Origin of the sequence: Microbacterium sp. H37-C3 (assembly GCF_027157935.1) — a bacterium.
GTDB classification, from domain to species: Bacteria; Actinomycetota; Actinomycetes; order Actinomycetales; family Microbacteriaceae; genus Microbacterium; species Microbacterium plantarum.
In genome coordinates this window covers 20650-70662 of record NZ_JAPVLR010000009.1, presented here as the reverse complement: position 1 = coordinate 70662, position 50013 = coordinate 20650, and the positions used below count along the sequence as shown (strand labels likewise).

General features: G+C 70.9%; 46 protein-coding genes and 1 pseudogene. 16 read left to right on the top strand and 31 right to left on the bottom strand.

Annotation, left to right across the window (positions count from 1 at the left end; translation table 11 throughout):
- Positions 1-479 precede the first annotated feature (479 nt).
- Genes guaA through O1W71_RS16220 form a run of 5 tightly spaced genes read right to left on the bottom strand, consistent with a single transcriptional unit; the run spans position 480 to position 6336 of the window.
- The gene (gene guaA, locus O1W71_RS16240) at positions 480-2060 is read right to left on the bottom strand and encodes a glutamine-hydrolyzing GMP synthase (protein WP_112617904.1); all 1581 of its coding nucleotides are present in this window, start codon (positions 2058-2060) and stop codon (positions 480-482) included.
- Positions 2057-2578 carry a DUF3817 domain-containing protein gene (locus tag O1W71_RS16235; RefSeq protein WP_112617903.1) on the bottom strand — a complete coding sequence of 174 codons (522 nt, stop codon included), beginning with the start codon at positions 2576-2578 and terminating at the stop codon, positions 2057-2059. Before O1W71_RS16235 ends, guaA begins: the two co-directional genes overlap by 4 nt.
- Positions 2579-2588: 10 nt before the next feature.
- The gene (locus O1W71_RS16230; RefSeq protein ID WP_269268841.1) at positions 2589-3470 is read right to left on the bottom strand and encodes an SURF1 family protein; all 882 of its coding nucleotides are present in this window, start codon (positions 3468-3470) and stop codon (positions 2589-2591) included.
- A gap of 1 nt (position 3471) precedes the next feature.
- Positions 3472-4590: a GuaB3 family IMP dehydrogenase-related protein gene (locus tag O1W71_RS16225; RefSeq protein ID WP_269268844.1), complete on the bottom strand. Its 1119-nt coding sequence runs from the start codon at positions 4588-4590 to the stop codon at positions 3472-3474.
- A 57-nt stretch (positions 4591-4647) separates the two neighbouring features.
- Positions 4648-6336, bottom strand: a complete 1689-nt coding sequence (locus O1W71_RS16220; RefSeq protein ID WP_269268840.1) for an ABC-F family ATP-binding cassette domain-containing protein — start codon at positions 6334-6336, stop codon at positions 4648-4650.
- A gap of 104 nt (positions 6337-6440) precedes the next feature.
- On the opposite strand from O1W71_RS16220, the gene O1W71_RS16215 reads away from it, so the two are divergent.
- Together O1W71_RS16215 and O1W71_RS16210 are read left to right on the top strand one after the other, a co-directional pair.
- Positions 6441-7553 carry an FAD-dependent oxidoreductase gene (locus O1W71_RS16215; protein WP_269268839.1) on the top strand — a complete coding sequence of 371 codons (1113 nt, stop codon included), beginning with the start codon at positions 6441-6443 and terminating at the stop codon, positions 7551-7553.
- 205 nt (positions 7554-7758) lie between these two features.
- Entirely contained in the window at positions 7759-8592 is an 834-nt protein-coding gene (locus O1W71_RS16210) for a DUF559 domain-containing protein (RefSeq protein ID WP_269268838.1), read from the top strand.
- A gap of 118 nt (positions 8593-8710) precedes the next feature.
- Here the strand turns inward: O1W71_RS16210 and guaB are convergent, their stop codons facing one another.
- Positions 8711-10216 (bottom strand): IMP dehydrogenase, encoded by a 1506-nt coding sequence (gene guaB / locus O1W71_RS16205; RefSeq protein ID WP_094261156.1) that lies wholly within the window; start codon positions 10214-10216, stop codon positions 8711-8713.
- Between the two features lie 251 nt (positions 10217-10467).
- Between guaB and O1W71_RS16200 the strand changes: the two genes are divergently transcribed.
- The 5 genes from O1W71_RS16200 (at position 10468) to O1W71_RS16180 (ending at position 15597) form a co-directional block, all read left to right on the top strand.
- The gene (locus O1W71_RS16200; protein WP_181574274.1) at positions 10468-11742 is read left to right on the top strand and encodes a branched-chain amino acid ABC transporter permease; all 1275 of its coding nucleotides are present in this window, start codon (positions 10468-10470) and stop codon (positions 11740-11742) included.
- 5 nt (positions 11743-11747) lie between these two features.
- Positions 11748-12728 (top strand): branched-chain amino acid ABC transporter permease, encoded by a 981-nt coding sequence (locus tag O1W71_RS16195; RefSeq protein WP_269268837.1) that lies wholly within the window; start codon positions 11748-11750, stop codon positions 12726-12728.
- The gene (locus O1W71_RS16190) at positions 12718-13755 is read left to right on the top strand and encodes an ABC transporter ATP-binding protein (RefSeq protein WP_442924647.1); all 1038 of its coding nucleotides are present in this window, start codon (positions 12718-12720) and stop codon (positions 13753-13755) included. The genes O1W71_RS16195 and O1W71_RS16190 overlap by 11 nt, the downstream gene beginning before the upstream one ends.
- The gene (locus O1W71_RS16185) at positions 13752-14474 is read left to right on the top strand and encodes an ABC transporter ATP-binding protein (RefSeq protein ID WP_091503903.1); all 723 of its coding nucleotides are present in this window, start codon (positions 13752-13754) and stop codon (positions 14472-14474) included. Before O1W71_RS16190 ends, O1W71_RS16185 begins: the two co-directional genes overlap by 4 nt.
- Positions 14475-14598: 124 nt before the next feature.
- Complete coding sequence (locus tag O1W71_RS16180) at positions 14599-15597, top strand: hypothetical protein (protein WP_269268836.1); 999 nt, start codon at positions 14599-14601, stop codon at positions 15595-15597.
- 626 nt (positions 15598-16223) lie between these two features.
- Here O1W71_RS16180 and O1W71_RS16175 read toward each other — a convergent pair.
- The 3 genes from O1W71_RS16175 to groES all read right to left on the bottom strand — a co-directional run bounded on the left by O1W71_RS16175 (position 16224) and on the right by groES (position 19116).
- On the bottom strand, positions 16224-17582 hold the full coding sequence (locus tag O1W71_RS16175; RefSeq protein ID WP_269268835.1) for an ABC transporter substrate-binding protein: 1359 nt from the start codon (positions 17580-17582) through the stop codon (positions 16224-16226).
- 173 nt (positions 17583-17755) lie between these two features.
- Entirely contained in the window at positions 17756-18697 is a 942-nt protein-coding gene (gene rarD / locus O1W71_RS16170) for an EamA family transporter RarD (RefSeq protein WP_269268834.1), read from the bottom strand.
- Positions 18698-18819: 122 nt separating this feature from the next.
- Positions 18820-19116 carry a co-chaperone GroES gene (groES, locus tag O1W71_RS16165; RefSeq protein WP_023954390.1) on the bottom strand — a complete coding sequence of 99 codons (297 nt, stop codon included), beginning with the start codon at positions 19114-19116 and terminating at the stop codon, positions 18820-18822.
- Between the two features lie 142 nt (positions 19117-19258).
- Here groES and O1W71_RS16160 point away from each other — a divergent pair, with 142 nt between their 5' ends.
- Positions 19259-20494, top strand: coding sequence for a class I SAM-dependent methyltransferase (locus O1W71_RS16160; protein ID WP_269268833.1), 1236 nt, complete (start codon positions 19259-19261; stop codon positions 20492-20494).
- Here O1W71_RS16160 and O1W71_RS16155 read toward each other — a convergent pair.
- The 10 genes from O1W71_RS16155 to coaA form a co-directional block, all read right to left on the bottom strand.
- Entirely contained in the window at positions 20473-20943 is a 471-nt protein-coding gene (locus O1W71_RS16155) for a hypothetical protein (RefSeq protein ID WP_269268832.1), read from the bottom strand. The genes O1W71_RS16160 and O1W71_RS16155 overlap by 22 nt on opposite strands.
- Positions 20940-22007, bottom strand: coding sequence for a tRNA (adenosine(37)-N6)-threonylcarbamoyltransferase complex transferase subunit TsaD (gene tsaD / locus O1W71_RS16150; RefSeq protein WP_269268831.1), 1068 nt, complete (start codon positions 22005-22007; stop codon positions 20940-20942). Before tsaD ends, O1W71_RS16155 begins: the two co-directional genes overlap by 4 nt.
- Entirely contained in the window at positions 22004-22471 is a 468-nt protein-coding gene (gene rimI, locus O1W71_RS16145) for a ribosomal protein S18-alanine N-acetyltransferase (RefSeq protein WP_269268830.1), read from the bottom strand. Before rimI ends, tsaD begins: the two co-directional genes overlap by 4 nt.
- Positions 22468-23130, bottom strand: a complete 663-nt coding sequence (gene tsaB, locus O1W71_RS16140) for a tRNA (adenosine(37)-N6)-threonylcarbamoyltransferase complex dimerization subunit type 1 TsaB (protein ID WP_269268829.1) — start codon at positions 23128-23130, stop codon at positions 22468-22470. The genes rimI and tsaB overlap by 4 nt, the downstream gene beginning before the upstream one ends.
- Before the next feature lie 36 nt (positions 23131-23166).
- Positions 23167-23670: a tRNA (adenosine(37)-N6)-threonylcarbamoyltransferase complex ATPase subunit type 1 TsaE gene (gene tsaE, locus O1W71_RS16135; RefSeq protein ID WP_269268828.1), complete on the bottom strand. Its 504-nt coding sequence runs from the start codon at positions 23668-23670 to the stop codon at positions 23167-23169.
- The gene (alr, locus tag O1W71_RS16130; protein WP_269268827.1) at positions 23667-24803 is read right to left on the bottom strand and encodes an alanine racemase; all 1137 of its coding nucleotides are present in this window, start codon (positions 24801-24803) and stop codon (positions 23667-23669) included. The genes tsaE and alr overlap by 4 nt, the downstream gene beginning before the upstream one ends.
- Positions 24800-25156 (bottom strand): holo-ACP synthase, encoded by a 357-nt coding sequence (locus O1W71_RS16125; protein ID WP_269268826.1) that lies wholly within the window; start codon positions 25154-25156, stop codon positions 24800-24802. The genes alr and O1W71_RS16125 overlap by 4 nt, the downstream gene beginning before the upstream one ends.
- Positions 25157-25181: 25 nt before the next feature.
- Positions 25182-27032, bottom strand: coding sequence for a glutamine--fructose-6-phosphate transaminase (isomerizing) (gene glmS, locus O1W71_RS16120; RefSeq protein ID WP_269268825.1), 1851 nt, complete (start codon positions 27030-27032; stop codon positions 25182-25184).
- 37 nt (positions 27033-27069) lie between these two features.
- Entirely contained in the window at positions 27070-28284 is a 1215-nt protein-coding gene (locus O1W71_RS16115; protein WP_269268824.1) for an esterase/lipase family protein, read from the bottom strand.
- A gap of 93 nt (positions 28285-28377) precedes the next feature.
- Complete coding sequence (gene coaA, locus O1W71_RS16110) at positions 28378-29334, bottom strand: type I pantothenate kinase (RefSeq protein WP_442924639.1); 957 nt, start codon at positions 29332-29334, stop codon at positions 28378-28380.
- Between the two features lie 65 nt (positions 29335-29399).
- Between coaA and O1W71_RS16105 the strand changes: the two genes are divergently transcribed.
- Complete coding sequence (locus O1W71_RS16105; RefSeq protein WP_269268822.1) at positions 29400-30344, top strand: Ppx/GppA phosphatase family protein; 945 nt, start codon at positions 29400-29402, stop codon at positions 30342-30344.
- A gap of 7 nt (positions 30345-30351) precedes the next feature.
- Here O1W71_RS16105 and O1W71_RS16100 read toward each other — a convergent pair whose 3' ends face one another.
- Positions 30352-32082 carry a hypothetical protein gene (locus O1W71_RS16100; protein WP_269268821.1) on the bottom strand — a complete coding sequence of 577 codons (1731 nt, stop codon included), beginning with the start codon at positions 32080-32082 and terminating at the stop codon, positions 30352-30354.
- 152 nt (positions 32083-32234) lie between these two features.
- Here O1W71_RS16100 and O1W71_RS16095 point away from each other — a divergent pair, with 152 nt between their 5' ends.
- Positions 32235-33434 (top strand): NAD(P)/FAD-dependent oxidoreductase, encoded by a 1200-nt coding sequence (locus O1W71_RS16095; RefSeq protein ID WP_269268820.1) that lies wholly within the window; start codon positions 32235-32237, stop codon positions 33432-33434.
- On the opposite strand, the gene glmM is transcribed toward O1W71_RS16095, so the two are convergent.
- Genes glmM through rplM form a run of 3 tightly spaced genes read right to left on the bottom strand, consistent with a single transcriptional unit; the run spans position 33427 to position 35761 of the window.
- On the bottom strand, positions 33427-34788 hold the full coding sequence (gene glmM, locus O1W71_RS16090) for a phosphoglucosamine mutase (RefSeq protein ID WP_269268819.1): 1362 nt from the start codon (positions 34786-34788) through the stop codon (positions 33427-33429). The genes O1W71_RS16095 and glmM overlap by 8 nt on opposite strands.
- A 5-nt stretch (positions 34789-34793) precedes the next feature.
- Positions 34794-35285: a 30S ribosomal protein S9 gene (gene rpsI / locus O1W71_RS16085; protein ID WP_269268818.1), complete on the bottom strand. Its 492-nt coding sequence runs from the start codon at positions 35283-35285 to the stop codon at positions 34794-34796.
- A 29-nt stretch (positions 35286-35314) separates the two neighbouring features.
- The gene (gene rplM, locus O1W71_RS16080) at positions 35315-35761 is read right to left on the bottom strand and encodes a 50S ribosomal protein L13 (RefSeq protein WP_112617876.1); all 447 of its coding nucleotides are present in this window, start codon (positions 35759-35761) and stop codon (positions 35315-35317) included.
- A gap of 228 nt (positions 35762-35989) precedes the next feature.
- Between rplM and O1W71_RS16075 the strand changes: the two genes are divergently transcribed.
- Complete coding sequence (locus O1W71_RS16075; protein ID WP_269268817.1) at positions 35990-37687, top strand: sensor histidine kinase; 1698 nt, start codon at positions 35990-35992, stop codon at positions 37685-37687.
- 51 nt (positions 37688-37738) lie between these two features.
- Entirely contained in the window at positions 37739-38800 is a 1062-nt protein-coding gene (locus tag O1W71_RS16070; protein WP_269268816.1) for a sensor histidine kinase, read from the top strand.
- Here the strand turns inward: O1W71_RS16070 and O1W71_RS16065 are convergent.
- The gene (locus tag O1W71_RS16065; RefSeq protein ID WP_269268815.1) at positions 38792-40450 is read right to left on the bottom strand and encodes a hypothetical protein; all 1659 of its coding nucleotides are present in this window, start codon (positions 40448-40450) and stop codon (positions 38792-38794) included. The genes O1W71_RS16070 and O1W71_RS16065 overlap by 9 nt on opposite strands.
- A gap of 25 nt (positions 40451-40475) precedes the next feature.
- On the bottom strand, positions 40476-41243 hold the full coding sequence (locus O1W71_RS16060; RefSeq protein WP_269268814.1) for a CPBP family intramembrane glutamic endopeptidase: 768 nt from the start codon (positions 41241-41243) through the stop codon (positions 40476-40478).
- 23 nt (positions 41244-41266) lie between these two features.
- Between O1W71_RS16060 and O1W71_RS16055 the strand changes: the two genes are divergently transcribed.
- The 3 genes from O1W71_RS16055 to O1W71_RS16045 all read left to right on the top strand — a co-directional run bounded on the left by O1W71_RS16055 (position 41267) and on the right by O1W71_RS16045 (position 44428).
- Complete coding sequence (locus O1W71_RS16055; protein ID WP_269268813.1) at positions 41267-41866, top strand: arsenate reductase/protein-tyrosine-phosphatase family protein; 600 nt, start codon at positions 41267-41269, stop codon at positions 41864-41866.
- Between the two features lie 96 nt (positions 41867-41962).
- A complete protein-coding gene (locus O1W71_RS16050; RefSeq protein WP_112617871.1) occupies positions 41963-43501 on the top strand; it encodes a polysaccharide biosynthesis tyrosine autokinase in 1539 nt (512 codons plus the stop codon).
- Between the two features lie 6 nt (positions 43502-43507).
- On the top strand, positions 43508-44428 hold the full coding sequence (locus tag O1W71_RS16045; RefSeq protein WP_269268812.1) for a hypothetical protein: 921 nt from the start codon (positions 43508-43510) through the stop codon (positions 44426-44428).
- A gap of 145 nt (positions 44429-44573) precedes the next feature.
- Here the strand turns inward: O1W71_RS16045 and O1W71_RS16040 are convergent, their stop codons facing one another.
- The 6 genes and pseudogenes from O1W71_RS16040 to O1W71_RS16015 all read right to left on the bottom strand — a co-directional run.
- The gene (locus tag O1W71_RS16040) at positions 44574-46226 is read right to left on the bottom strand and encodes an alpha-amylase family protein (protein WP_269268811.1); all 1653 of its coding nucleotides are present in this window, start codon (positions 46224-46226) and stop codon (positions 44574-44576) included.
- The gene (locus O1W71_RS16035; protein WP_269268810.1) at positions 46223-47233 is read right to left on the bottom strand and encodes an LLM class flavin-dependent oxidoreductase; all 1011 of its coding nucleotides are present in this window, start codon (positions 47231-47233) and stop codon (positions 46223-46225) included. Before O1W71_RS16035 ends, O1W71_RS16040 begins: the two co-directional genes overlap by 4 nt.
- A 75-nt stretch (positions 47234-47308) precedes the next feature.
- Complete coding sequence (locus tag O1W71_RS16030) at positions 47309-47680, bottom strand: sigma factor (protein WP_269268809.1); 372 nt, start codon at positions 47678-47680, stop codon at positions 47309-47311.
- Between the two features lie 159 nt (positions 47681-47839).
- Positions 47840-48010, bottom strand: a complete 171-nt coding sequence (locus O1W71_RS16025) for a CsbD family protein (protein ID WP_094260399.1) — start codon at positions 48008-48010, stop codon at positions 47840-47842.
- Positions 48011-48121: 111 nt separating this feature from the next.
- The gene (locus tag O1W71_RS16020; RefSeq protein ID WP_269268808.1) at positions 48122-48304 is read right to left on the bottom strand and encodes a linear amide C-N hydrolase; all 183 of its coding nucleotides are present in this window, start codon (positions 48302-48304) and stop codon (positions 48122-48124) included.
- A 269-nt stretch (positions 48305-48573) separates the two neighbouring features.
- Positions 48574-48681: pseudogene (locus O1W71_RS16015) on the bottom strand (linear amide C-N hydrolase); the annotation flags it as partial.
- Positions 48682-48996: 315 nt separating this feature from the next.
- On the opposite strand from O1W71_RS16015, the gene O1W71_RS16010 reads away from it, so the two are divergent.
- Entirely contained in the window at positions 48997-49977 is a 981-nt protein-coding gene (locus O1W71_RS16010; protein ID WP_269268807.1) for an ABC transporter substrate-binding protein, read from the top strand.
- Positions 49978-50013 lie beyond the last annotated feature (36 nt).

Below are 50013 nucleotides of genomic sequence, written 5' to 3'. Positions count from 1 at the left end.
CACCGAAGTGGAGTCGAGGTTATTTGGCATTTGACAAGTGCACGCTGTTGAGTTCTCAAGGATCGGACGCTCCCCCAACTGACCTCACAGCCAGCCCAGAGGGCAACTTCACAACCATACCCCACCGCGACGCGTTTCGATCTCACTTCGGAACGAGGTTCCGCGTCAGTCGAAGACTGCAGTTCGGGGTGGAGGTTCCATCCTAGACGCAAGCGTCTTGTTCTCGCAAGAGGTTTGGGATGGGATTCGTTCTCCGCTTGAGGGGGCGTAGGCCTTCCGGCCCTCTCGCTCTTCCCTGTGGGGCGAACAAGTAATAAGTTACGCGGCTCCCGGCATCGTGGCAAAGCGGCGCGACATCCCGGGCGTGTCGCGCCGCGCCGGCTGGCCCGCGATCCGCGTCATAACGCGGAAAACGGCGGATGCCGCGGCTTGTTCGGCCGCGGCATCCGCCGTCTCGCAGTGGAGCGTCGCTCGCGCGCTCACTCCCACTCGATCGTCCCCGGGGGCTTCGACGTGACATCGAGCACCACGCGGTTGACCTCGCGGACCTCGTTCGTGATGCGGTTCGAGATCTTCGACAGCACGTCGTAAGGCAGCCGCGTCCAGTCGGCGGTCATGGCGTCTTCGCTCGAGACGGGACGGAGGACGATCGGGTGACCGTAGGTGCGGCCATCCCCCTGGACGCCCACTGATCGGACATCGGCGAGCAGCACGACGGGGCACTGCCAGATCTCGGCATCGAGCCCCGCCTTCGTCAGCTCGGCGCGCGCGATGGCGTCGGCGTCACGCAGGATCTCGAGACGATCAGCGGTGACCTCGCCCACGATGCGGATTCCGAGGCCGGGCCCCGGAAAAGGCTGGCGTCCGACGATGGCCTCTGGCAGACCCAGCTCGCGCCCGATGGCACGGACCTCGTCCTTGAACAGGGTTCGCAGCGGCTCGATCAGCTCGAACTGCAGGTCTTCGGGCAATCCGCCCACGTTGTGGTGACTCTTGATGTTCGCCGTGCCGGCACCGCCGCCGGACTCCACGACATCCGGGTACAGCGTCCCCTGCACGAGGAAGCGGATCGGCTCCCCGTCGGCGGCCGCCTCGGCCATCAGGTCGCGTTCGGCCTGTTCGAACGCTCGGATGAACTCGCGGCCGATGATCTTGCGCTTCTGCTCCGGATCGCTGACGCCCGCGAGGGCCTCGAGGAAACGCTCGCGCGCATCGACCGTGATCAGCCGGACTCCCGTCGACGCGACGTAGTCGTTCTCGACCTGTTCCCGCTCCCCCTTCCGGAGCAGCCCGTGGTCGACGAAGATCGCGGTCAGCTTGTCGCCGACCGCCTTGTGCACGAGCGCGGTCGACACGGCTGAGTCGACACCGCCCGACAGCGCCGAGATCACCCGGCCCGAGCCCACCTGCTGGCGGATGCGCTCGACCTGCTCGGCGATGACGTTGCCGCTGTTCCAGTCCGCCGGGAGTCCCGCGGCCTTGTGCAGGAAGTTCTCGAGCACGTTCTGCCCGTGGTCGGAGTGCTTCACCTCGGGGTGCCACTGCACGCCGTAGAACTTGCGCACGTCGTTGGCGAACGCTGCCACCGGGGTCGCCGCAGTCCGGGCGAGCACCTCGAAGCCCTCCGGCGCACGCGAGACCTGGTCGCCGTGGCTCATCCACACGTTCTGCTCGGGGGGCTGCCCCTCGAGCAGCGTGCCCTCCGTCACGATGGTCGCGTCGGTCGCGCCGTACTCGCGGAGTCCGGTGTTGGCGACCTCGCCGCCGAGCGTCTGAGCCATCACCTGGAAGCCGTAGCAGATGCCGAGCGTCGGGACGCCGAGATCGAACACTCCCGGATCGAGAGCCGGGGCACCGGGCTCGTACACCGACGAGGGGCCACCGGAGAGGATGATGCCCACCGGCTCCTTCGCTGCGATCTCCTCGGCCGTCGCGGTGTGCGGGACGAGCTCGCTGTACACCCCCGCCTCACGCACGCGGCGGGCGATGAGCTGGGCGTACTGCGCGCCGAAGTCGACGACGAGGACAGGACGCTGCGACGTTTCGGTCTGTGTGGTCATCGGGTGCCTTCCGTGGCGGGGATGGATGCGGCTGCCTCAGCGGCTTCGCGCTCGGCGAGGTACGTCCTCACCTCGCGTGCGACGCGGGCCTCCATGAAGAACGACAGGGCGGGAACGACGCCGCCGAGCGCGAGCAGGATGAAGCGGGGGAACGACCAGCGCATGAGACTCCACACGCGGAAGCACGAAAACAGGTACACGACGTAGAACCAACCGTGCACCACGAGGATCGCGAGCGAGATGTTGAACCCGTCGCCCGTCGAGAGCATCTCGCACGAGTTCGTCTGCGGCAGGAACAGCGACCACCACTCGCAGTCGGCGCCCGCGATCACCGGCGCGAACCAGAGCAACCCACCCGAGCCGCCGGCGAAGAGCTCGGTGTGGATCGGCGTGTACTTCAGGATCATCTCCGCGAGCAGGAGCAGCAGGCCGACACCCGTGATCACCGAACAGATCTGGTAGAAGCGCAGAGCGTTCCGGATCGCCGGGAACGTGGCGAGTTTCGGGGCGCGAGGCATGGCGTCCAGTCTAGTCGCGGCCCGACGGCGCGCTTCCCGCTGCGGGGACGTCGGCGTCCTCGTGCTCGTCCTCGAGGTCCTCGAGCTCCTTCTCCCACGCGTCCTTGGCGAGGCGGTACCACATGTAGAACGCGAAGCCCGCGAAGACCGCCCACTCCACGGCGTAGAAGATGTTGAGCCAGTTGACGTTCGACCGCTCTTCGGGTGCCGGCGAGTGGATCGCGGTGAGTCCCCCGAAGGATTCCGCGGAGGTGAGGTAGCCGCGGTAGACGTCGAGCCCCGCGGTGTCGTGCCAGCGGCTGAGGAGAGCTGCCGGCGACATCCGCGTCATCTCCTGCGGACCGGCCCCGCGTCCGGGCAGAGCAGGCCCCTCGTCGGAGATGATTCGCCCCGTGAGCACGACATCCTGCGGCGGATCGGCGTCGAGGGCTGCCGCAACGGCATCCGCCTCGGCCCGATCCGAGGTCCATCCCACCGCGACGGCGAGCGAGGTCGGCTCCGACGATTGCGCGGACTCGGGATCGACCCGCAACTGCCCCGTGACCCAGTACCCCTCTTCACCCCGGTCGAATCGCGACGACACGACGTCGAAGTCGCCGGCGACGAACGAGCCGCTCACCTCTACCCGCTGACCGACGAGCGGCTCGGGGAGATACTCCCCGGGTTCGGCGACGTCGGCGAGCGGGCGCACCTGCTCGGTCTGACCTGGCGGCGGGGGCGACGTGTCGACGGCGCGCGAGAGCTGCCATTGGCCGAGCCACGCGAAGACCGCCGCCACGAGCAGGGCGAACGCGAGCATGCCCAGCCACCACGGGCGCAGCATGACCTCGCGCAACGTCGGCGCGAAGGCCGCCGTCGACGCCTGTGGCGGAACCGAGTCGGTCGAGTTCATGTCACCGCACGCTGTACGGCGCCACCACGACCTCCACGCGCTGGAACTCCTTCAGATCGGAGTAGCCGGTCGTCGCCATCGACTTCTTCAGCGCGCCGATGAGGTTCGCGGTGCCGTCGGCCACCGGTGCCGGGCCGTAGAGCACCTCCTCGAGGGAGCCGACCTGCTCGACGGCGACGCGGCGGCCGCGCGGGAGCTGAGCGTGGTGGGCCTCGGGTCCCCAGTGGAACCCCTGGCCGGGGGCATCCGTCGCGCGCGCCAGGGCGACTCCGAGCATGACCGCGTCGGCGCCCATGGCGAGCGCCTTGACGATGTCGCCGGACGTGCCGACGCCGCCGTCGGCGATGACGTGGACGTACCGTCCGCCCGACTCGTCGAGGTAGTCACGGCGGGCCCCGGCGACATCGGCGACCGCCGTGGCCATGGGAGCGTGGAGGCCCAGCGTCGCGCGCGTGGTCGAGGCGGCACCGCCGCCGAAGCCTACGAGCACGCCCGCGGCACCGGTGCGCATGAGGTGCAGGGCCGCGGTGTAGGTCGCGGCGCCGCCGACGATCACCGGGACGTCGAGGTCGTAGATGAACTTCTTGAGGTTCAGCGGCTCGTCGACGCTCGAGACGTGCTCAGCCGACACCGTGGTGCCGCGGATGACGAACAGGTCGACGCCGGCGGCGACGACGGTCTCGTACAGCTCTTGCGTGCGCTGCGGGGTCAGCGAGCCGGCGACGGTGACGCCGGCCGCGCGGATCTCGGCCAGACGGTCGCGCACGAGCTCGGGCTTGATCGGCTCGGCGTAGAGCTCTTGCATGCGCCGGGTCGCCGACGCGTCGGGCAGCCCCGCGATCTCGGCGAGCAGCGGCTCGGGGTCGTCGTACCGCGTCCAGAGCCCTTCGAGATCGAGCACGCCGAGTCCGCCGAGCTGACCGAGCATGATGGCCGTCCGAGGGCTCATGACCGAGTCCATCGGGGCGCCGAGCACCGGGATCGAGAACGGGAAGGCGTCGATCGACCATGCGGTCGACACGTCCTCGGTGTTGCGGGTGCGCCGCGAGGGCACCACAGCGATGTCGTCGAACGCGTAGGCCCGACGGGCGCGCTTGGCGCGGCCGAGCTCGATCTCCATGGTCACTCCTCCAGCCTACCGGCCGGTCCGGACACGACCGCCGGACCGGCCGTCCGCTCAACGGGCGCGCGCGACCCGCTGCTCGTCCCAGACGGGCTCATTCGACTCGTAGACGCGTCCGTCGCCGCCGAAGACGACGAAGCGGTCGAACGAACGAGCGAACCAACGGTCGTGGGTCACCGCGAGCACCGTGCCCTCGAAAGCGGTGAGCGCGAGCTCGAGCGCCTCGGCCGACGTGAGGTCGAGGTTGTCGGTGGGCTCGTCGAGCAGCAGCAGCGTCGCACCCGACAGCTCGAGCAGCAGCACCTGGAACCGCGCCTGCTGACCACCGGACAGGCTGTCGAAGCTCTGCTCCGCCTGGCGGACGAGCCCGTAGCGGTCGAGCGCCGAGCTCGCGGCATCCCGCGGCATCCCGGCTCGGCGATCGTCGCCCCGATGCAGGATCTCGAGCAGCGTGCGGCCGGTGAACTCCGGATGCCGGTGGGTCTGGGCGAACCAGCCCGGGACGACCCGCGCGCCGAGCGTCACGGTCCCGGCGTGCTCGACCGGCTCGAGGGCGGAGCCGACGGCGGTGACGTGTCCGAGCAGGGCGTCGGGCTCCGTGCCGCCCGCGGCGAGGAGACGCAGGAAGTGCGACTTTCCCGAGCCGTTGGAGCCGAGCACCGCGACACGGTCGCCGAACCAGACCTCCAGGTCGAACGGCCGCATGAGGCCGACGAGTTCCAGCCCGTCGGCGACGACCGCGCGCTTGCCGGTGCGCGAGCCGCGCAGGCGCAGCTCGAGGTTCTGCTCGGCCGGCCGCTCCTCGGGCGGCCCGGCCTCCTCGAACCGGCGCAGCCGCGTCTGCGCCGCGCGGTATCGCGACGCGAACTCGTCGCTGGCCGCGGCCTTCGCCTTCATGTCGGCGACGAATCTCTTCAGCTTCGCGTGCTCCTCGTCCCACCGGCGGCGCAGCTCGTCGAGCCGGGCCATCCGGTCGTCGCGGGCGCGGTGATAGGTCTCGAAGCTCCCGCCGTGGACCCAGGCGGTGCTGCCCGCTCCCCCGGCCTCGAGAGTGACGATGCGGTCGGCGGCACGGGCGAGCAGCTCGCGGTCGTGCGAAACGAGCAGGACCGTCTTCGCCGTCTCGCGCAGGCGCTCCTCGAGCCAGCGCTTGCCCGGGACGTCGAGATAGTTGTCGGGCTCGTCGAGGAGCAGCACCTCGTCGGGCCCGCGGAGCAGTGCCTCGAGAGCGAGCCGCTTCTGCTCGCCGCCCGAGAGCGTCGTCAGCTCGCGGTAGCGCGCCCGCTCGAACGGCACACCGAGGGCCGCCGTCGTGCAGGTGTCCCACACCGTCTCGTATTCGTAGCCGCCCGCGTCGGCGTAGTCGGCGATCGCGGCGGCGTAGCGCATCTGGGTGTCGAGCTCGTCGGACGCGATGACGGCGTTCTCGGCGTCATCCAGCTCACGGGCCGCACGACGGACGCGATCGGGCGCGACCGAGATCAGCAGGTCGTGGACGGTCTCACCGGCGCCGCCGTGCCCCACGAACTGGTCCATGACCCCGAGGCCGCCGTCGATCTGCACGACACCGCCGTGGGCCGCGGCATCCCCTCGGATGATGCGCAGCAGCGTCGTCTTGCCCGCACCGTTCTGACCGATCAGCGCGGTCGTCGAACCCGCGCCGACGCGGAACGTGACCTCGTCGAGCAGCGGTCTGCCGTCGGGGACGGTGTACGAGACACCCTGGATGTCGAGCGATCCCATCGTGGACCGGGCCTTTCCGCTCCACTGCGGAGCCGACCAGGCTATCGCACGCCGGGGCGCGCTCGTGCGCGCGCCCGGACCGCAGCGAGTGGGATGCTGGCGGGATGACACGCATCGTGATTGTCGGCGCCGGCGTCATGGGGCTCGCCACCGCGTGGGCCCTCGTCCGCCGGGGTGAGCGCCCCCTCGTCCTCGAGCGCTTCGGGCGGGGGCACACCCACGGCGCGTCGCACGGCGCGACCCGGAACTTCAACAACGCCTACGCCGACGCGCACTACCTCGATCTGCTGCAGCGGGCCCGCGACGGGTGGGACGCTCTCGGCGAGGTCGGCGGGGAGCCGCTGCTGCGACGGCACGGGCTGGTGACGCACGGCGTCGGCAGCGACCTCGGCGGCGGCGCGGACGACGCCGACGGGCTCGAGACGATCGCGCGGAGCCTCGGCGCGCGCGGCATCCCCGCGGAGATGCTGTCTGCCGTGGAGGCGGGCGCGCGGTGGCCGGGGATGCGATTCGAGACCGACGTCCTGTACTCGTCGGACGCCGGCGTGGCGCGGGCGTCGGCGGCGATGCTCGAGCTGGAGCGCCGCGTGCAGGGCGGCGGCGGCGAGGTGCGCTGGGGCGCGCCTGTCGCCGGCATCGAGGATCTCGGCGAGCGCGGCGCGCGGGTGCGGCTGGCGAGCGGCGGCGAGGTCGACGCGGATGTCGTCGTCGCGACGGTCGGCGCTTGGACCGAGGGTCTGCTGCCCGGCATCCGCTTGCCCCGCCTCACGGTGACGGAGGAGACCCCGGCGCATTTCGCTTCGACGACCGGTCCCTGGCCCTCGTTCAACCATCGGCTCGACCCCGCGCGCTACCCGGCACCGGTGTACGGGATGCCGACGCCGGGCGAAGGGGTCAAGGTCGGGTTCCACCGCGTCGGGGACGTCGTCGATCCCAATGCGCGCCCGCACCGGGTGACGCACCACGAGACGCTCGTCGAGTACGTGCGGGAATGGATGCCGGGGCTCGACCCCGAATCCGCCGTGCACCTGTCGTGCACCTACACCTCGACCGACGACAGCGCCTTCGTGCTGGATCGCGTCGGCTCGGTGGTGGTGGGCGCGGGATTCTCGGGCCACGGCTTCAAGTTCGCGCCCGGTGTCGGCGCCACTCTGGCCGACCTCGCGCTGGATGCGACGGCCCGCGCAGCCTCGCCCTTCCGGCTGCCGGCGGGGTGAGTCCGGGTCTGGCGGGCTGCGTAGCGGAGGAGATCAGCGCAGCGGAGGAGGCGCAAGGCGCGAGCTCCCTCACTGGCGCAGAACTCCTCCCGTAGGGTGAGAGCCCCCGGGGCGGGCACTCCTCCCCGGCGCGTATCGGTGGGAGGGCGTCCCCAAACCGCCTCGGAGCCTCACCTCGAGGCCGCGTGCGCCCGAGCATCGAGGCATGGACGAAAGCCAGCTCGCGTCGTGGATGCGGCGAAACGGCGGCGTCGCTCGAACTGCCGCGCTGCACGACGCCGGCGCCTCGCGCCACCGACTGCAGACCGCCATTGCGACGGGAGCTCTGCTCCGGGTGCGCCGTGAATGGGTCGCGCTCCCGGACGCGGACCCGGAACTCCTCGCGGCCGCGCGTCACGGCGTCGTCATCGCGTGCATCAGCGCAGCGCGGCGACTCGGCCTCTGGGTCCTCGCCGATGATCGGCCCCACGTCGCGGCGAGACCGCACGCGGGCCGGGCCCCCACCCAGCGGGCGACGGTGCACTGGCACACGCCCGCCGTGCCGCGGCATCCGGACGCGCTCGTCGACCCGATCGAGAACGTCCTGGTCACCGTGGCGCGGTGTCAGCCGTTCGAACCCGCGCTCGTGATCTGGGAGTCCGCGCTGCGACGGCAGCTGACCTCGCGTGAGGTGCTGGGCAGGCTCGACCTGCCGCCGGCCGCGCGCCGACTGTGGGCTCAGGCGTCGCCTTACTCCGACTCCGGTCTCGAGACGATGCTTCCCCTGAGGTTGCGGTGGCTCGGGGTGCCGCTCCGGCAGCAGGTGTGGATACTGGGGCGGCCGGTCGACCTTCTCGTGGGCGAGCGCCTCGTCGTGCAGATCGACGGCGGTCATCACGTCGGGCGCCAACGTGCGTCCGACATCGAGCACGACGCATGGCTGATGCTGCAGGGCTATCACGTCATCCGCGTCACGTACGCGCAGGTCGTCGACGACTGGCCGCACGTGCACGGGCTCATCGCGACCGCCGTCGCCCAGGGGCTGCACCGTGCGAGCTGAAGTGGGGCGCCCTAGGTTCCCGGCATACAGAAGGAGATCTGCAGATCGGAGGGGGGGCCGCCGCGTGACGGGCCTCCGAAGTGCAGATCTCCTCCGTGTGCGCGCGGGCGTGCGCGGATCAGCGCTTGTAGTTCGGGGCCTCCACCACGATCTGGACGTCGTGGGGGTGCGACTCCTTGAGCCCGGCCGAGGTGATGCGCACGAACTTGCCGCGAGCCTTCAGCTCTTCGACGGTGCGCGCGCCCACGTAGAACATGGACTGACGCAGGCCGCCGATGAGCTGGTAGGCCACGGCCGACACGGGGCCGCGGTAGGCGACCTGACCCTCGATGCCCTCGGGGATGAGCTTGTCGTCGCTCGGGACGTCGGCCTGGAAGTACCGGTCCTTGGAGTACGAGGTCTTCTTGCCGCGGGTCTGCAGCGCGCCGAGCGACCCCATGCCGCGGTACTGCTTGAACTGCTTGCCGCCCTGGAAGACGATCTCGCCCGGCGACTCGTCGGTTCCGGCGAGCAGCGACCCGAGCATGACCGAGTCGGCGCCGGCGACGAGGGCCTTGGCGATGTCGCCCGAGTACTGCAGACCGCCGTCGGCGATGATCGGGATGCCGGCTTCGCGCGCGGCCAGCGACGCCTCGTAGATCGCGGTGACCTGGGGCACGCCGACACCCGCGACGACGCGCGTGGTGCAGATCGAGCCCGGACCGACGCCGACCTTGACGGCATCCACACCTGCGTCGATGAGCGCCTGCGCACCCTCGCGGGTCGCGACGTTGCCGCCGATGACGTCGATGTGCTCGAAGGATGCATCCGCCTTCAGGCGCTTGACCATGTCGATGACGCCCGCGGACTGTCCGTTCGCGGTGTCGACGACGATCACGTCGACACCGGCGTCGCGGAGAGCCTCGGCCCGCTGCCACGCGTCACCGAAGAAGCCGATGGCCGCGCCGACGCGCAGGCGCCCCTGGTCGTCCTTCGTCGCGAGGGGGTACTTCTCGCTCTTGTCGAAGTCCTTGATCGTGATGAGACCGGCGAGCTTGCCCTCCTCGTCGAGGAGGGGGAGCTTCTCGACGCGGTGGTGGGCGAAGAGTGCGATGACCTCGTTCGCCCCGATGCCGACGCGACCGGTGACGAGGTTCTCGCTCGTCATGACGTCGCGCACCTTGGTGGTCTGCCGCTCGAAGCCCGAGACGAAGCGCATGTCGCGGTTCGTGACGATGCCGAGCAGGTGCCCCTCGTCGTCGACGACCGGCAGGCCCGAGATGCGGTACTGCCCGCAGAGCGCGTCGACCTCTTCGATCGTCGCGTCGGGGGTCGTCGTGATCGGGTCGGTGATCATGCCCGACTCGCTGCGCTTGACCCGGTCGACCATCGCCGCCTGCTCCTCGATGGAGAGGTTGCGGTGGATGATGCCGATGCCGCCCTCACGCGCGATCGCGATCGCGAGGCGCGCCTCGGTGACGGTGTCCATCGCGGCCGACAGCAGCGGGGTGGCCACGGTGATGCGCCGCGTCACGCGCGACGACGTATCGGCCTCGGACGGGATGACGTCGGTGTGCCCCGGCAGGAGCAGGACGTCGTCGTAGGTGAGGCCGACGAATCCGAACGGGTCGTTGTAGTCGCTCATGCGCACTCCTTGGAAGTCTCAACGATTCTAAGCGCCCGGCACCGCGCGGCATTCCCTCGCCCGAGATCCGCGAAACGACACACCGCATTCGTTGTTGCGCACCGGAAACACGCAAGCAACAATCAGCGCATACGTTCAGGTGTCGCCGAAGCCACCAGCAGAACCGGTACCTCTCGGCGTTCGTCCACTTATCTCAGGAGGTGCCAGTGGCGATCACTTCGATGACGCGCGCTGCTCGTCGCCCGAGGCGCATGTTCTCGACGTTGATCGCCGGCCTCCTGGCCGTCGTGGCGTTCCTGGGCATCGCCTCCCCCGCCATGGCCGCAGGAGACGACGCCGAGTCGTTGCCCTTCACGATCGCGGGCAACGTCCGCACCGGTGGTGAACCCGTCGAGGGCGCCACCATCGTCGTGACCGGCGGCGACTTCGAAGCCGAAGGCGAGACGAACGAGAGAGGCAGCTTCTCGATCGGCGTTCCGACGAAGGATGTCGCGTACACCGTCGAACTCGTCGAGGACAGCCTCCCCTCGGGGGTGACCGTCCCGGAGGGCTTCGAGTCGACGCTCGAGGTGGAGTTCGGCGCGACCAGCACGATCACGCGCAACTTCACGCTCGAGGCGGCCGAGCGGCAGACGACGAGCTTCGTCGACCAGCTGCTCTCCCGCGCCGTCAACGGCCTGAACTTCGGCCTCATGCTGGCCCTCGCCGCGATCGGGCTCTCGCTCGTGTTCGGCACGACGGGCCTGTCGAACTTCGCGCACGGCGAGATGGTCACCTTCGGAGCGCTCGCCGCGCTGCTCTTCTCGGCCGGGTTCAGCCTGCCGATCTGGATTGCGATCCCGTTGGCGGTCGCCGTCTCGGCCCTGTTCGGCCTGACGATGGATGCCGGCCTCTGGCGGCCGCTGCGACGCCGCGGCCTCGGCACCGTGCAGCTCATGATCGTCTCGATCGGTCTCTCGCTCGCGCTGCGCTACATCTTCCAGATGTTCGTCGGCGGTGGGACGGCCCAGCTCCCCGGCGGCTCGACCTCGGTCATCCCCGGGCTCGGCCCCATCCGCCTCACCCTCACCGACGTGATCAGCATGGGCGTCTCGCTCGTGGTCATCGCCGGCTTCGCGTGGTGGCTCATGCGCACGCGCATCGGCCGCGCCACGCGGGCCGTGTCGGACAACCCCTCGCTCGCCGCCGCCAGCGGCATCGACGTCGATGCGGTGGTCCGGGTCGTGTGGGTCGTCGCCGCGGCGCTCGCCGGCCTGTCCGGTGTGCTGTGGGCCTACTTCCGTCCGGGCATCAAGTGGGACATGGGCACCAGCATCCTGCTGCTCATCTTCGCCGCCGTCACGCTCGGCGGCCTCGGAACCGCGTTCGGTGCGCTCGTGGGCGCCATCATCGTGGGGCTCCTCGTCGAGGTCTCGACGCTGTGGATCCCCTCCGACCTCAAGTACGTCGGCGCGCTGGTCGTGCTGATCGTCATCCTGCTGTTCCGCCCGCAGGGTCTCCTCGGGCGCCGAGAGCGAATCGGATAGGCATCGTGAACTTCCTTCAGATCCTCAGCAACACCGCGGCGCAGATCCTCGCCCCGGCGACCCTCGGGTACATCCTCGCCGCCATCGGCCTGTCGGTTCACTTCGGCTTCGCGGGCCTGCTCAACATGGGCGTCGCGGGCTTCATGGCGATCGGCGCCTACGGGTTCGCGATCTCGATCCTCACCTTCGGGCTTGCCTGGCCGGTGGCGGCACTCATCGGTCTCATCGCCGCCGTGGTCTTCGCGCTCGTGATGGGCATCCCGACCCTGCGGCTGCGCGGCGATTACCTCGCCATCGTGACGATCGCGGCCGCCGAGGTGCTGCGCCTGCTCTTCCTCACGTCGGCGTTCCGCAACCAGACGGGATCGGCCGACGGCCTCTCGGGCTTCCAGGCCGGGTTCCGCGCCAGCAACCCGCTTCCCCCCGGACGGTGGGGCTTCGGGCCGTGGACGTACCAGTCCGACCAGTGGTGGGTCATCATCGTCGGTCTGATCACGATCGCGATCGTCGTCGCCCTCGTCTGGCTGCTCATGAGCAGCCCCTGGGGGCGCGTCATCCGCGGCATCCGCGAGGACGAGGACGCCGTGCGCTCGCTCGGCAAGAACGTCTTCGCCTTCAAGATGCAGGCGCTCATCGTCGGCGGTGTCATCATCGCGGCCGGCGGCATCGTCACCGCCATGGGCACCAACGTCAACCCGAACGTCTACGTCACCTCGCAGACGTTCTACGTCTGGACGGCGCTGCTGCTCGGCGGCGCGGCCACCATCTTCGGCCCGGTGCTCGGCGCCGTGCTGTTCTGGGTGGTCCGCGCATTCCTGTCGAACCTGCTGCCGGCCCTCGTCAACATCGGCTGGCTGCCGTTCCTGACCACCGAGCAGAGCCAGATGCTCGTGTTCGTGCTGGTCGGCGTCGCGCTCATGCTGCTGGTGATCTTCCGCCCGCAGGGCATCCTCGGAAGCAAGAAGGAGCTGACCTTTGTCCGCTGATGTCGTACCCCCGACGCCGCGCCCCAAGGCGACCGGCCTGCACAAAGACGACGGCAGCGGCGAGGTCCGCCCCGGCGTCGCGAAGAACGACCCGATCATCGTCGCCGACGGCGTCAAGCGCGTCTTCGGCGGCCTGACCGCCGTCGACGTCGAGCACCTCGAGATCCCGCGCGGCGCGATCACGGCCCTCATCGGCCCGAACGGTGCCGGCAAGACGACCCTGTTCAACCTGCTGACCGGCTTCGACAAGCCCAACGCGGGGTCGTGGTCGTTCGATGGGACCAACCTCGCCGGCATCCCCGCTTTCAAGGCCGCTCGCATGGGTCAGGTGCGCACGTTCCAGCTGACGAAGTCGCTCGGCCTGCTCACGGTGCTCGAGAACATGAAGCTCGGCGCTCCGAAGCAGAAGGGCGAGGGGATCCTCGCCGGCATCCTGCCCTTCCTCTGGCGCAAGCAGGAGGCCGAGATCGAGCAGAAGGCGCGCGGCCTGCTCGCCCGCTTCAAGCTCGACGCCAAGGAGAAGGACTTCGCCGCGTCGCTCTCGGGCGGACAGCGCAAGCTCCTCGAGATGGCGCGCGCTCTCATGAGCGACCCCGTGCTCGTCATGCTCGACGAGCCCATGGCCGGGGTGAACCCCGCGCTGACGCAGTCGCTGCTCGACCACATCCTCGACCTGAAGGACCTCGGCATGACCGTCGTGTTCGTCGAGCACGACATGCACATGGTGCGTCACATCGCCGACTGGGTCGTCGTGATGGCCGAAGGACGCGTCGTCGCCGAGGGCCCGCCCGACACCGTGATGCAGAACCCCGCGGTGATCGACGCCTACCTCGGCGCACATCAGGACGTCGACCTCGGCGTCGTGACGGGCCGGCACGCCGGCGAACTGCCGCCCGAGGCGGAAGAGCTCGTCGAGACGGTTCACGAGCTCGACCAGGCGATCGACGAGGCGCCGACGACGGATGCCGCGGGCACGACGGATGCGGCAGGCGCCGCGGATGCCGAGAAGGATGGGGACCGCAAGTGACCGAGAACGTCGTCGAGCTGTCGGATGTGCACGCTGGCTATCTGCCCGGGGTGAACATCCTCAACGGCGCGAACCTCACCGCGGCTCCCGGCGAGCTCGTCGGGATCATCGGCCCCAACGGCGCCGGCAAGTCCACGATGCTCAAGGCCATCTTCGGGCAGGTGAAGGTGCGCTCCGGCTCGGTGAAGCTGAACGGCGAGGAGATCACGGGGCTGCGTGCCAACAAGCTCGTGTCAAAGGGCGTCGGCTTCGTGCCGCAGACGAACAACGTCTTCCCGAGCCTGACGATCGCGGAGAACCTGCAGATGGGGGCGTATCAGCGACCGAAGGTCGTCGCGGAGCGCACCGACTTCGTGACATCCATCTTCCCCGACCTCGCCAAGCGCCTGCAGCAGCGGGCCGGATCGCTGTCGGGCGGCGAGCGCCAGATGGTCGCGATGGGGCGCGCGCTGATGATGGATCCCTACGTGCTGCTGCTCGACGAGCCCTCCGCTGGGCTGTCGCCGTCGCGCCAGGACGAGGCGTTCCTGCGGGTGTCGGAGATCAACAAGGCCGGCGTGACGACGATCATGGTCGAGCAGAACGCCCGACGCTGCCTGCAGATCTGCGACCGGGGCTACGTCCTCGACCAGGGCCGCGACGCCTACACGGGCACCGGCCGTGAGCTGCTCAACGACCCCAAGGTCATCGGCCTGTACCTCGGCACGCTGGGGACCTGAGCCCGCTTCGCCTGGCTTCGCCTGATTGGGGGCGATTCCTCCCCCGCGAGGGATGCGCGCGGGCGACGCACAAGGCGTGGGCGTTGAGTCCCGCGGGGCGGACTACACCGGGAGAATCGGGGGGATGCCGCGACTCCCGGAACCTCTGCCTGACGCGCTCGGCGAAGCGTTCTCGTGCGCCGATGCGTCGGCCGCGGGCGTATCGCTCAAGCGTCTGCGTGCCCTGGATCTCGACATCCCGTTCCGCGGGGTGCGCCGGAGAGCGGGAGCCGGGGAGGCCGCGGCTACCGGGGAGGCCGCGGCGACCGGCCCGCTCGCCGAGGATCACGCTGCGCGGCAGCGGGTGCTCGACCGCGCGCGGGCGTATGCCCAGATCATGAGCGGACACGCCTTCTACTGCGGGCGCACAGCCGCGGTGCTGTGGGGAACAGGTGCTCTGCCCTCCGGTGAGCTCGAGGTCGGGGTCGTCGCGCCGGAACGCGCGCCGCGGCGGCGCGGCATCCGCGGACGTCAGCTCGCGCCGACGCACGTCGAGGTGAGGACTCTCGGGGGCCTGCGGCTGTCGTCACCGGCGTCGACGTGGGCAATGCTCGGGCGGGACGCCGGCGTCCGCGAGCTGGTGCGGATCGGCGACGCGGTCGTGCGGGTGCCGCGCGGCGATCGTGGCCGGCGCCGCCCCGAGGCGCGGCTGTGCACGGTGGATGAGCTCGCCGAGGCGGTCGCCTCCGGGAGGCGCGTCGGTTCCGCGAAGCTCGTCGAAGCGTTGAGCCTGGTCCGCGAGGGGGCGATGTCTCCGCTGGAGACCGACTTCCGGCTCGCCGTTGTCGGGGCGGGGCTGCCCGAGCCGCTGCTCGACCAGGAGATCCGCGACGGCTCGGGGCGGCTGGCGGGGATCGCGGATGCCGTCTGGCCCGAGTACCGCGTCATCGCCGAGGTCGAGGGCGACCACCATCGCACATCGCGGAGCCAGTGGGCGCGCGACATCGAGAAGCACACCGCCTACGTCGCTCTCGGCTTCGAGGTGGTGAGGCTCACCTCGGCGCACATCAGGCCATCGGGCTCGTCGGCGGTGGCTCTCGTCAGCGGTGCTCTCCGGCGACGCGGATGGTCTCCCTCGCGCTGACGGCGCGCTTCACCTGGCAGCTCACGCCCAGTCAGACCCCGCGAGTGAGCATCAACTGCCAGCTCAGGCCCAGGGCCAGGCCCAGACCCAGGGCTCACTTGGCAAGGCAATCCAGGCTCAGCCCGAGGGCCTGAGCTGAGGCCTCACCTGGCAGCTCGAGCCCGCTCGGCCCCTTCGAGGGGGCATCAACTGCCACCCCAACTCGCAGCCCCGGGGCTCACGTGGCAGCTCACGCCCCTTCGGCCCGAAGAAGAGGCGCATACTGCCAACTCAGCCCCAGCCCCAGTTCACCTGGCAGCTCACGCCCACTCAGCCCTCCGGATGGGGCACAAAGTGCCAACCCAAGCTCGGGCACGGGGCTCAGATGACAGCTCACGCCCACTCAGCCCTCCGGATGGGGCACATAGTGCCAGCCCAAGCCCAACCCCAGGCCCAACCCACGCCCAGACCCAGACCCAGACCCAGACCCAGACCCAAGCCCAAGCCCCGGCGCAGGGCTCACCTGGCAGCTCGCGCCCACTCGAGGCATATGAAGGGGCACAAACTGACAACCCAGCCCAACCCAACCCAACCCTGCGCACGACGAAGGGCCCCGGTCAGGAGACCGGGGCCCTCGTGCGCGGGGATCAGCCGACGCGGACGAACTCGTAGTTGTTGTCGTCGCCGTACTCGAAGACGCCGATGGATGCCTCCGTCGGGTCGCCCACCTCGTTGAAGGTGATCGGGCCCGAGACACCGTCGTAGTCCGCGGCCTCACCGGCGATGATCAGGTCGGCGCACTCCGCGAAGGTCGTGCACTTCGTGCCTTCGCCCGAGCCGCCCGAGACCGCCTGCAGGTTCGCGGCGACGTCGGGGCCGGCCGTCGATCCGGCCTGCAGCGCCGCGAGGGCCAGCAGCACGACGGCGTCATACGACTCCGGCCCGTAGGTGAAGTCCTGCAGCTCGGCGTTGCCGGCACCGGTCCAGAACGCCTGCAGGTTGTCGCGGAAGGTTGCGATCGACGCGGGGTCGACGGCGGGGTAGGTGCCCTTCGCGCCGGCCATGGTGCCGGCTTCGAAGTCGTCGCCGAAGTTCGCCAGGTTCCCGTCGACGAGGTACAGCTGCTCGGGGGCCACCTCGGCACCGATCAGCTCGGGGATGATCGTCTTGACCTCTTCGAACGTGATCAGGGCGATCGCGTCCGGGCCGGCTGCGAGCACGTCCTCGACCTGGGCCGAGAAGTTCGTGTCACCGGTGTTGTAGAGCGAGGTCGCGACGACCTCGCCGCCGGCAGCCTCGAAGGCGGCCTTGGTGAAGCACGCGAGGCCGGTGCCGTAGGCGTCGTTGAGCACGATCATGCCGAGCGTCTCGTTGCCGTCGGCGCCGATCAGGTTGCCGAGCACCTCGCCCTGCAGGACGTCCGAGGGAGCGGTGCGCCAGTAGAGACCCTTGTCCTCGTAGCCGGTGAAGGCGGCCGAGGTGTTCGCCGGCGAGAACTGGATGGCGTTGGCGGCGATGACCTGGTCGATGAACTGAAGCGACGTGCCCGAGGACGCCGCGCCGATGATCGCCGTGGCGCCTTCGCCCAGCAGTCGCGGGATCTCCGTCTCGTACGCCTTGTTGTCGGTGTCACCCGAGTCGCCCTGCTTGAGGTCGATCGTGATGCCCTTGCCCGCGGCATTGATCTCAGATGCGGCGAACTCGGTCGCCGAGATCTCGGGCGGGCCGAGGAAGGCGAGGTTGCCGGTCACGGGCAGAGCCGTGCCGATCGTGTAGGTGAGGTCGGTGCCGGGACCGGTGGAGGTCGAGGTGTACTCGGGGGTGTACGACGCGGGCTCGGCCGCTTCGCAGTCGATGGGGAAACCGGCCGAGGAGTTCCCTTCGGCGTCACCCGATGCAGCCGGTTCGCTGCCTCCGGCACAGCCTGCGAGGACGAGGGCACTCGCGCCGATCACGGCGATACCGCCGAGGACCTTCGCGGTGCGGGAACGGGTGAGAACGCCCATTGTGCTCCTTGATGAGTGGGAACGCGGCACCGAAGCCCCGCGAGGTTGGGTCAAACCTAGTGGTGCCGCTGCATCAGGGATGTTGCGATGTGTTAACGGTCTGTTACGCGACCTAATCGTTACTTCCGGCCCGCCGCATCCCGCGCGATGACGCGGGTGGGACCGGTGCCACGTCAGACGACGGGGGCGACGTTCAATGCCTCGTCGACGCGTTTCGGACGACGAGCGGCGCGCAGCGAGTCGACGCTGAGCACGACGAGGGCGAGCCAGACGAGCCCGAAGCCGATCCAGCGCTCGAGAGGCATCGGCTCGCCGAGGATCCAGGCTCCCGTGATGAACTGCAGGATCGGCGCGACGAACTGCAGCAGGCCGATGACCGTGAGGCTGCTGCGACGGGCGCCGGCGGCGAAGAAGAGCAGGGGCACGGCGGTGACGATCCCGGCGAGGGTCACCAGCGCGGTGTGGCCGGGGCTGACCGAGCCGAACACGAGCCCGCCGGTGACCGCGACGATGATCGCCTGCACGATCGCGACGGGCGCCAGCCAGAGCGACTCGAGGGTCAGGCCGCTGACGGCGTCGACCGACGGCCCGATCTGCTTCTTGACCAGTCCGTACGTGCCGAAGCTCGCGGCGAGGGTCAGGGCGATCCACGGGAAGGCCCCGTAGCCGATGACGATGACGCCGACCGCGACGGCGGCGATGCCGATCGCGACCCACTGGGCCACCCGCAGCCGCTCCTTCAGGACGAGGACGCCGAGGAGCACCGTGACGATCGGGTTGATGAAGTACCCGAGGCTCCCCTCGATCACGTGCCCCGTGAGGGTGCTGATGAGGAAGACCTGCCAGTTCACGTAGATCAGCAGCCCCGCCACGATCGTCCACAGCACGAGGCGCGGCGTGCGCAGGATCGCGATCAGCTTGCCCCAGGCCCGGAGCACCGTGAGGAGGATCGCGCAGAACACCAGCGAGAACAGGATGCGCCACGACACGACCTCGAACGGCCCCATCGGGGCGAGCGTGAGGAAGTAGAGGGGCATGAAGCCCCAGAGCACGTACGCCGAAAAAGCGTAGATCCCGCCGAGCGAGCGTTCACGGGCGGGATCGAGGGGTGTCACGAGCCAAGCATAGGACGGTCATGACACGGCGAGGCCACGACGGACTGCCATCCGCCGCCGCGCGCCTGCCATGACGAAGGCCCGGATGCGCTGCACCCGGGCCTTCGTGGAAGAGCTCTGCGTCAGCGGACGACGACGGCGAGGACGTCGCGGGCCGAGAGCACGAGGAACTCGTCAGCGCCGAACTTGACCTCGGTTCCGCCGTACTTGCTGTAGATCACGCGGTCGCCGACGGCGACGTCGAGCGGAACACGGTTGCCGTTGTCATCGATGCGGCCGGGGCCGACCGCCACGACCTCGCCCTCCTGGGGCTTCTCCTTGGCGGTGTCGGGGATGACCAGACCACTCGCAGTGGTCTGCTCGGCCTCGACCTGCTTGATGACGATGCGGTCCTCGAGCGGCTTGATGGAAACCGACACGGTCTACCTCTTTCTTCGACAAGACTTGTTGGCAATCTCACCCTGAGAGTGCCAAATCCGAGTCTAGGGGGACGTTGGCACTCACGCAACGCGAGTGCCAACGTCCCTGAACCGGCGGCACCGCCCCGCGTAGGCTGTCGTGGTGGATCACGCCGAGCTCTCCGCGTTGCTGACCCCCGAGGGACTCCGTCTGGTCGACGCCCTCCGGATCTCGTCGACGGCGGATGCCGCGTCGGCCGTGTCGCGGCTGCGACGCGAGGGCCTCTCCCCCGACCTCGTGTCGGCCGTCGTCGGGCAAGCCCGGCTGCGCGAGCGCGCGCGGGCGAAGTTCGGTCCGTTCGCCGATCGGATGCTGTTCACCCGGGCCGGCCTCGAGCAGGCTACGCGTCTCGCTGTCGCCGCCCGCCACGCCGGCAGGTTCCGCGATGCCGGCATCGCCCGCGTCGCCGACCTCGGCTGCGGCATCGGCGGCGATGCGCTCGGCTTCGCCGGCATCGGGCTCGAGGTCCTGGCCGTCGACGCCGACGAGATCACCGCTGCCCTGGCCGCCTACAACCTCGCCCCGTTCGGTGCAGCCGCGCGCGTCCGCCACGGGCGGGCGGAGGAGACCGATCTCGACGGCGTCGATGCCGTCTGGCTCGACCCCGCTCGCCGCACCTCGGGCCACAGCGAGACGCGGCGCATCGCGGCATCCGACTACACGCCGTCGCTCGAGTGGGCCTTCGACCTCGCAGGTCGGATGCCGACGGGCATCAAGCTCGGCCCTGCGTTCGACCGCGACGACCTTCCCACCGACGGCGAGGCGCAGTGGATCAGCGCGGACGGCTCGACGATCGAGCTCGTCCTCTGGTCGGGCGCTCTTGCTCGCCCGGGCGTCCGGCGGTCCGCCCTCGTGATCCGCGGCGATCGTGCCGCCGAGCTCACCGCCGCCGATGATGCTCCGGACGTCGATCCGCGCGATATGGGCGCCTACCTGCACGAGCCAGACGGCGCCGTCATCCGCGCTCGGCTGATCGGCGACGTGGCCCGCTCCCTCGACGCGGGGATGCTCGCCGGCGGCACGGCGTACATGACCTCTGACACGGGGCGTACCAGCGCGTTCGCGACGACGTTCCGGGTGCGCGAGGTCCTGCCGCTGAAGACCCGCGAGATCGACGCCGCGCTCAAGCGCGCAGGGATTGGCATCCTGGAGATCAAGAAACGCGGGGTCGACATCGATCCCGCGCAGTTCCGCAAGAAGCTGAGCCTGTCGGGGAGCGCGTCGGCGTCCCTCTTCCTCACGCGCGTCGGAGACCGCCGGGTGGCCGTCCTCGCCGACCGCGTCGAGGACGGTGAGGGCCGCCCCGGCGACGGGGCTCAGTCCAGCAGCCCGGCCTGAGCCGCCGCCCAGACGAGCCAGCCCGCGCTGTAGAGGATCGACAACGCGGCGAGGCCGAGCGCCCACACCGCGACCCCGCGACGCTCCCACGGTCGGCGCAGCGCCAGCACCGCCATCACGACCGCTGCGATACCCAGCGGGAACGCCCACCCGACGAACAGCGACAGCACGAGGGCCACGATCGCCAGGGCCAGCGCCCACGCCCCCGACCGCGGCAGGATCTCGGGCGCCGGGGCCCACTCGACGCGCGGCTGCGACACAGCGGGCTCAGCGGGCTCGGCGCGCGGGCCGACCTCGGGGCTGCTCAGCAGCGGTGTCGGCTGCGTGAACTCGCGCTGGAACCCGCCGCGGTGCTCGCCCGGAAGCCTCGCGGCCTCGGGAGCCGACGCGACGTCATCCGTCGGCGCTGCCACGGCGGGGCGCCGACTGCGCCGACGGTCGTCGCTCACCCGCGTACCTGAATCTCGGTGACCGGAAGCGTCGAGTCGGCGCCGAACGAGAGGGTCGACGGCTCGGCGCCCGAGGAGATGAGCTCGGCGGCGAGCGCAGCGATCATCGCCCCGTTGTCGGTGCACAGGCTCAGCGGCGGGATGCGCACCGCGACGCCCGCGGCGGCGGCTCGTTCGAGCGCGACCTCGCGCAGCCGGCGATTGGCGATCACGCCGCCGCCGAGGAGCAGCCGTGGCACGCCGTGCTGCGCGCACGCGTCGAGCGCCTTGGTCACGAGGACGTCGACGACTGCTTCGCGGAAGGATGCCGCGACGTCGGCGACGGGCACGGTCTCGCCCGCCGCCTCGCGCTGCTCGATCCAGCGCGCCACGGCGGTCTTCAGCCCGGAGAAGGAGAAGTCGTACCGGTGCGCGGCCAGGTCGGACGCTCGGGAGAGTCCGCGCGGGAATCGGATGGCGTCGGGGTCGCCGCTGGCTGCGGCGCGGTCGATCTCGGGGCCTCCGGGGTAGGGCAGACCGAGGATGCGGGCGATCTTGTCGAAGGCCTCGCCGGCGGCGTCATCCATCGTCTCGCCGAGCATCTCGACGTCGGAGACCAGATCGCGGACGAGGAGGAGCGAGGTGTGTCCGCCGCTGACCAGGAGGGCGACGGTCGGGTACTCGACGTCGTCACCGGTCAGGATGTCGGCCGCGATGTGACCGACCAGATGGTTGACCGCGTAGAGCGGCTTCCCGAGCGACACGGCGAGGGCCTTCGCAGCCCCGACGCCGACCATGAGCGCGCCGGCCAGCCCTGGGCCGCTCGTGACGGCGACCGCGTCGAGCTCCTGCAGCGAGACGCCCGCTTCGGCCACGGCGGCCTCGATCGCCGGCTGGAGCGCCTCGAGGTGGGCGCGCGCGGCGACCTCGGGCACGACGCCGCCGTAACGGGCATGCTCGGCCATCGAGCTCGCGATCGTGTTCGACAGCAGCGTGCGCCCGCGGACGATGCCGATGCCGGTCTCGTCGCAGCTGGTCTCGATCCCCAGCACGAGGGGTTCGGAGCGGGTCAGGTCGGTGGTCATCGGTCGGTCCCTCCCTCACCGCGGAGGTTCAGCTGCATGATGATCGCGTCGACGTCGTCGGGCTGGTAGTACCGCGGACGGCGGGCGATCTCGACGAACCCCTCCGAGACGTAGAGGGCCTGGGCGACGGGGTTGTCAGCGCGCACCTCGAGGAAGAGCTCGCGAGCGCCGCGGTCGCGAGCTTCGGCGACGAGCGCCCGCAGCAGGGTTCGGCCGCGACCGGTGCCGCGCCGGGACGGTTCGAGGGCGATGGTCTGGATGTCGGCGTCATCCGCGCCCCGCACCGACCGGACACCGCCGTAACCGACGACGCGATCGTCCTCGACGTCGACGAGGTAGCGCCCGTGCGGCGAGGCGAGCTCTGCGGACATGGCGGTGCGGCTCCACGCATCGGTGGGGAACGACGCCTGCTCGAGCGCCATGATCGCGTCGAGGTCGTCACCGGTCGCGGTCCGCAGGCTCACGTGCCCACCTTCTTCGGTCCGGCCGGCACCGTCACGTCCGGGGCGCGGAGGTACAGGGGCTCGGCGGCCGACGCGTCGGCGGCGCCCGCCGACAGCCGTTCGGCCGCGATCTGGGCGAGGGCTGCGGCACTGATGGATGTCGTCTCCGGCAGCTCCGAGGCGGGAGCTCCGAACAGGGCGAGGGGCTCGGTCGACGCGCGCGGCACGAGATGCGCGTCGGTGAGGCGCACCGGCATCCCCCGTTCGACGCGATAGATCGAGACGGCGACCTCGCGACGGCGGGCATCGGTCACGATCGCGACCGGCTCGCCCTCGACGGGAGCCGCGCCGGCGGTGGCGTACGCGGGATCGACGTGTGCGCGCGCCGCCGCATCGTGGCTCGCGACCGCGATCAGGGGGACGCCGCGCCCGAGGGCGAACGCCCGTGCCGCCGCGATCCCGACCCGCAGTCCCGTGAACGGGCCCGGCCCCATGCCCGCGGCGACGGCCGTGATCTCGACGGGGTCGACCCCCGCTTCGTGGAAGACGCGCACGAGCAGATCGCCGATGACCTCGGCGTGACCGCGGGGGTCGCGGCTGACGACCTCGGCGCGGACACGGCCCGCGGAGTCGACGATCGCGACGGCCGTGCCGATCGAGGTGTCGATGCCCAGAATCACGTCACCCAGGGTAGCCCGGGCCGTGCGGCCTCGCGCTCAGGGGCGCCGCGTGACCGTCACGAGGCGCGGGGCCGCGTCGGCCATCTCCGCTGCCGCCGGGCCGCTCGTGCCGCAGGCGTTGTCGAGCCCGGTGCCGCTCCAGCCCCGCTCGAGCTCGATCTCCCACCAGCTGTCGCGAAGACCGTCGACCATGCCGTGTCCCCACTCGACGATCGTGACGCTGGCGTCCAGGTCGAGATCGAGGTCCGACAGCTCCGCCGGGGACCCCAGGCGGTAGGCGTCGACGTGGATCAGCGGCGGACCATCGACGAGCGAGGGGTGGGTGCGTGCGATGACGAAGGTCGGACTCTGGATCGGTCCGCGGACGCCGAGGCCGGCGCCGATCCCCCGGGTCAGCGTCGTCTTGCCGGCGCCGAGAGGCCCGGTGAGGACGACGAGATCGCCGGCGCGGAGCCGCGATCCGATCTCCCTCCCCCAGGCCTCCATCTCGTCGGCCGAGGTCACCTCGCGTTCGCCGAGGTAGTCGTCCATTCCGCTCATCGCCGGCCTCCCGTCATCTCGGACGATACCGCCGTGCGGTGCACCCGCGGGCCGATACGGGTGACGATCTCGTAATCGATCGTGTCCGCGGCATCACCCCAGTCGGCGGCGGCGGGAAAACCCAGCGTGGGGTCGCCGAAGAGCACGACCTCGTCGCCGATCGAGACGTCGGCGTCACCGACGTCGACGACGAACTGGTCCATCGCGATCCGGCCCGAGACCGTGAACCGCCGGCCGCCGATGACCACCGGCCCGCGGCCGGAGGCCTGCCGGGGCACGCCGTCGGCATAGCCGAGCGGGACCAGGGCGAGCGTCGTCTCGGACGCGGTGCGGTGCGTGTAGCCGTACGACACGCCTTGGCCGGCCGGCACGCGTCGCACCGCGGCGACCGAGGTGCGCAGGGTCATCGCCGGCCGCAGCCCGAGGTCTGCCGAGGAGCGACCCGGAAGCGGAGAGAGTCCGTAGATCGCGAGCCCCAGGCGGACGCAGTTCAGCCGCGTCTCGGGCAGCGCGATCGCCGCGTTCGACGCGGCGATGTGGCGCAGCGGCGGATGCACCCCCGACGCGCTCGCCTCAGCGAGAGCGTCGTGGAATCGGGCGAGCGCGGCGCGGTCGTCCTCGATGCTCGTGTTGGAGAGGTGACTGAAGACGCCGATGACGCGCAGCTGGCCGATGCGCTCGAGTCTCGCCGCCTCCGCGCAGACGCGCTGCCACTCGCGCGGCTCGACGCCGTTGCGCCCGAGCCCTGTCTCCACCTTGAGGTGCACACCGACGGAGCGCCCGACGGATGCTGCCGCCGCGGCGGCCTGCAGCTGCGCGAAGCTCGAGATCCCGAGCTCGACGCCGTGCTCGGCCGCCTCGCGGAAATCCGCGCCGGGCGCGTGCAGCCACGCGACGATGGGGGCGGTGATTCCCGCTCGGCGCAGGGCGACGGCCTCGGCGATGTCCGCCACGCCGAGTCGCGTCGCGCCACCCGACAGGGCCGCCGTCGCCGCACGCACGGCGCCGTGCCCGTAACCGTCGGCTTTCACGACGGCGATGATCTCGGTCTGGACGAGACGCCGCAGATGACGGACGTTGTGCTCGATCGCCTCGACGTCGATGAGGGCTTCGCGCAGCGGGCGTACGGTCACGATGCGGCCTCGGCGATCACGTAGGCGGTGGCGAGGTTCGCATCGTGCGAGAGCGACAGGTGCACCGCCGTCACGCCCCGTGCGGCCACCGTGGCGGCCGTCTCACCGGTGAGGGAGAAGACCGGGCGCCCCGAAGACTCCGACGCCACCTCGATGTCGACCCAGTGCACGCCCTCCGAGCCGCCGAGGGCCTTGATGAGCGCCTCCTTCGCGGCGTACCGGGCAGCGAGAGACCGGGGCTTGAGGGCGCGCTCGGCGGGCGAGAAGAGCCTGTCGAGCAGGCGAGGGGTGCGTTCGAGCGAACGCTCGAAGCGCGGGACGTCGACCAGGTCGACGCCGATGCCGACGATCACAGCACCCCCTTCCAGCCCGACGGACTCACTCGACGGTGACCGACTTGGCGAGGTTGCGCGGCTGGTCGACGTCGAGGCCCTTGGCGGTGGCCAGGCCCATGGCGAAGATGTGCAGCGGAACCACCGCGAGGAGCGGCTCGAACAGCGGCTCGGCGAGCGGGATGCGCAGCACCTCGTCGGCGAACGGGAGGACGGCGGCATCCCCCTCTTCGGCGACCGCGATGATGCGCGCGCCGCGGGCGCGGATCTCCTGGATGTTGGACACGACCTTCGCGTGCAGCAGGGGCGAGCTCGTCGGCGAGGGCACCATGACGAACACCGGCTGACCGGGCTCGATGAGCGCGATCGGGCCGTGCTTGAGCTCTCCGGCGGCGAAGCCCTCGGCGTGGATGTAGGAGATCTCCTTGAGCTTGAGCGCGCCCTCGAGCGCGATCGGGTAGCCGACGTGACGGCCGAGGAAGATCACCGAGCGGGTGTCGGCCATCCAGTGGGCGAACTGCTCGATGTGCTCCTGCTCACCTGCCAGGACCCGGGCGATCTTCTCCGGCACGGCCTCGAGCTGGGCGACCTGCCGGGCGATCGCCTCGTCGGACAGGGCACCGCGCACGCGGCCGACGTGCAGGGCCAGCAGGTAGAGCGCGGTGATCTGCGCGACGAACGCCTTCGTGGACGCGACGGCGACCTCGGGGCCGGCGTGGGTGTAGACGATGGCATCGGACTCGCGCGGGATCGTCGCGCCCTGGGTGTTGCAGATCGACAGCGTCTTCGCGCCGGCTTCACGGGCGTACTTGACGGCCATGAGCGTGTCCATCGTCTCGCCGGACTGGCTGATGGAGACGACGAGTGTCCGCGGACCGATGACGGGATCGCGGTAGCGGAACTCGTGGGCGAGCTCGACGTCGACGGGAACGCGAGCCCACTGCTCGAGAGCGTACTTGCCGACCATGCCGGCGTACGCGGCGGTGCCGCACGCGATGACGATGACGCGGTCGATGTCCGTGAACAGCTCGTCGAGGCCGTCGAGTTCGGGGATCTGCACGAGACCGTCGTGCACGCGCCCGCGGATGGTGTTGGCGACGGCCTCGGGCTCCTCCGAGACCTCCTTGGCCATGAACGACGACCAGCCGCCCTTGTCCGCAGCAGCGGCATCCCATACGACCTCGAACGGCTCGACGTCGACGGCGGCACCGGAGAAGTCGGTGACCGTGACCTCCTGCGGGGTGATCGCGACGATCTCGTCCTGGCCGATCGCGAGCGCGTGGCGCGTGTGCTCGACGAAGGCGGCGACGTCGGAGCCGAGGAAGTTCTCGCCGTCGCCGAGGCCGATCACCAGCGGCGAGTTGCGGCGGGCGCCCACGACGAGACCGGGCTGGTCGCGGTGCAGGGCAAGGAGCGTGAATGCCCCCTCCAGGCGCGACACCGTCGCGCGGAACGCCTCGACCAGATCGCCGGATGCCCGGTACTCGCGGCCCAGCAGCACAGCGGCGACCTCGGTGTCGGTCTCGCTGCGGAACGTGTGGCCCTCGGCGACGAGCTCGGACTTCAGCTCGGAGAAGTTCTCGATGATGCCGTTGTGGATGACCGCGAGCCTGTCGTCGTCGGCGAGGTGCGGGTGCGCGTTCGCGTCGGTCGGGCCGCCGTGCGTGGCCCACCGGGTGTGGCCGATTCCCGTCGTGCCGTCGGCCAGCGGGTGCGCGGCCAGGTCGTCGCGCAGCACCTGCAGCTTGCCCGCGCGCTTGCGTGTTCCCAGGCCGCCCTCGCCGTCGATGACGGCGATGCCGGCGGAGTCGTAGCCGCGGTACTCGAGGCGGGCCAGACCCGAGATGAGGATGTCCTGCGAGGGACGAGGACCCACGTAGCCGATGATGCCGCACATGGGCTCCATCCTAGATCGGGAGCCCCGGCGCTCGATCTCAGCCGGACGCGGGCCCGCGCAACGCTGCCAGCACGGCGTCGACCACCTCGAGATTGGAGAAGACCGCGTCGTGCCCGCACGCGCCGCCGAACGGCGGTGCGGCGACCTGGCCCGACAGGATCATCCCGACTCCGCCCACGCCGGGCGGGAGGTCCGTGCGGCATGTGACCACCGTCGTGTCCGCCGCTCCCGCGAGGGCGGACGTCTCGGCGACCAGACCGTCGCCGAGGCGGGCCTCCCCGGTCTTCCCCGACGGGAGCGGCATCGCGACGACGGCGGACGCCGCGATCGCGTGCACGTGCAGACCCGCCGGCCAGTCGGGCAGATCGGCGAGCTCCGCCGACCCGGCGCGCAGGGACGTACCTGCCGGGCCGAGGGCGGCGATACCCGTCCGGATGACGGGTGGCAGATCGCAGCCGCCGCGCGCGTCTTCCGCGAGCTGCTTGTTGCAGACCGCGCCGATCCAGGGCAGCACGAGGTTCTGCAGCACCGGCACCGTCGACATCGTGGCGCGGATCGCCCCGGCGATGTCGACCGCGAAATTGGCGATGTCCGAGCCTTGCGTGGGAGCGGCGACCGTGACGACCTCGCCGATGAGCGCGGCGATGTCCGGGGCGTCGCGCAGGGCGTACCGCAGGGCCAGCCCGCCCATCGAATGGGTCACGACGTCGACGGGGCCGTGGACGGTGTCGGCTATCGAACGGATCGCGGCGGCGAGATTGTCGGCCGAACCGGTCGAGCCGACCCACCCGGCGGAGTTCGCGGAGTAGTCGAACGCGTACACGGCGACCCCCGGCCGCGCTTCGAGCCGCTGCTGCAGCGACGCCGTCATCCCCCGTGCCGCCGGCGCACCGGAACCGTCGCGCCACTGCACCGGACGAGCGAACGGCGACCGGGCGTAGGAGCGCTGGCCGTCGGCGTCGGGGAGGACGGTGCTCAGCCACCCGTGGACGAGCAGCACCGCCCGCGAGTCCGGTTCCGCCTGCTCGCTCAGCCGCACGACACGGTCGCCGAGCGCCACGGCCGGGCCGGCCACTGCCGCAGGCGCGAACGCGGACGACGCCGCCGCGGGAGCGAGGGTCGCAGTCGCCGCGAGCACGACGACCGTGCTCAGCGCGACGAGGGACCGCCACCGGGACCGGCGCCGACGCAGCCGCGAGCGCGCGCGTAACGCACCGCGCACGAGCGCGCGCGAACGCCGCCCCAGTTCCATGGGTCCATACCTAGCAGGTTGCGGTGACGGGTGCGTAACAGAAGACACCGGAGCTTAGCGAGCACTCGCTGACAGAACGCCGGGTCGAGGCAGTCAGACCTTCCGCAGGAGCACGCGCTCGACGGCGTGCGAAGCGCCCTTGTGCAGGATCAGTGTCGCCCGGTGCTTCGTCGGCAGGACGTTCTCGACGAGGTTCGGGAGGTTGATGTCGTTCCAGAAGCCGCGCGCCATCGCCACCGCTTCGTCGTCGTCCAGGTCGGCGAAGGTATTGAAGTACGACGAGGGGTTGTTGAATGCGCCCGCCTTGAGCGCCATGAAGCGCTCGACGTACCACTGACTGATGTGCTCGGCATCCGCATCGACGTAGATCGAGAAGTCGAACATGTCGCTGACGGCGACCTCGTGCGGCGCGGGCGGCGGTGCCAGGACGTTCAGCCCCTCGACGATCACGACGTCGGGGCGGCGGACGGTGATCTGCGCGTCCGGGACGATGTCGTAACGCATATGCGAGTAGAACGGGGCGTGCACCTCGGGGGCGCCGGACTTCACCTCCGTGAGGAACTCGATCAGCGCGCGGCGATCGTAGCTCTCGGGGAAGCCCTTCCGAGCCATCAGCCCGCGACGCTCGAGCTCGGCGTTGGGATACAGGAAGCCGTCGGTCGTGACGAGCTCCACCCGGGGCGTCCCGGGCCAGCGGCTCATCAGCTCGCGAAGCAGACGCGCGACGGTCGACTTCCCGACGGCGACCGATCCGGCCACGCCGACGACGAAGGGCGTCGTGCTGTCCTGCTCGCCGAGGAACGCGTCGGTGTCGGCCCCGAGGCGCCGGGTCGCGCTGGCGTACAGCGAGAGCAGCCGACTGAGCGGGAGGAAGACCTGCGACACTTCACCGAGGTCCATCCGGTCCCCGAGTCCGCGGAGCTGGACGATCTCGGTCTCGGTCAGCGGCTGGGTCACACCCGCCGCGAGCCGGGACCAGTCGGAGCGGTCGATCTCGCGGTACAGGGCGGGAGCGAGCGGCGCCAGCGCCTGCACATCTTCAGGGGACATCGCGCTCATCGTAACCCCCGGCCGGAGCCCCGGCGGCGCTGGCGGCCTGCCACTACTGTGAACCTGTGCGTCTGGGAGTCCTCGACATCGGTTCGAACACCGTCCACCTGCTCGTCGCCGATGTCCGCCCCGGAGGGCGCCCCCTCGCCCGGACGAGCAAGCGGACGGTGCTGCGACTGATGCGCTATCTCGAGCCCGACGGCTCGATCAGCGACGACGGCGTCCGCGCCCTCGTAGCCGCCGTGACCGAGGCGGTCGCGGTGTCGCGCACGGAGAACGTCGCCGAGCTCCTCGCCACCGCCACGAGCGCCGTGCGCGACGCCGCGAACGGACCGCAGGTCATCGCCGCGATCGAGGAAGCCCTGGGGCAGGACCTGCAGGTGCTCGGCGGCGAGTCGGAGGCGCGCTTCACCTTCCTGGCGGTGCGCCGCTGGTTCGGCTGGTCCGCGGGCGAGATCCTGCTGTTCGACATCGGCGGCGGTTCTCTCGAGATCGCGGCCGGCAGTGACGAGCTGCCCGACACGGCCGCCTCGGTGCCGCTCGGCGCAGGCCGGATGACGGTGCAGTTCCTGCCCGCCGACCCGCCGGGCGAGGATGCCGTCGACGTCCTGCGGGAGCACGCGCGCGCGACCCTGAAGCCGATCGTCGCGTCGATGGCGGACAGCCCTCGACCCGACCACGTCGTCGGCTCCTCCAAGACCATCCGTTCGCTGGCGAAGCTCGCGGGCGACCCGGTGCCGGGCTGGTCGGGGATCGAGCGGATGACCCTGCCCCGCTCGGCGCTGAACTCGTGGATCCCGCGGCTCGCCCGCATCCCGGCATCCGCCCGGCAGGAGCTCCCGGGGATCACCGCCGACCGCACCTTCCAGATCGTCGCGGGCGCCGTGGTCCTCCACGAGGCGATGCGCGCGTTCGACGTCGACGAGCTCGAGGTCTCGCCCTGGGCGCTGCGCGAGGGAGTGCTTCTCCGCTACATCGAGTCGCTGTCATGGAGCGCGCCGCGCCCCTGACCGCCGATCACGCGACCTCCGCGCCGACCGGCACGGACGCTTCGAGCACGACGTCGCGGCCGTTCTGGAACACCCGCGCGGACGGTCCGAGGCCGGCGATGCCGAGGCCCGCCGCGGCGCCGGCGTCGCTGCGCAACCGCCCGGGGGTGCGAACGCGGACGGACAGGGATGCCCCGTCGGGGGCGCCGCGCACCTCGATCTCGGCCGAGCGTGCCGCCGCGTGCTTGACCGCGTTCACGAGCCCCTCAGCCACGATCGCGACGACGCGCGTGGTCACGATGGCGTCCGACATGGCGGTGGTCGCGGCAGGATCCACCGCGGAGGACACCGTCAGCACGGGCCGCCAGATCGCCACGGTCTCCGCGAGGTCCGCCGCTCGCGCCGCCCCCGGCCGACCGTCAGCGAGGGCGTCGGTCAGCCCCGCGCCGATCGCGAGCTCGAAGTCGCGGATGTCGTCGTCCGTCGCGATCTCGTCGTCCACGCGGGCCGCGAGGATCACGCACGTGGCCTGGATCCGGCTGTGAAGCACATCGGAGGCATGCTCCAGGTTCTGCCGCGTGCTGGAGGTCTGGTCCGCGGCGGAGCGGACGAGCGCCTGCAGCGCACGACCCAGCCGCCGGGTCTCGACCCGGCCCCGATGGATCGCCTCGGCACACAGCGCCGCGACGATCGCGATCCCGGGCAGTGCGATCGCCGGGATGACGGGGATGAAGCTGGGCTCCCCCACGATCACCGCCGCTGCCCCGGCCATCACGATCCCGGCACCGAGCCAGAGAACGACCATGCGCTGGCCGCGTCGACGCGCGGAGGAGCGCCGGGCGACCCGGCGGGTGAGCAGGTCGACCCCCAGACACAGGGCGAAGACGGCGACGATGAGGACCGCCGCGAAGACGGGGCCTTGCGTGCGGAGCGCGAACGGAGCGCTGCCCGCGGCGAAGATCGCGCCCACGAGGCCGGGGGCCGGCGGACGCAGTCGCTCGACAGCGGTGCGGGCCGCGTCGACCACCGACGCAGCCGCGCCGTCGGGAAGGATGTCGGTCAGCGGGAGTCCCGCACGGTCGCGGGCCCGGTGGCTCACCGAGCGGACGTCGTCCGAAAACCCCCGCACCCGCTCGAAGTCGAGCGGCGAAGCCACGAGAGCCGCCAGCGCGGTGCGCAGAGCGCTGATCTCGGACGTGAGGAAATCGCGGGTCTCCCGCTCGTAGCGACCGGCGCGGCGTTGCTCATCGGTCACCGTGCGCAACGCATCGGCGAGGCGCGTCCGCGCGTCGCGCGAGCTGACGTAGAGCTGCTCGGTGACGGCCACGAGTGACAGCACGCTGACCCAGGCGACGACGTTGGTCACGATGCGCTCGGTCCAGGCGGGGTCCGTTCCGAGTCCGAGCACGCCGACGGCCAGGGCTTCGTTGAGAAAGGGCCGCGAGACGGCCGCGGCCACGAGAGCCGTCAGCACGAGCACCCCGCGTGCCGCCGGTGACGGGATCCGTCGTTCCGCGAGCACGACCGGCAGCAGGGCCAGACTCAGGATCACCGCGACCAGCAGACCGGAGAACTGTGCCGACAGCAGCTCCGAGGGCGTGTCGACGCTCGCGTACGGGGCGAGGACGATGGCCGAGACGGGAACGGCGACGAGAACGCTCCACGGCGTGAAGAAGCGCCCGCTCGACACGGCATCCCACCAGATCGCGACGCCCGGCCGAACCCGCGCTCGATGTCGCGATGTTCGCCCCCAGCTCACATCCACCCCCCTCGACTTCGGCGGGCCGCTGCCGCACCGGCCGAAATCCTAGCGAATCCGAGCGACGTCGCCGTTAACGCGCGCATCATACGCTCGGCTGGAGTCGGCGGCACGCGCTGGGATCGGGTGGCGCCCGCCCCTAGCGTGGCCGGATGCAGAGCTACGACTACCTCATCGTCGGCGGCGGAATGGTCGCCGACGCGGCCGCCCGCGGCATCCGCGAGCTCGACGAGAGCGGCACGATCGGTGTCCTCAGCGCCGATGTCGACGAACCGTACACGCGCCCGGCGCTCACCAAGAAGCTGTGGACCGACCCGGATTTCACCTGGGATCAGGTGCCGCTCGGCACGGCCGACGACACGGGCGCCGAGATCCGGCTGCGGACCACCGTGACCGCGATCGACCGAGACGGGCGCACGGTCGAGGACGAATCCGGCGAGCGCATCGGCTACCGTCGGCTGCTCCTCGCGACCGGTTCACGCCCGCACGAGGTCGATGCGCCCGACAGCGACCGAGTGCTCTTCTTCCGCTCCGCCGACGACTACCGGCGGCTGCGCGAGCTCGCCGCCGAGGGCGAGCGGATCGTCGTGGTCGGCGGGGGCTACATCGGCGCAGAGCTCGCCGCCGCCCTCGTGCAGAACGGCGTGGGGGTCGATCTGGTCTTCCCGAGCACCACACTCGGCGACGGCACGTTCCCGCCTCCGCTCGCCGAGCGGTACCAGCGGCTGTTCCGAGACGCTGGTGTGCGCCTGGTGCCCGGCCGCCGGGTCGAGGAGGTGGTGACGGACGCGTCGGCCGACGGCCTCGAGGTCGTGCTCGACGACGGATCGCGGCTGCGCGGCGACGCGGTCGTGCTCGGCCTCGGCGTCTCGCCGGTGACCGACCTCGCCGAGCAGTCCGGGCTCGCCGTCGATGACGGGGTCGTGGTCGACGCGTTCCTCGCCACGACCGACGACGCGATCTGGGCGGCCGGCGACATCGCCTCGTACCCTGACCGGCTGCTCGGTCGCACCCGCGTCGAGCACGTGGACAACGCCCAGGAGATGGGCCGGGCGGCCGGGCGATCGATGGCGGGCGGCGGCGAGGCCTACCGCCACACCCCGTACTTCTACTCGCAGGTGTTCGGCGTCCGGTGGGAGGCGGTCGGCACCCTCGACCCCGATCTCGACACCCTCGTCGTGGACGTCGGCGACGACGAGTCCGGACCACGGACAGTGGTGTACTACCGCGACGAGACGGGCGCGCCGGTCGGCGTGCTGCTGTGGAACGTCGCCGACGCCACGGATGCCGCGCGCCTCGTCCTCGCCGACGCGCCCACCGATGAGGCGGAGCTGCGAGGACGGATCAGCTGAGCGCGAGACGGTCGGCCACGACGGCCGCGAGCTCGTCGGCGATCGCGCGGGCCTCGGCCTCGGTGGTCGCCTCGACCATCACCCGCACGAGCGGCTCGGTACCCGAGGCGCGCAGCAGCACGCGCCCGGAGTCGCCGAGGCGCGCCGTCGCTGCGGCGACGGCATCCTGAAGACCCGTGTCGCTGGCGACGCGATCGCGATCGACGCCGCGGACGTTCACGAGGACCTGGGGATACACCGTCATGACGGCCGCGAGCTCGGCTGCGGTCTTGCCCTGCCGAGCCATCTCGGCGGCGAGGTGGAGCCCGGTCAGAAGGCCATCCCCGGTCGTCGCGTAGCGACTCATGATGACGTGCCCGCTCTGCTCTCCGCCGAGCCCGAAGCGGCCCTGGTTCATCCGCTCCAGCACATAGCGGTCGCCGACCGCGGTCTGCTCGACGGTGATACCGTGCTCGGCCATGGCCCGATGCAGACCGAGGTTGCTCATGACGGTCGCGACGAGGGTGCTGAACGGCAGCCGCCCCCGCTGCTTCATCGCCACGGCGAGGATCGCCATGATCTGGTCGCCGTCGATGACACGACCGTCGGCATCGACGGCGAGGCAGCGATCGGCGTCGCCGTCGTGGGCGATGCCGATGTCGGCTCCGGTCCGGATCACCTCTGCTGCGACGCGGTCGAGGTGGGTCGAGCCGACCCCGTCGTTGATGTTGAGACCGTCCGGGTCGGCACCGATGACGGTGACCTTCGCACCCGCGTCGCGGAACGTCTGCGGAGACACCCCGGACGCCGCTCCGTGCGCGCAGTCGAGCACGACGTGCAGCCCGTCGAGGGTATGCGGCAGCGAGCCCAGCAGGTGGACGACGTAGCGGTCCTCGGCATCGGCGAAAACACGGATGCGGCCGACGTCGGCGCCGGTGGGCTGGAGCTTGGGTCCGGTGAGGGCCTCCTCGATACGGCGCTCGACCTCGTCGGGGAGCTTGACCCCGCCGCGGGCGAAGATCTTGATGCCGTTGTCGGGCGCGGGGTTGTGGGACGCGGAGACCATGACGCCGAAGTCGGCGTCGATGTCGCTCACGAGGAACGCCGCAGCGGGCGTCGGCAGCACCCCGGCGTCGAGAACGTCGACTCCCGAGGACGCCAGCCCGGCGGCGACCGCGGCGGAGAGGAACTCCCCCGAGACGCGCGGGTCGCGCGCCACGACGGCGGTCAGCCTCTTGCCGGCTGCCTTGCGCGCCTCCGCGATACGGCCCTGGCCCAGGACGACGGCAGTCGCCTGGGCCAGGGTGAGTGCGAGTTCGGCGGTGAGGGGGCCGTTGGCCAGCCCCCGAACACCGTCCGTACCGAACAGCGCCACGGAGCTTAACGCTTCGAGTACTGAGGAGCCTTACGGGCCTTCTTGAGACCAGCCTTCTTGCGCTCCTTGACGCGAGCGTCGCGCGAGAGGAAGCCGGCCTTCTTCAGGGTCGGGCGGTTGTTCTCGGCGTCGATCTCGTTGAGCGCACGGGCGATGCCCAGGCGCAGCGCGCCGGCCTGGCCCGAGGGGCCGCCACCGGAGATGCGGGCGATGACGTCGTACGAGCCGGCGAGCTCGAGCACCGTGAACGGGTCGTTGATGAGCTGCTGGTGGAGCTTGTTCGGGAAGTAGTCCTCGAGCGTGCGCCCGTTGACCGTGATGGTGCCCGAACCGGGGATGAGGCGCACGCGGGCGATGGCCTGCTTGCGGCGACCCACGGCGGCACCGGGGACCGAGAGGACCGGACGGGGCGCGGCGGCTGAAGCAGCCTCCGAGGCGGGCGTCTCGGTCGAGTAGTTCTGGGGGGTCTCCTCGAGGGAGTCAGCGATCTTCGCCATCAGTGTTTCCTTGAGTGTTTTCGCGGCGCTTACTGGGCGACCTGGTCGAAGGTGTAGGTGGTGGGCTGCTGCGCAGCGTGCGGGTGCTCGGCACCGGCGTAGACCTTGAGCTTCGAGAGCTGCTGGCGGCCCAGGCTGTTCTTCGGGAGCATGCCGCGGATGGCCTTCTCGACCGCGCGGACGGGGTTCTTCTCGAGCAGCTCCTCGTAGGAGACCGACTTGAGGCCGCCCGGGTAGCCCGAGTGGCGGTAGGCCATCTTCTTCTGGAGCTTCTGACCCGTCAGGGCCACCTTGTCGGCGTTGACGACGATGACGAAGTCACCGGTGTCGACGTGAGGGGCGAACGAAGCCTTGTGCTTGCCGCGGAGGAGGACGGCGGCGTGCGAGGCGAGGCGGCCGAGGACGACGTCGGTTGCGTCGATGACCAGCCACTCGCGCTGGATCTCGCCAGCCTTGGGGGTGAAAGTGCGCGTCACAGTAGTGCTGCTTTCTTGAATCGAACGGAGGAGTTCGTGAATCCCGCTCCGGGGTGGTTGGTCCGAAATCGGACGAACACGCCAGTGGAGGGCTCACGTTCGTAGCGGCACGCCTGCGTGGCACGCGCACCAAAGAGACAGCGTACGCTATCTGTCGACGTTATCAAAGCCGCGCCTGTCCCCCCGGGCCGTCCTCGATCTCTCATGCACCCCGATCGGAGACCCCGGATGCCCCTGTTCGAACTGCGGCGCTCTCGCCTCGGTCGCATCCGCGTCTTCACGCGGGCGCAGCTGCCGTTCGTCGTCGGCACGTTCGTCGTGATCGTCGCGCTCGCCTTCGGAGCACCCGAGTCGCTCTCGTCGCCGTTCACGTGCGCCGCGGTCCTGATCGTCATCCTCGCGTCGATGGCCGGCGCCCTCCTCCCGTGGGAGCGGTTCTCGCCCTCCTGGCTGGTCACCCTCGCCGTGACGGACATCGTCGCCGTCGCGCTCGTGCGCACCGAGGTGGTGTGGCTCCTGCCCGGTGTCAGCATGCTGGCGATCTTCCCCATCCTCTGGATCGCCTACGGCTTCCCGCCCATCGCCTTCACCGCCGCCGTGGGCGGGGCGGCGCTCATGACCTCGCTCCCCTTCTTCGTCCGCGGCAGCTGGCCGGTCACGCCGCTCGAGTGGGCGAACGTCTTCACCCTCCCGGGCCTCATCCTCGCCGTCGCCGTCGTCGTCAACATCGCCGCCCAGCATCTGCGGCGCAGCGGCCGCCGCCTGCGCGCATCCCACGAGGAGCGGGAGCGCGCGCTCGCCCGGGCCCGCGACAACGAACTCGTCCTGCGCACGGTGCTCGACACCGTCCGCAGCGGTGTCGCCCTCTACGACGACGCGGGGCGGCTCATGCTCGCGAACCGCACCGCCGAGGACCTCTCCCGAGCGATGGGGTTCTCGCTGAGCGAGGCTCCCTACGCGGGTGACGCCGTGCTGGCGGCCGACCGCACGACGCCGGTACCCCATCACCAGCAGCTCATCCCCCGCGCCCTGCGCGGCGACAAGGTCAGCGACGCCGTCGAGTGGGTCGGTCCGCCGGCGGCGCAGCGGGCCATCCTCGCCGACGCCGACCGCGTGCGCCGCGCCGACGGGACTCTCCTGGGCACGTTGGTGGCCGCCCACGATGTGACGGAGATGGCCGATGCCGCGCAGCTGCGACATGACTTCCTCCGCACGGTGTCGCACGAGCTGCGGACGCCGCTGACGAGCGTGACCGGCTACCTCGATCTTCTGACCGACCACGTCCGGCCCGACGACGCCGCAGCGACGCGCTACCTCTCGCTGGTCGAGCGCAACGTGCTGGTGCTCACCGACCGCATCAACGAACTGCTCGCCGCCGCGTCGACCGACACCGAGGTCTCGCCGCGCCCGGTGACGCTCAGCGACCTGATCGCCTCGGCCGTGCGCGCCGTCTCGCCGCGCGCCGAGCGTCGCGGCAGCTCGATCCAGCAGATCGGTGCGACGCACGACCGGGTCGTGCTCGACCCGGTGCGCATCCGCCAGTCGCTCGAGGAGCTGCTGATCAACGCCGTGAAGTTCAGCCCGCCCTCGTCCGCGGTCGTGATCGGCCAGCGCGTCGACGAGTCGGGTGTGCACATCGTCGTCAGCGACAACGGCCCCGGGCTCACCTCGATCGAGCGGACGCGCGTGTTCGATCCGTTCTACCGGACCCCCTATGCCCGGGAGAACGCGATCCAGGGCTTCGGCATCGGCCTCTCGGTCGTCCGCAACGCCGTCGTCGCGCACGGCGGCCGTGTTCGCGTGGGCGCTTCTGCGTCGGGCGGCACGGCGATGGCGATCGTGCTGCCCGGTGCGGCGCACGACGATCGTGCACTCGACCACCCCGTGTCAAGCGCGGGCGGCACATTCGTCACGACGGAAGAATGACCTCGACGCTGAGATTCTCGACAACTCGGCCCGTTCGAGGTGACGACGACGATGAGCGCTTCCCCCTATGACCACGCCCGCACGACGGGTGCCGTCCTCGCGGGCACGGCCACCGACTGGGCCGCGCAGGTGACGTCGGTCGCGATCGTCGAGCTCGACGACGCCGGCGTGGTGCGGTCATGGAACCCCGGGGCCGAGCGTCTGAAGCGCTACCCCGCGGATGAGGTCATCGGCACGTCGTTCTCGCGCTTCTACCGCCGCGAGGACCGCGAGCGCGGTCGGCCGGCGCGACTGCTCGCCGCCGCACGCACCGACGGGTCGGTCGAGGACACCGGCTGGCGGCTGCGCGGCGACGGCACGCTGTTCTGGGCGCACGTGCTGATCACCGCGGTCCGCGACGACGACGGCGAACCCGCGGGCTTCGTCAAGATCGTGCGCGACCTGAGCGAGGCCAAGCGCCTGGACGACGAGAAGGACGGCTTCCTGCGGGCCTTCGCCCACGACCTCCTCTCGCCGATCACCGCTCTGCGCGGCTACGTCGACCTGCTCGAGGACGAGATCCCGGAGGCGCAGTCGGGTCTGCTGCAGCACGTCTCACGCGTGACCGACCACATCATCGCCATGGCCGCAGAGCTCTCGGCGCATGTGCGGGGAACCGACGGCGATGAGAGCGAGGAGACCGACCTGCTGACTCTCGCCCGTGAGGCGGCGGAGCTCGTGCTGCCGGGCGACGTCAACGAGCGCGTGGATGTCCGCGGCGCCGGCCGCGCCCACGTCTCGACCGATCGCGCGCTCTTGCGACGCGCTCTCGCGAACGTCATCGACAACGCTGCCAAGTACAGCGAGGACACCATCGTCGTGTCGGTGTCGGAGGAGCCGGATGCCGCCGTGGTGACGGTCGCCGACAGCGGCCGGGGCATCGACTCCGACGACCTCGCCTCGATCTTCGAGCCCTATCACCGCGGCCGCCTCTCCGATCCGGGCGACGGCGGCACGGGCGTCGGCCTCGCGAGCGTCCGCGACATCGCGCGACGACTCGGCGGAGAGGCATCCATCGAGAGCATCAGGGGAACCGGGACGACCGTCACCCTGCGCCTGCCGCCCTCACAGTGACGGCAGCGTGATGACGGTCTCCAGGACGACGTCGTCGCCGTCCTGGTACACGCGTCGCCCGACGGTCCCGAGACCGCGTCCGGGAACGGGCCCGAGCCGCCCGGGCGACGACACCCGCAGCAGCAGCGAACCCGATCCGGTGACCCGCGCCACCACCCGGGCACGCCGCGCCCCGGAGTGCTTGACGGCGTTGACGAGCGCCTCGGTGACGACGGAGACGACGCGCTCGGCCGCGTCGGGGTCGCTCAACCGCAGCCGGACCGCGTCGTCGATGCGCTGCGTGACCGCGACGGCGGGCGCCCACGCCTCGATCAGGCGATCCAGCGACTCGCTCGCCGGCATCCGCTCGGGGTCCCCGGACTCGAGGATCTCCTCGAACGCGGCCTCGGTACGGCACCGGAAGTCGTCCACCTCGTCGGGGGTCGGGGCGCGCTCGTCGACGCGGGCCGCGAAGACGACGCAGGCGCCCTGCGCGCGCCCGTGCAGCACGTCGATGGCACGCCGCGGGCCCGCGCTCTCATCGATCTCGGCGGCCTCGCGTGCGACCTCGGCGAGCCCGGCCGCCGCCCGGCGCTCATCGGTACGGGCGCGCGACAGCGCGTCGCGGCAGAGGCCGACCAGCACCGCGACGACGGGGACGGCGAGCACGGGGACGAGGCCGAGCACACCGATGCGCGGGAGGAAGAGGTAGGTGACGACGCTCATCGCGCACCCGGCGGCGATCCACACCAGCAGGAAGACGACCGGACGCGGCGGCCGGGCCCACCGACGCACCGCACCGCCGGCGATGACATCGACGACGACTCCCCCCGCGATGCCGGCGAGGCCCACTCCGACGCCGCCGGCGGCGACGGCGTAGGGGAAGCACGCCAGCGCGTAGAGCGGCGCGACGCTGAACCACGGCGGCGCGACCAGCCGCATCGACAGGCCCGGGCCTCTCTCGTGCGACGCGGGGCCGGCCTCGCTCATCTCGTCGTCGCGCTCGTCGTCGCGTTCGGCGTCGTGCTCGCGCAACAGGCGGTCGATGCGGTGGCTGAGCCCGCGGACGTCCTCCGAGAAGGTGCGGACGACGTCGAAATCGATCGGGCCGGCGAGCATGCGCTCGCGTGAGCGGCGCAGGGCCGCGATGCCCGCCACGAGCGCGGCCCGGGCCTCGGCCGCGACATGCTGCCGGCGCGCCTCCGCGCGCTCGACCCGCACGAGCGCCGCGCGCAACCGCTCGGCGGCTGCCCGTGCGGCGGCGTGACGCGACGTGATGACGGCGACGATGGACAGCAGCGCGAGCGCGGTGACGAGGTTGGTCGCGATCCGCGACGACGCCGGCCCGCTCGGGACGATACCGAACAGGGCGGAACTGATGGCGTCGTTGACGGCGGGACGGATCGTCGCGACGACGACGAGCGACGCGAGCACGACGACGCCGCGCGCGGGACGCGACGCGAGCCGCCGTTCGGCCACAGCGACCGGGACGACCATCGCGGCGAGCACCGACCAGCCCAGGACGGCCACCGTGGCACCGCGCAGGTACGCCTCGATTCCGGCACCGCCGACGGACGGCACCGAGAACACCCCGGCCACCAGCAGCGACACCGCCGCGCTCCACCGCGTGTAGAAGGCACCTCCGGAGACCGCGTTCCACCAGGTCGTCATGCCGGCTCCGCGCTCTCCGGCGTTCTCAGCCCGTGAACGCCCCGACGAAGGCGAGGCCCACGCCCGAGAGGTTGAACACCACGTGTGCGACGACGCCGGTCCAGATGCGCCCGGTCAGGAGGACGAGGCCGGCGCACACGACCCCGACCAGCGCGATCGAGAGGACGCCGTCGACGCCGAGGGCCCCGCCGACGAGATGACTCACGAGGAAGACGGCCGTCGACACCAGCAGCGCCGCCACGCCGGCCGTGGCCGGCCCCGCGGCCCGGCGCAGCAGCGTGTAGACCGCGACGAGCACGACCCCGCGGAAGAAGAACTCCTCGAGGACCGGGGCGACCAGCCCCGCGGCGGCGGCATCCGTCAGCCACCAGCTCGCGGGAAGCCGCCCGTCGACGAGCAGGAGCCCGGGGAAGCGGGCCTGCCCCTCGACCCCCTGCTGGATGAGCCCCTGCACCAGACGGAGCACGATGCCGAAGCCGAGCCCGATGAGGAGGTCGGCGGCTCGGAACCGGAGGAGACCCGCGGGTCGCGAGACGCGAAGCGCGAGGACGACGGGGATCAGCATCCCGAGCCAGAGCGCCGCCGTCGCGGCGAGGCCCGACCACGACGCCGCGGGCTGGAGCCACAGCACGAGATACCCCAGCAGGATTCCCGCGCCCAGGCTCACGAGCGCCCAGGCGAGCATCATCTCGCGCCACCGGCGCACGCTCGATCCGCCCTGGCGCCAGTCGACGCGACGGTGACGTGGGCGCCGCGACGTCGTCGCGACCGGCTCGCTAGGGTGGGTGTGCACGCGCCCACGTTAGCGGAGGTCCCATGATCGAGATCGCGACCATCTGCACGGGGAACATCTGCCGTTCGCCCCTGGCGGCTCTGATGCTCCAGACTCGTCTGGCCGACCGGGGCGTGCGCGTCACGAGCGCCGGGACGCGAGGCCTGGCCGATCACGGGATGACGCCCGAGGCGCAGCGCCTGGCGCTGGCGCGCGGAATCTCGGCCTCGGATGCCGAGGCGCACCGGGCTCGTTTCCTGACCGAGCAGCACCTCGTCTCGGCCGACCTCGTCCTGGCGATGGCCCGCGAGCACCGGCGCGCCGTGGCGGAGCTCGTCCCCGCGCGGACACGCGTGGCGTTCACCGTGCGCGAGTTCGCGCGCCTGGCCTCGTCGCTGTCGGACGCCGCGCTGCAGGGGGCCGTCGCGACGGCGGCCGACCAGGATGCCGCGGGCAGACTGCGGGCGGCGGTCGCAGCGGTCGCGGGCCAGCGCGGCCTCGTCCTCCCGCCCGCCGATCCGACGGAGGATGACGTCGTCGACCCCTACCGCCGGTCGTGGTCGACATATGAGACGTCGGCGGCGCAGCTCGATCCCGCGATCGACCAGGTGGTGCGCGTCGTGGCGGTCGCGACGACCTCCTGATCCGAGGTGCGCGATCCGACCCCGGCCGGAAACATGGCTGTGGCAGACTGATCCGAGTTTCCGCCGATGCCCTCGTGGCGCGCACCGAAGGGCAGCATGGAGCTCTCCGACTACATTCGCATCCTCCGCAAGAACTGGATCGTGATCCTCGTGGTCACCCTCGTCGGTGTGGGCGCCGCGGCCGCGTACTCGCTGACGCGCACGCCCACCTACGAATCGTCCAGCACGGTCTTCGTCTCGACGCAGACCTCCGGCAGCGTCGCCGAGCTGCAGCAGGGGTCGACGTTCGCGCAGGCGCGGATCAACACGTACGTCGGCCTCGTCTCGACGCCGATCGTGATGAACCCGGTGATCGCCGAGCTCGGCCTCGGGACGACGGCGGGCCAGCTCGCCGAGAAGGTGAACGCGAGCGCTGCCCTGAACACGACGCTCATCACGATCACCGTGGTCGACACCGATCCGGTCGCGGCGGCGGACATCGCCAACGCCCTGGCTGCGAGCCTGTCGGCGGCGGTCCCCGCGATCGAGCCCGCGAGCGAGTCGGGGGCGAGCCCCATTCAGCTGTCGCGCGTCCGCGACGCCCAGCCGGCCCTCAGCCCGTCGAGCCCGAACGTTCCCCTCAACCTCGCGCTCGGCCTCCTCGTCGGCCTGGCGCTCGGCATCGGGATCGCGGTCCTGCGCACCGTGCTCGACACCCGCATCCGCAGCTCGCGCGATGTGGAGCAGGTCACCGAGTCGCCCCTCATCGGCGCCATCGCCTTCGACCCGAAGGCGAAGGACCGGCCGCTCATCGTGCACGCCGATCCGTTGAGCCCCCGCGCGGAATCGTTCCGGGCGCTGCGCACCAACCTGCAGTTCCTCGACATGGGTGGCCGCTCCAGCTTCGTCGTCACGAGCTCGGTGCCGAGCGAGGGCAAGTCGACCACGACCATCAACCTCGCGATCGCCCTCGCCGACGCCGGCAAGAAGGTCGCCCTGCTCGACACCGACCTGCGCAAGCCGAAGGTCGACGAGTATCTCGGCCTCGAGGGCGGAGCGGGCCTCACCGATGTGCTGATCGGCCGAGCACGCCTGGGCGACGTCATGCTGCCCTGGGGCGGTCGCAGCCTGTATGTGCTGCCGTCGGGCAAGATCCCGCCGAACCCGAGCGAGCTGCTCGCGTCGCCCCAGATGCGTCAGCTGCTCGAGGTCCTGGAGCGCGACTTCGACGTGGTGCTGTGCGACGCCCCGCCGCTCCTGCCCGTGACGGACGCGGCCATCCTCGCCCGTGCGACCAGCGGAGCGATCGTCGGCGTCGCGGCGGGCCGCACGACCCGCCACCAGCTCACCGGCGCCATCGACGCTCTTCAGACCGTCGACGCCAAGGTCGCCGGCGTGGTGCTGACGATGGTGCCCACCCGCGGCCCCGACGCGTACTACGGCGGTTACGGCTACGGCTACGGCTACACGCAGGAGGAGAACGCGGCCCGCGAGGCTCGCCGCGGCAAGCCCGCCGCCCCGGCGAAGCAGCCGCGTGGTCGTCGAGGACGCCGCGCCGAGCCGGTCGAGACCGGTCCGGCTCCGACGCTCGATGACCTCGGCTTCCGCGCTCGCTCCTCCGACGAGTCCCGCCGCTCCGGTCCTTCTGCGAGCTGATGGCGCATGGCGCGACGTGACCTGACCGCACCGCCCATCGCCCGCGCGTTGTCGGTGGCCGGCGTCGGCGCGCTCGCTCTCGTCGTGATCGCGCTCACGGCGCTGGCGCTGCAGCACGACCGCAGTCCGCAGCCGTCGGGCGCGCCGACCGCAGGCCCCGTGCCGACCTTCTCGTTCCGGGGGCCGGGGCCGGACGCGAGCGCTTCACCGTCGTCGACCGCGACCCCCGTCACGGGCGGTGCCGAGGAGCGCTTCCTCGCTCGCTCAGCCGAGGGCATGCTGTGGCGCGCGACGGCGGGAGCCTGCGGCGCCGGCGAGCCGGTCGTCGAGCGATCAGACGACGGCGGCACCACCTGGGTCGACGTCACCCCGCGTTCCCGCGGCATCGCTCAGGTCCGCGCGCTGTCGGGCCTGTCCGGCACCGAGGCCGAGCTGATCGCCGATGCGGCGGACTGCTCTCCCCAGCTGCTGCGGACGTACACGCAGGGCCGGTTCTGGGACCCGTACCCCGATCTCCTGGCGCGGGCGACCTATCCCTCGGGCTCCGCACCCACGGTGCTGGCGTCGCCCTCGGGCGAGGTCGCGCTCCCCTGCGCCGCCCCCGCCAGCGTGCGAGTGGGGGCGCAGCAGACCGCTCTGGTGTGCGACGGGGTCGCCCACACCCGCGTCGGCAGCGGTGCGTTCGCTCCTCTGCCGCTCGCGGATGTCGTCGCTCTCGATGTCCTGGGCCGCGCGACCGCGCTCGTGAGCGCCGGGACGGATGCCTGCGCGGGAGCCTTGGCCCTGACGTGGGTCGACGCGGCGGGCACGGCCTCGGCCTCCGAGTGCATCCCCGACAGCGATCCGGCCGCGCCGGCGGCGATCGCCGCGTTCGACGACGAGGTCATCGTGTGGTCGGGCGATGCCGTGACGACCATCGTCCGCTAGCACCGACGGGGCCCGGAGGCGGGGAACGGACGATCCCCCCGGCCGTCCGTTCCCCGTCTCCCGTCCCCATCCTGCTCGCGAACCGGACGCGCACACCGCCCCCGGGGAGGATTTCACCCGAGGCTTCACCCGCGGATTAACCCCCTCAGCGCAGGCGCCCGTCACCCGGGCGCGTGACGCGCAGGCGGCGCGCACCGTAGCCGTCGAGCTCCATCGAGACCGTGGCCCCCTCGAGCGCCCAGCTCTCACCCGAGGCGAGGCAGACGAGCTCGGTGCCGTCGGGCTCCTCGCCGAGGTCGATCTCGAAGGCGACCGGCTCCCCCGCGAAGTTGTGCACGGCGACGAATCGGCTCTCGCTCGTGCGGGCGCCGTGCGCGAGAATGGACGGCGCGGTGGCGGGCACGAGCTCGAGGTCGCCCCAGCCGATCTCCGGAGACTGCCGGTAGCTCCGTGCGAGCCCGCGGACGAACGCGAGCAGCGAGTCGGGGGCCATGAGCTGCGCCTCGACGTTCACGTGCTGGGGCCCATACGGCCCCTCGGGGGACGGCAGCGGATGCGCGCTCGCGGCGGCGGTGGAGAATCCGCCGTCGGGACGCCACTGCATCGGCACGCGGACGGCGTCCCGCTCGTCGATGTCGAGGTTCTCACCCATCCCGATCTCCTCGCCGTACAGCAGCACCGGTGTACCGGGGAGCGAGAAGAGCAGGCTGTAGACGAGGCGGATGCGGCGCGGATCGCCGCCCAGCATCGGAGGGAGGCGTCGCCGAATGCCGCGCCCGAAGACCTGCATCGACTCCTCGGGGGCGAAGGCGGCGAAGACCTCTTCGCGCTCGGCGTCCGACAGCTGATCGAGGGTGAGCTCATCGTGGTTGCGGACGAAGTTCGCCCACTGCGAGATCGTCGAGATGTCGGGCCGGCTCTCGAGCGCGGAGCGCAGCGGCTGCGGGTCTTCTCGCGCGAGCGAGAGATACAGCGCCTGGTTGCTGGCGAAGTCGAACTGCATGTGCAGCTCGCCGTCGCCGTCGGCCCCGAAGTACGCCGCCTGCTCATCGTGCGGGACGTTGACCTCGCCCACGAGCATCGCCGCGCTCGAGCGCCGCTGGGCGAAGCGCCGCAGCGCGCGCAGGACATCGTGATCGCGCTGCGGCTCGCGGCGCTCGGGCGAGGAGACGAACGAGGGCACCGCGTCCACGCGGAAGCCGGAGACTCCCAGCTGCAGCCAGAAGCCCATGACCTTCGCGAGTTCGCGCTGGACGGCCGGGTTCTCGGCGTTCAGATCGGGCTGGTGGGCGTAGAAGCTGTGGAGGTAGTACTGCCCGGTCTTCTCGTCCCACTCCCACACGCCGTCCTCCTCGCCGGGGAACTGCGTCTCACGGGGGTCGTCGGGGATCTCGTCCCGCCACACGTAGAAGTCGCGGTAGGGCGAGTCGCGGCTCTCGCGCGCCGAGAGGAACCAGGGATGCCGGTCGGAGGTGTGGTTCATGACGAGATCGACGATGACCCGGATACCGCGGTCCTCAGCGGTACGGATGAGCTCGACGAAGTCGCCGTGGGACCCCACCCGAGGATCGACCCCGTAGTAGTCCGACACGTCGTAGCCGTTGTCGCGTCCTGGCGTCGGGTAGAAGGGCATGAGCCACAGGCAGGTGACACCGAGGTCGGCGAGGTAGGGCAGCCGCCGAGCGAGGCCCTGCAGATCACCGTCGCCGTCGCCGTCGTCATCGAGGTACTTCTCGACGTCCACGCAGTACAGCACCGCGTTCTTCCACCAGAGGTCGCTCGTGTCGGAGATCCTCATCGTGCGCCTCCGGGGAGCTCGGTTCTCGCGCCGAGCCGTTCGCGCAGCGCGTGCAGGAGGGCCCCCGCCCGCTCGCCGAGGAAGGCGCGTTGGTCCTGGGAGATCTCGTGGATGTAGAGCCGGTCGAAACCGGTGTCGACGAGGCCGGCGAGACGGTCCGCCAGCTCGGCGATGCCGCTCGGCGAATCGACTCCGATGATGACGTGCTCGGCGAGTTCGGCGTCGGTGGGGTCGCCCGCGCGGGCCGCGAAGTCCTCCGGCTGAGCGATGTCCCACGCCTCCGGCGGCGTCACGACGCCGTGGAGCCACTGGTCGCGCACGAGCGCGGCGGCTTCGTCCGATGAGCCGGCGAGGGCGATGTGGACCTGCAGGCACGTGGGACCGAGGCCGCCGGCATCCAGGTAGGCGCCGACGATCTCGGCAACCTGCTCGCGGGTCGTCCCGACCGTGACGAGCCCATCGGCCCACCCGGCGGCCCAGCGCGCCGTCTCCGGGGAGGCCGCGGTGGCCATGAGCGTCGCCGGTCCGGTGGGCAGGCTCCACAGCCGGGCCTCATGCACGCGGACGCGGCCGTCGTGATCGACCTTCTCACCCGCGAGCAGCCCCCGCATGACGTCGACGCACTCCCCCAGGCGTGCCGTGCGCTCGTCCTTGGATGGCCAGGGCGCCCCCGTGACGTGCTCGTTGAGCAGCTCACCGCTGCCGAGCGCTGCGAAGTACCGGCCGGGGAACATCTCGGCGAGGGTGGCGATCGCCTGTGCGCTGACGACGGGGTGATACAGCTGCCCGGGGGTCGACACGGACCCGATGGGGAACCGCGTCGACGCGAGCGCTGCGCCCAGCCAAGCGATCGTGTTCCCGGAATGCCCCTGACGCGGCGTCCACGGGGCGAGATGGTCAGCGCTGAACGCCCCGTCGAAGCCGATGCGTTCGGCTTCGATGACGGCTTCCAGGAGCGCGCTGGGCGCGAGCTGTTCGTGCGAAGCGTGATATCCGATGAAGGCCATGCCCCAGTCTTTCGGTCCCGTGCACCCGGCGACGTCGGGTTGCCCGATGCCTTCGGGTGCGGTACAGGCCGGCGCTCAGGCGGGCCCGCCCGTCTCGTGGACGCGTGTCAGCGCTTCGCGCAGCCCGGCCAGCCCACCGCGATCGATAACGCAATGCCGGAGGTGCCCGAGGATCCACGCGCGGACCGGGCCCGCACCGGGGTCGTACCGGCGGGCGTCGCGCCAGACATTCAGGAACGCTTCCCGCACCGCCTCTTCGGCGGCCGCCCGGTTCGCGGTCAGCCGAAGCGCGAGCCCGAAGGCGGCGGCTGACGTCGCGTCGTACAGGTCGGCGAGCGCTCCCCGGTCGCCGGCGGCGACGGCGGTGAGAAGCGCGCCGAGCTCGGCGTCGGTGCCGGGACGCGTGGGCTCGTCCGCGGCCGTGTCCGGCGCGAGCAGGTCTGTCATGAGGGAATCGTCCGACACCGCGGACCGGGCAGGAAGCGCTTGAGTCCCGAGGCCGCCCGTGGTAGGCCGATCCAGTCATATGAATGGATCCGCGGCGCCGCACGCACAGCAGAGCGCCCCGGGTCGCGGGGACCCGGGGCGCTCGCGTGAGGGAGCGTCTTACTTGAAGGCGTCCTTGACGTTCTCGCCGGCCTTCTTGACGTTGGCAGCGGTCTGGTCCTTGTGACCTTCGGCTTCGAGACGCTCGTTGTCGGTCGCCTTGCCGGTGGCCTCCTTGGCCTTGCCGGCGACGTCCTGAGCTGCGTTCTTGATCTTGTCGTCGAGTCCCATATCGGCCCCTTCCGTCGATCTGCGTCCGGGTCTGATCCCCGGATGCCGGGACGGTTCATCCCGGTCATCACACGGTAGGTCGACCGGTTCCGCCCGCGCACCCGCTCGCGTTCACGGCGCGAATGCGATATGAACGCTGTAGTTCTGCATGTTGATCTGCTGGCCGGTCACCAGCGGGTAGTGCACGAGAGCATCGGCGTCGAGGTCTTCCCGGTGCATGTCGACACGCGTGAAGGCGGCCTTGACGAACCGCGAGGACGACGAGAGGTCGCCGGGGAGCCCGATCGCCCCCATGCCGCGGCTGTAGCGATCCAGCGGCAGCTCCGGCGAGACGCGCAGACCCTCCCGAACGCTCTCGACCGTGATCGAACGCGAGCGGTCGGCGATGATCCAGTGCAGCGCGACGCTGGGAAGGCCTCGCTGAACGAGACCTCGATGATCGCGACGTCAGCCAGGGCGGCCTCGACCTCGTCGACGGTCTCGAATCGTCCGAGCACCCCGATCGTCGCGATGCCGATGATCGCGTGGTGCGTCTCGAGCGGGTCGACCCGGCGGAACCGGAACGGGAAGTTCCGCGGGGTCACGACCACCTCCTCGTGATACGAGAACTCGAGGTCGAGATTCCGGCCGAAGTAGTGATCGCGGGTGGTGTAACTGACTCCTGTGCACACGGTGCCGCCCCCTGTGGTGACGGGCCGCCCCTCGGCCCTGGCTCAGCCCTATCCCGATCCGCGCGACGCTCGGTAGGGCACTTGACACCGGCATCGCCGCTCGGTGCAGTCATGGCCCACCGCTCTTGTGAGCGCTCACCTCCATGAAACGGATCTCCGAGGCGACCTATGCCGCAGAAACCCTGGCGTTGCGCATTCGTGACCCGAGACTCTCTTGACAGCACCGGTGTTGTGAGCGCTAACATTCGAGCGTCCCGAGAGGTGACACGCATCAGAGATCCGGCGACGCCGCCGGACGAAACGAGGAGGTTTCCGATGTCCCAGGTGAAGTCCGTCGTCACCGCGATCGCCATGCTCGGCGTCGTTGCGCTCAGCGCCACGGCGTGCGCGAGCTCCAGCTCCCCCGGCGCGTCCGGCGGCGACGACGTCATCACGGTCGGGTTCGCCCAGACCGGCTCCGAGAGCGGATGGCGCAGCGCCAACACCGAGTCGATCAAGGAGGCGTTCTCGGCTGAGAACGGCTTCGACCTGATCTTCAACGCCGCCGACAACAAGCCCGAGGCGCAGATCGCCGCGGTGCGCAGCTTCATCAACCAGGGCGTCGACGCGATCGTCCTGGCCCCCATCGTCAGCGACGGCTGGGACGACGTGCTGAAGGAGGCGAAGGATGCCGGAATCCCCGTCATCCTCGAAGACCGCACGGTCTCGGCATCCGAGGACCTCTACGCCAGCTGGATCGGGCTCGACTTCGAGCAGGAGGGCAAGACCGCCGGCGAGTGGGTCGCCGAGAACTTCGGCTCGAAGCCGACGAACATGGTGATCCTCGAGGGGACGACCGGATCGTCCGCCGCGACCGACCGGCAGACCGGCTTCGACGCCGCCGTGGCCGGCACCGACATCACGGTGCTGGACTCGCAGACGGGCAACTTCACCCGCGCCGAGGGCAAGACCGTGATGGAGGGCTTCCTGCAGAAGTTCGGCTCCGAGATCAACGTGCTCTTCGCTCACAACGACGACATGGGTCTCGGTGCCCTCGACGCCATCAAGGCGGCCGGCATGAAGCCGGGCACCGACATCCAGATCGTGACGATCGATGCGGTCAAGGACGGCATGACCGCTCTCGCGAACGGCGAGTTCAACTTCATCGTCGAGTGCAACCCGCTGCTCGGCGAGAAGACGGCCGAGGTCGTGAAGTCCGTCGTCGCGGGCGAGTCGGTCGACAAGACCTACATCGTCGAGGACCAGAGCTTCACGCAGGAGCAGGCGAAGGAAATCCTGGACAGCCGCCCCTACTGATCCGACACCCGGGTGGGGGGGGGGGGGGGGGGGGGG

Bases quoted from the DNA above. Each gene is read 5' to 3' on its own strand.
- O1W71_RS16095 (WP_269268820.1), top strand. From the start codon at position 32,235: ATGCAGAGCTACGACTACCTCATCGTCGGCGGCGGAATGGTCGCCGAC.
- O1W71_RS16045 (WP_269268812.1), top strand. From the start codon at position 43,508: ATGGCGCGACGTGACCTGACCGCACCGCCCATCGCCCGCGCGTTGTCG.
- O1W71_RS16115 (WP_269268824.1), bottom strand. From the start codon at position 28,284: ATGGAACTGGGGCGGCGTTCGCGCGCGCTCGTGCGCGGTGCGTTACGC.
- O1W71_RS16070 (WP_269268816.1), top strand. From the start codon at position 37,739: ATGAGCGCTTCCCCCTATGACCACGCCCGCACGACGGGTGCCGTCCTC.
- O1W71_RS16025 (WP_094260399.1), bottom strand. From the start codon at position 48,010: ATGGGACTCGACGACAAGATCAAGAACGCAGCTCAGGACGTCGCCGGC.
- O1W71_RS16035 (WP_269268810.1), bottom strand. From the start codon at position 47,233: ATGGCCTTCATCGGATATCACGCTTCGCACGAACAGCTCGCGCCCAGC.
- O1W71_RS16030 (WP_269268809.1), bottom strand. From the start codon at position 47,680: ATGACAGACCTGCTCGCGCCGGACACGGCCGCGGACGAGCCCACGCGT.
- O1W71_RS16180 (WP_269268836.1), top strand. From the start codon at position 14,599: ATGCCGCGACTCCCGGAACCTCTGCCTGACGCGCTCGGCGAAGCGTTC.
- O1W71_RS16175 (WP_269268835.1), bottom strand. From the start codon at position 17,582: ATGGGCGTTCTCACCCGTTCCCGCACCGCGAAGGTCCTCGGCGGTATC.
- O1W71_RS16235 (WP_112617903.1), bottom strand. From the start codon at position 2,578: ATGCCTCGCGCCCCGAAACTCGCCACGTTCCCGGCGATCCGGAACGCT.
- O1W71_RS16220 (WP_269268840.1), bottom strand. From the start codon at position 6,336: ATGGGATCGCTCGACATCCAGGGTGTCTCGTACACCGTCCCCGACGGC.
- O1W71_RS16040 (WP_269268811.1), bottom strand. From the start codon at position 46,226: ATGAGGATCTCCGACACGAGCGACCTCTGGTGGAAGAACGCGGTGCTG.
- O1W71_RS16075 (WP_269268817.1), top strand. From the start codon at position 35,990: ATGCCCCTGTTCGAACTGCGGCGCTCTCGCCTCGGTCGCATCCGCGTC.
- O1W71_RS16055 (WP_269268813.1), top strand. From the start codon at position 41,267: ATGATCGAGATCGCGACCATCTGCACGGGGAACATCTGCCGTTCGCCC.
- O1W71_RS16065 (WP_269268815.1), bottom strand. From the start codon at position 40,450: ATGACGACCTGGTGGAACGCGGTCTCCGGAGGTGCCTTCTACACGCGG.
- O1W71_RS16200 (WP_181574274.1), top strand. From the start codon at position 10,468: ATGTTCTCGACGTTGATCGCCGGCCTCCTGGCCGTCGTGGCGTTCCTG.
- guaB (WP_094261156.1), bottom strand. From the start codon at position 10,216: ATGAGCGACTACAACGACCCGTTCGGATTCGTCGGCCTCACCTACGAC.
- guaA (WP_112617904.1), bottom strand. From the start codon at position 2,060: ATGACCACACAGACCGAAACGTCGCAGCGTCCTGTCCTCGTCGTCGAC.
- tsaE (WP_269268828.1), bottom strand. From the start codon at position 23,670: ATGAGCGGAATGGACGACTACCTCGGCGAACGCGAGGTGACCTCGGCC.
- O1W71_RS16230 (WP_269268841.1), bottom strand. From the start codon at position 3,470: ATGAACTCGACCGACTCGGTTCCGCCACAGGCGTCGACGGCGGCCTTC.
- tsaD (WP_269268831.1), bottom strand. From the start codon at position 22,007: ATGACCACCGACCTGACCCGCTCCGAACCCCTCGTGCTGGGGATCGAG.
- O1W71_RS16215 (WP_269268839.1), top strand. From the start codon at position 6,441: ATGACACGCATCGTGATTGTCGGCGCCGGCGTCATGGGGCTCGCCACC.
- O1W71_RS16010 (WP_269268807.1), top strand. From the start codon at position 48,997: ATGTCCCAGGTGAAGTCCGTCGTCACCGCGATCGCCATGCTCGGCGTC.
- coaA (WP_442924639.1), bottom strand. From the start codon at position 29,334: ATGTCCCCTGAAGATGTGCAGGCGCTGGCGCCGCTCGCTCCCGCCCTG.
- O1W71_RS16050 (WP_112617871.1), top strand. From the start codon at position 41,963: ATGGAGCTCTCCGACTACATTCGCATCCTCCGCAAGAACTGGATCGTG.
- rpsI (WP_269268818.1), bottom strand. From the start codon at position 35,285: ATGGCGAAGATCGCTGACTCCCTCGAGGAGACCCCCCAGAACTACTCG.
- glmS (WP_269268825.1), bottom strand. From the start codon at position 27,032: ATGTGCGGCATCATCGGCTACGTGGGTCCTCGTCCCTCGCAGGACATC.
- O1W71_RS16020 (WP_269268808.1), bottom strand. From the start codon at position 48,304: ATGGGGGCGATCGGGCTCCCCGGCGACCTCTCGTCGTCCTCGCGGTTC.
- O1W71_RS16225 (WP_269268844.1), bottom strand. From the start codon at position 4,590: ATGGAGATCGAGCTCGGCCGCGCCAAGCGCGCCCGTCGGGCCTACGCG.
- O1W71_RS16210 (WP_269268838.1), top strand. From the start codon at position 7,759: ATGGACGAAAGCCAGCTCGCGTCGTGGATGCGGCGAAACGGCGGCGTC.